The sequence below is a fragment of the Streptomyces sp. NPDC045022 genome, from assembly GCF_056432605.1.
The window spans coordinates 96,431-151,763 of sequence record NZ_JBWKIR010000016.1; the positions used below are offsets into that span (position 1 = coordinate 96,431).

Here is a 55,333-nt window from a genome sequence, read left to right on the forward strand (position 1 = left end):
GGTTGCGGTGGTGCGTGTGATCCCCGTTGCCGGTGTGTCCTCGTGAGGGTGTGTACCCGCCGGACGGCGCTCCATGGCCGGTGCCCGTATCCGTCCGGCTCAGAGACCCGTGGGCCGGCCTCCGGCGGACCGTCTGCGGCCGTGGACGCGGTAGGCGGCCGCGCCGCAGGCGGCGGCGATGAGTACACCGCCGGTGACGAGGGCGGGGACCGAGTCGTTGAAGGTGCCTCCCGCGCCGGCCTGCACACCGTGCTGCACGGATGCCTGGCCGCATCCGTCGCCCCCGTGGGGTTCACGGCAGGTCTGCCCGTCCGGGCACGGCGCGCCATGGGACTCCTCGCACCGGCCGCCGCCATCGACGCAGGGCGCGTCCTTGGACTCCTCGCACCGGCCGCCGCCATCACTGCACGGGGTGCCCTGCGACTCCCCGCACCAGCCGCCGTCGGCGGTGCAGGAGCCGGTGCCGGCGCACTCCCGCTCCGCGCCCTGGCATGGCTCGTCCTCCTGGCACGGCGACCGGTCCGGGCATGCCGCCCCCTTCTGGCAGTTCCCATCGTCCGGGCAGGACTCGGCTTCCCGGCACTGGCTGCCGTCGCCGCACGGCTTGGCGGCCTCGCAGTCCTGGGCCTCGCCGCACGGCTTGGCGGCCTCGCAATCCTGGGCCTCGCCGCAGGGCCCCGGTTCGGCGCACGGGGCTTCGCGGCCGCCGGCGACGGTGTAGGCCGCGCTCCACGGCTTGCCCGTTCCGCCGGTGTCGGCGGGGCAGGTGCCGTCGACGGTCCACGCGGTGTCCGGGCCGGTGCCGACGGGGTCGTCCGCGGCCTTGTCACCGGCGGCGACGCGGGCGGTGCCCCGGTAGGCGGGGCCGGTAGCGCCGGTCTCACGGTTCCGGTCACCGGTGACCCGGCTCAGGTGCGCGGTACCGCCCTCGAAGCCCGGTGAGGCGGCGTCGAGGGACTGCGGCACCGGGCCGGTGACGGCATCGCAGGCCACGGACACGGTGACGCTGCCGCCGGGCGGGACGGTGCCGGGACCGGTGTCGGCGGCGGGGTCCGCGAGGGCGGCGGGCCCCGCCAGGGCGAGCGCGGCACCGGCGACGAAGGCGACGGACAGGGCACGGGCGGTGCGGCGCATGGGACGGGCTCCTCGGCGGCTACGACGTGTCGGTCGGGTGGCGGGACGCCAGGGCACCGGTACGGCGGTGCGACAGTACGACCGGGCGGCGCCACGGGTCCGGGGCACGGGCCGTGCCCTCGCTGCCATCACAGCCCGCGCCGCCTCGTACCGCGCGCGGCCGGAGCCCATTCGCGGGACACGAACGGCCAGGCGGGTGACAGGCGGACGCTCCGGCAGGCGGGTGTTGTCCGGCCGTGCCGACCGGCAGAGGGAACGACGATCGGCCGCACCGGCAGAGGGAACGACGATCGGCCGCACCGGCAGACGGGTGACCGCCGAGGGCGAGCAGGCGCGAGCAGGCGCCAGCAGGCAGTCGGAGCGGCCGCCGGTCCCCTCCCGCTCCTCCCCCGGCGAGCACGGGTGTCCGGCACCCGTCCGGACCCCCGAAGGTTTTCCGTCTCCCGGGCAGGTGACTCGGTACCCGCTGACGCTGACCGGATCGTCCGCTTCGTACTGGACCGGGGAGGTCCCTCCATGAGCACCAAGGTCTCCGACCACATTCTCGAGCGCCTGCGCGCCTGGGGCGTGGAACAGGTCTTCGGCTATCCGGGCGACGGCATCAACGGGCTGCTCGCCGCCTGGGGCCGCGCCGACGACCAGCCGCGGTTCATCCAGTCCCGGCACGAGGAGATGTCCGCGTTCGAGGCCGTCGGGTATGCCAAATTCAGCGGCAGGCTCGGGGTGTGCGTGGCGACCTCGGGGCCGGGCGCGATCCATCTGCTCAACGGCCTGTACGACGCCAAGCTGGACCATGTGCCGGTACTGGCCATCGTCGGCCAGACGAACCGGACCGCGATGGGCGGCTCCTATCAGCAGGAAGTGGACCTGCACACGCTGTACAAGGACGTCGCCTCGGAGTTCGTGGAGACGGTGACCGTGCCCGAGCAGCTGCCGAACGTGCTGGACCGGGCGATCCGCACCGCCTACGCCCGGCGCTGCCCGACCGCGCTGATCATCCCCGGCGACGTGCAGGAACTGGACTACTCGCCGCCGTCGCACGAGTTCAAGATGGTGCCCTCCAGCCTGGGGATGAGCGACTACACGGCGACCCCGTCGGACGAGGCGCTGCGCCGCGCGGCGGATGCGCTGAACGAGGGCGACAAGGTCGCCGTCCTGATCGGGCAGGGCGCCGCGGGTGCGGTCGTGGAGGTGCAGGAGATCGCGGAACTGCTCGGCGCGGGTGTCGCGAAGGCGCTGCTCGGCAAGGACGTGCTGAGCGACGAACTGCCGTACGTCACCGGGCCGATCGGTCTGCTGGGCAGCAGGCCGTCGTACGAGCTGATGCGGGACTGCGACACGCTGCTGACGATCGGTTCGTCGTTCCCCTACACGCAGTTCATGCCGGACTTCGGCAAGGCGCGGGGCGTGCAGATCGACATCGATCCGCACATGATCGGTATGCGGTACCCGTACGAGGTGAATCTCGTCGGTGACGCCAAGGCGACGCTGCGGCGGCTGATCCCGCTGCTGAAGGCCGACCGGGGCGGGCGCGAGTGGTACGACACGGTGTGCGCGAACGTGCGCCGCTGGCACGAGACGATGGAGCGGCGGGCCGGTCTGTCGGCCGATCCGATCAACCCCGAGTACGTGGCCCGCGCCCTGGACCCGCTGCTGCCGGACAACGCGATCCTCACCTCCGACTCCGGTTCGGTCGCCAACTGGTACGCGCGGCACATCACCATGCGGCCGGGCATGCGCGGCTCCCTGTCCGGGACGCTGGCGACGATGGGCCCGGGCGTGCCGTACGCGATCGGCGCGAAGTTCGCCCACCCGGACCGGCCGGTGTTCGCCCTCGTCGGGGACGGGGCGATGCAGATGAACGGCCTGGCGGAGATGATCACGGCGGCGAAGTACCGGGACCGCTGGTCGGATCCGCGGCTGGTGGTGGCCGTGTGGAACAACCGTGATCTGAACCAGGTGACCTGGGAGATGCGGGCGATGGAGGGCGCCCCGTCGTTCCTGCCGTCACAGGAGCTCCCGGACGTGCAGTATGCGGCGTTCGCCCGTTCGCTGGGCCTGACCGGCATCCGGGTGGAGAAGCCCGAGGACGTGGAGGCGGGCTGGCGGGCGGCCCTGGAGGCCGACGGGCCGGCCGTGGTCGAGTTCCTCACCGACCCCGCCGTACCGCCGATCCCGCCGCACGCCACCTGGGAGCAGATGGAGGCGACGGCCGCGTCGATCCTCAAGGGCGACGCCGACCGGGGTTCAATGATGAAGCAGGGCCTGAAGGCAAAGGTGCAGGAGTTCCTGCCGGGCCGGAGCAAGGACTAGGGCCTCTCGTTTGGATCATGCCGGGCCCCGCGAGCCCGGCATGATCCAAACTAAAGGCGTTAGCTGTATGTTCGGCTGTCGCACGGCACCGGCCTACCGGTAGAAGACCGCTACGCCCCCATGGTGCGAGCACGCGCCCTGATGATGGGCGGCGTACGAGTAGGTGCCGTCATTGCACAGAGCGGTGGCGCCGGTCCCGGCACCGCTGGAACCACCCGAGGAGCTTGAACTCCCACTTCCGGACGACCCGCCGGACGAATCACCACTGCCTCCCGAACCCACGGCCGCCGCGTGCGCGGTGACGGTCACCCTCACCTTGACCTTGACCGTCTTCGTTGCCGTCACCGTCGGCCTGGGCGCGGGCGTCGCGGTCTCGGTGGCCGTGGCCGTGGCCGTGGCCGTCGCGGTGACAGTCGCGGTCGGCTGCACCTTTGCGGCCGCCGCCTTCACATCGTTCCCGTCGCCCTGACCTCCGGCGCCGGCGCCGATGCCGAGGAAGAAGGCGAGTCCGATCGCGGGCAGTACGTAACGCTTCCGTCCCCACCTCGGCCTCGTTGTGACAGGCGGCTGTGGCGGCATGGTGTACGGATTGCTCACGTGTCCCCCCAGGGCGCGTTGGAACGTCGACCGTAATGCCTCCTGTGAAGATCGTGTGTTGTTTCGGTGTGCTAGTCATCTATTCGTGACCTCGACTGCGGCAGGCATCCCGGTCACCGTGGCAGCATGCCGGCCCGGCGCCACTCCGCCCTGCTGTTACCCGAAGCGGAGAGCATCACCGCCGTGCGCCGACGCACACGCGGAGTTGACGGCCCACCAGAACCGGTAAAGAGCCTCACCGACGCCCGGCGGCCAGCCGGTCGCCTTCCCGAGGGAAGCGGGCACCACGGCGGTCCGGTGAACGGCTTCTCCCCCTACCGCCGAGGGGATCAGGCCGGAGTGGCTGAGCGAGCGCATGGGGCTCGACGTCCCGTCCACGGCCCGGTCCACCCAGGCCGCCTGCAAGGTCACGTCCACCGCTGCTGACGTCGCGTCTTTAAAGCGCGATGGCCGGCCGCCGTCGCGGGTGCGGATCGAGGCCGCCCGCGCCAGTCGACCATTTACATAAATTATGAATATAAAAATGCTATGCTTCCAGCATGAGTCGTCAAGACACCGCTCCTGGCGCGTCCGCCGCCATCGGCGCAGCCCTCTACGGCCTGGCCACCAGGGCCGCGAGACGCCTGCCCCGGGACATGAGCCTGACGTCCGCCGCCACCTTGGCCACCCTGGACCGGACCGGCCCGCGGCGCATCACCGATCTGGCCGCGGTCGAGGGCGTCACCCAGCCCGCGATGACCGCCCTGGTCCGGGTGATGGAGGAGTCCGGCCTGGTCGAGCGGCGGGGCGACGCGTCCGACAAGCGGGTCACGCTGGTGTGCCTGACCGAGGCCGGCGCCTCCTATGTCCGGACGCGGCGCCAGGCGGGCGTCCACGCGTTCGAGCGGTTGATCGGCGAGCTCACCGGCGACGAGGTCGAGGCGCTGGTGGCGGCCCTTCCGGCGCTGAAGCATCTGGCAGAGCTCGAAAGCCAGGACCGCGAAGGGCCGAAGCAGTGACCGGGCAGCCGGTCGGCGGGGTCGCGGTGAAGGCGTTCCCGGTGGCGCGTTCCGAGGCGCGGCTGCTGGTCCCCGCCCTGATGTTCATCGCTCTGGTCGTGGCGGCGGTCGCCAGCCTCGGGACGCCGCTCATCACCAGCGTGGCGACCTCGTTCCACGTCTCGCTCGGCAGCGCGCAGTGGACGCTGACCGTCGCGCTGCTCAGCGGCGCCGTCGCCACGCCGGTCCTGGGCCGGCTCGGAGCCGGCCCGCACCGGCGGGCCACGATCCTCGCCACGCTGGTGGTCGTCGTCGCCGGCAGCGCGCTCACCCTGCTCCCGCTGCCGTTCGCGTGGCTGCTGGCCGGCAGGGCGGCCCAGGGCGTCGGGCTCGGGCTGACGGCGCTGATGATGGGCGTGGCCCGGGACCACCTCCCCGAGGAGCGCAGCGCGGCCGTGATCGCCCTGATCTCGGTGGTCTCGATCATCGGGGCCGGCGTCGGCTACCCGCTGGCCGCACTGCTCGCCGAGCTCGGCGGGGTACGGGCCGCCTACGGCCTCGGCCTGGTCGTCACCGCCGCCGCCCTCCTGACCGCGTGGCGCTCCATGCCCGAAGCCCCCGAAGGCCGCTCCGCCCACGTGGACGTGGCAGGCGCGGTCGTCCTGGCCGCTGCGCTGCTCCTGGTGCTGTTCCTCGCCGGCGAACGGAATCTGTGGAGCCGGCACCTCGCCGTGGCGGCGGGCCTCGCCGTCGTCGCGGTGGTGCTGCTCTGCGTCTGGGCCGTCATCGAGCTGCGCAGCACGACGCCCCTGGTCGATGTGCGGGCGGTGCGGCACCCGGCGGTCGCCGGGGCGAACCTCGCCATGTTCGTCGGCGGGATCGGCATGTACCTCCTGCTCACGCTCATCACCCGGTACGCGCAGACGCCGCACGGCGCCGGCTACGGCTTCGGGCTGACGACCTTCGTCGCCGGGCTGGTCCTCATCCCGTTCTCGGTGCTGGGGTTCGTCGCCGGCAAGCTCACGCCGCGGGTCCGGACGCGGATCGCCGACCCTCTGCTCCTGGCCGGCAGCGCCGTCGTGGTCGGCGGCGGGTTCGCCCTGTTCGCGGCGGCCCGGTCGGACCTGGCCGAACTGTTCGCGGCGATGGGCGTGCTCGGCTTCGGCGTCGGCGGCTTCTCGGCCGCGATGCCCGGCGTCATCCTGGCCGTCACCCCCAAGAGCGAGACGTCGAGCGCCATGAGCTTCAACTACGTCGTCCGCAGCGTCGGGTACTCCCTGGGCAGCGCCATCGGCGGCCTGATCCTCGCCGCGGGCACCGGCCCCGGCCACCTCTTCCCCGACGACAGCGCCTACACCACCGCGGCGCTGGTCGGCATCGGCGCCATGGCGATCACGACGCTGACAAGCCTCGCTCTCGCCCGCCGACGCTCGTCCGAGACCAACCCGTAAGTCAGATGCACTCATCCCGACACTGGAGGTTCCATGCCCAAGGGCTACTGGGTCAGCGTCTACCGCACCATTTCAGACCCTGAGAAGCTGGCTGCCTACAACAAGCTGGCCGGTCCGGCCGTCCAGCTCGGGGGCGGGCGGCCCCTCGTCCGTGGCGGTCGGGTCGCCGCATACGACGCCGGAATCGCCGAGCGTACCGTCCTGATCGAGTTCGACAGCTTCGAGCAGGCCGTCGCGGCACGCGAGAGTGCGGCCTACCAGGAGGCGCTGGTCGCCCTCTCCGACGGCGTCGAGCGCGACTTCCGCATCGTCGAAGGCATCGACTGACCGAGGTCCAGTCGGATCTTCACTGAAGGACTCTGTCGGGAATCCTGAGGACGGGCGGTTAACGATCGTGACGTTGCGTCAGGCTCGTAGGAACATGATGCCCATGTTCCCGGGAGCCCGATATCTCGGCCGCGCTGTGGGCGGCGCTGGAGGAGGTCGCCCCGCGCGCCGCCGTGATGACCGCCGCGGCCACGGTGGTGGCGCTGGTGCCCGAGGACGAGGGCTCGGCTGAGGTCGCGATGCGGGCCGCGCTCGCGAACCGGTACGCGACGGTGCGTCCGTTCCTGTCGCTGCTGGGTGAGTCGAAGGCGCTGGACGCGGCGAGTGCGGGCAAGCGGGTCCGGGCTGGGGTCCGGGGCCTTCCGGCGCTGGCGCGGCGGAAGGTGGGCGTCAAGCCGCTGCTGCCGCGCGAGCTGGACGACAAACTCGTGCCGCCGGCGTGGCGCAAGGCGGTGTACGCCAACCCGGATCTGCCGCAGGGCGCGGTGGACCGGGACGCGCACGTGGCGTGCGTGCTGGAGCAGTTGCACCGGGCCCTGAACAACCGTGACGTGTTCGCCTCACCCTCGCACCGCTGGTCCAACCCCCGGGCCCGCCTGCTGGACGGGCCTGACTGGGATGCGGTCGAGGAGGACGTGCTGGCCGGGCTGTGCCCGGACATGCCCGTGGAGGAGCACCTGGCGGAGCTGGTGCGGGGTCTGGACGCCGGGTGAAAGCAGCTCGCCGAACGGCTGGAGGAGGCGGGGCCGGCGGCGAAGGTCTCCATCGAGGTGCAGGACGACGGGCGGGTGAAGCCGAACGTCGACAAGCTCGGCGCGCTCGGCGAGCCGAAGTCCCTGACCTGGCTGCGCCAGCGGGTCGAGCGGATGCTCCCGAAGATCGACCTGCCGGACCTTCTGTTCGAGGTGAACACCTGGACCGGCTTCCTCGACGCCTTCGTGCACTTGGGCGACGGCACCACCCGGATGAAGGACCTGTCCACCTCGGTGGTCGCCCTGCTCGTGTCGGACCGCCTCCACCCCGGCCGCCGGCGCCCTGCGCCCGCTGCGCGACCCGGATGCCCCAGAGCTGGACGAAGACGACGACGGCGGGCAGGAGTGAGTATCAGGAGCCGATCGGATCAATCCGTGACGGGCAGGCACTCGACGAGCAGGGCGACGATGTCACGCCAGGCTCGCTGTGCGTGCCGTGGGTGGTAGCCGACGCCGGGAGGCGCGGTGTGGTCGACCGGTGGGTGGTGGAAGGCGTGAAGGGCTCCTCCGTAGACCACGAGGCGCCAGTCGACGCCCGCGGCCTGCATCTCTGCGGTGAACGCCTCCCGTTGGGCGGGCGGCATGATCGGGTCTTCCGACCCGACCCCGGCCCATACCGGGCAGCGAATGCGTGCCGCCTCGCCCGGTCGGCCCGTGGTCAGTGCGTTGACTGTCCCAATCGCGCGCAGGTCGACGCCATCGCGACCGAGTTCCAGTGCGACTGCGCCCCCGGTGCCGTAGCCGACGGCGGCGGTCCGGTCAGGGTCGGCCCGTGGTTCGGCACGCAACACGTTGAGCGCGGCGTGACCGATTCCTCGCATGCGGTCGGGATCGGCGAGCAGCGGCATGCAACGGGCCAACATTTCCTCTGGGTCTTCCAAATAGCGTCCGCCGTGGAGGTCGAAGGCCAGCGCCACGTACCCCAGCTCGGCCAGAGCCTCGGCCCGTCGGCGCTCGACATCACTGAGCCCCATCCCCTCGGGTCCGAGCAGGACTGCGGGCCGACGCTCGGCACCGGCCGGGAGCGCTAGGTATCCGATCATCGTCAGGTTGTCGGCCGGGTATTCGACCGTACGGGTTGTGACCGTCGTCATGCGACTGGACGGTAATGACCGTTGCGCCCGCTCGGGGTGGTGTTCACCGATGGCAGACAGCAGTCTGTCCCGACTACATCACCCGGACGCGTCGGCTGCCTGTCGTCAAACGATCGAATGACGACAGGCGCGGTGGCCGTCCAATGAACCCGGACGGGGCACGACGGCGGCGCCGATCCAATCAGATCCGATGGCGGCTGATGACAGGGTTTGCTGACAGCTAGGGTCGAATGCGACCCCACAACGGGGAGCGACATGGCCAACCTGGTCTACAAGCGAGTGTCGACCGACCAGCAGTCGACCGACCGTCAGAACCTTGTCCTGGACGAGGCCGGGATCGAAGACCCGGTCGTCTTCGAGGAGCAGGCCGCACCTCCAGCCGCCTCCACCCTCTGGAACGAGCGAAGTTCGGCGAACTGCTGACCTACGCGCGGCCGGGCGGCACCACGACCAGGGGCTGCGCTCCCTCGGGCAGCCGGGACACCGGTTCCCCGGGGCTCGGGCCGCGTGCGTAGGTGACCCGCACGTCGATGCCCTCGTGGCCGTCCAGCCACCACGTCTCGCCGGCGTCTGCCGTCATCACCGTTCCTCTCGTCTCATGCTGCCTGCCGGGTGTCGTCGCCGGGGCCCGGGGGCGATGGTGCGGTCACGGGCGGTGCCGGATGAAGCAGAGGGTCGCCGTCGCCGTGGCCATGGATCCTTGGCCGGTCGACAGGGACGGCAGGCCGGCCGGGCGGTCCGGGGGTGGCGGCGGTGCGGCCTGGCCGCACAGCTCGCGCACCTCCTCGGCGGAGAGCCGGCTCGGGCTGGGACTCGGAGGCTGGTGGTGGGGCCGGGTGCCGGCATTGAGCGCCTCGGTCGCCACGGCGCCGCGCCCGCTCGGGGGTCTGCCGGCTGTTATGCGACGGCCCCTACGGGTACGCGTCCGCACACCGCGTAGCCCGACGGACGAGCAGAACCGGAACGGCCGGTTTCCGGCGGCCGGAGCGGGTGTCGGTGTCCGGTCGCCGGGTACGCGGTGCGGACCTTCGACCCTCTGGAGGGAGACATGCAGCGAGGCAGTGACCGGCTGAGCGTCCACCGGGACGACGAGATGAAGCATGAGCTGCAGGGCCTGCTGAGGTCCGGGCATCCGACGCGCGTCGAGGAGTGGCACGATCCGGAGCCGGCCGCGGACGACGACCCCGAGGTCTGGAGCGGACCGGTGGGTGGTCTGGGATCGCCGGCGTCGCTGGAGCGGCTGCGGCTGGAGCTGGCCCGGAAGCTGGGCCGGCACGCGTTTCCCGCCACGGCGGGTGAGCTGGCGCGGGTGCTGCGCCGGGGCAACGCGCCCGGCGGGCTGATCGACGCGGTGGCGGGTCTGCCGCACGGGGACCAGTACGCCAACGTGCAGCAGCTGGCCGTGGCGCTGGCGGGCGGCGAATGAGCCAGGATCAGGCGGCCGAGGTCGCGCGTGGCGCGACCGTCGACGTCGGGGACGCCACGACGCGGTTCCTGCTGTACGGGCTGCTGCCCGGCTGGTTCGTGCCGGGGCTCGCGGACTGGGTGATGCACCGGCGCACCCGGATCGAGGACACGACGGGGACGAAGGAGTCCCTGCTCCACTCTCTGATGATGGCCGAGGTCGGCCTGCCGATCGCGCTGACCCTGCGCTACGAGATCAATCCGCTGCTGCTGACGGTGCAGCTGGGCGCGGCGGCGGTGCACGAGGCGACGGCGCTGTGGGACGTGCGCACGGCCGTCGACAGTGACCGTGAGGTCAAGCCCGTCGAGCAGCACATCCACAGCTTTCTGGAGTCGCTGCCGTTCGGCGGGCTGGCCTCGCTGATGTGCCTGCACGCCGATCAGGTGCGGTCGCTGCTGCGGGGCGGGCGCGGGGACCCGGACGCGTGGCGTCTGGTGCCGCGCAGGCGCCCGCTGTCGCCGGGTTATCTCGCGGGCATCGGCGTCGCGATCGGCGCGTGTGTGCTCCTGCCGTACGGCGAGGAGCTGCTGCGCTGCCGGCGGGCGGCCCGGGACAGGAAGCGGCGCGCGCGGGCGGCGAAGGCCGCTGTGCGCGCCGGGAAAGGAAGCTGAGAATCATGCGTATCGCGTTTCTGGTGGCGCCCGAGGGCGTCGAGCAGGTCGAGCTGACGGAGCCGTGGAAGGCGGCCTCGGACGCCGGGCACGAGCCGGTGCTGGTATCGACGGAGTCCGGGAAGATCCAGGCGTTCAACCATCTCGACAAGGCGGACACGTTCCCCGTGGACGAGGTGGTGGGCGAGACGTCGGCCGGTTCGTTCGGTGCTCTGGTGCTGCCGGGCGGGGTGGCCAACCCGGATTTCCTGCGGATGGACGAGAAGGCCGTCGCGTTCGTGAAGGGGTTCTTCGAGCAGGGCCGTCCGGTCGCGGCGATCTGTCACGCGCCGTGGACCCTGGTGGAGGCGGACGTCGTGCGCGGCCGGGTGCTGACGTCCTGGCCGAGCCTGCGGACGGACATCCGCAACGCGGGCGGCACCTGGGTGGACGAGCAGGTGAAGATCTGCGACCACGGCTCCAACCAGCTGGTGACCAGTCGTAAGCCGGACGATCTGAAGGCGTTCTGCGACGCGTTCCTGCACGTGTTCGCCGGGGAGGCGGGCTGAAGGCCGGCTGACCTGACGCACCGCGTGAAGGGCCGGTCCGCACGGGCCGGCCCTTCACGCACGTGGTGGGTGCGGGGTGCTTGTGGGTTCGGGGTGCCGGTCAGGTGCCGGACGTGTCCGGGGTCGCGGCCTCGCCGCAGGCGCGCTCACGGGCGCCCTCGCGGGTGCGGCCCGCGCTCACCAGGCGGCGCGGGTTGCGGCGCAGGTATTCGCCCTCCAGCTGCGCCATGCGCTCGTTGTGGGCCCGCAGCGCGTCGTTCGAGCCGTACAGGAGGGTGTCGTGGCGCGTGCGGTGGATCGTCTCCAGCTCCTTCATGAGCTGCTGGTCGTCCAGCCGGCCTGGGTCGACTCCGGTCATGGTGGTTCCCCGCTCGTCGGTTCGTGTATGCGGTCCGGGTACCCGTCCGGCGTGCACTGCACCCGGGCGGTTCCGGGAGGAATCCATTGGAGCGCGCGTTTCTGCATCCACTCTACGAACATCCGGGGTCGTGGGCCTCCGCATACGCCGTGGAGGGTGCCCGGCCCGCGCTCGTCGCGGCTACCGGGCCCGTTCCACCCGGCGCTCGTCCCAGACGGGTTCCGGGGTCTCGCGGACGCGGCCGTCGCTGCCGAAGACGAGGAAGCGGTCGAAGGAGCGCGCGAACCAGCGGTCGTGAGTGACCGCGAGGACCGTGCCGTCGAAGGCCTCCAGGCCCTCCTGCAGGGCCTCTGCGGATTCCAGGTCGAGGTTGTCGGTCGGCTCGTCCAGGAGCAGCGCGGTGACGCCGGCGAGTTCCAGCAGCAGGATCTGGAAGCGGGCCTGCTGGCCTCCGGAGAGCCGGTCGAAGGACTGCTCGGCCTGCTGGGTCAGCTCGTAGCGGCGCAGCCGGGACATGGCCGCCCCCCGGTCCTGGGAGTGTTCCTTCCACAGGATGTCCAGCAGGGTGCGGCCCTGGAGTTCCGGGTGGGCGTGGGTCTGCGCGAAGTGGCCGGGCACGACCCGCGCGCCCAGCTTGAACGCGCCCGTGTGTGCCACGTCCTCGCTGGCGAGCAGCCGCAGGAAGTGCGACTTGCCCGATCCGTTGGAGCCGAGGACGGCGACCCGTTCGCCGTAGAAGACCTCCAGGTCGAAGGGGGTCATCAGGCCGGTCAGCTCGAGCTGCTCGCAGGTGACGGCCCTGATGCCGGTGCGGCCGCCCTTCAGGCGCATGGTGATGTCCTGCTCACGGGGCGGCTCCGGCGGCGGGCCCACCTCCTCGAACTTGCGCAGGCGGGTCTGCGCGGCCTGGTACCGGGAGGCCATTTCGTGGCTGACGGCGGCGGCCTGGCGGAGGTTCAGGACCAGCTTCTTCAGCTGGGCGTGCTTCTCGTCCCAGCGGCGACGCAGCTCCTCGAAGCGTGCGAAGCGTTCGCGGCGGGCGTCGTGGTAGGTGGCGAACCCGCCGCCGTGCACCCAGGCGTCGGCGCCGGCCGGTCCGGGCTCCACGGAGACGATCTTCTCGGCGGCGCGGGCGAGGAGTTCACGGTCGTGGGAGACGAAGAGCACCGTTTTCCGGGTCTCCCTGAGCTGTTCCTCCAGCCAGCGTTTGCCGGGCACGTCGAGGTAGTTGTCCGGCTCGTCCAGCAGCAGCACCTCGTCGGTGCCGCGCAGCAGCGCCTCCAGCACCAGGCGTTTCTGCTCGCCGCCGGAGAGAGTGCTCACCTGCCGCCATTGCGCGCGCTCGTAGGGCACGCCGAGGGCGGCGGTGGTGCACATGTCCCACAGGGTCTCGGCCTCGTAGCCGCGGACCTCGGCCCAGTCGGCGAGGGCCTGGGCGTACGCCAGCTGGGCCGCCTCGTCGTCGACGGTCATGAGGGCGTGCTCGGCGTCGTCGACCGCCTTGGCCGCCGCGCGGATGCGGGGCGGGGCGACGGACACGAGCAGGTCCCGTACGGTCGTCTCGTCGCGTACGGAGCCCACGAACTGGCGCATCACGCCGAGACCGCCACTGACGGTGACGGTGCCGCCGTGCGGTTTCAGCTCGCCGGAGATGAGCCGGAGCAGGGTGGTCTTGCCCGCGCCGTTGGGCCCGACCAGGGCGACGGCGGCGCCTTCGCCGACCCGGAAGGAGACATCGCCGAGCAACGTCCTCCCGTCGGGGAGGTGGTACTCGAGATGCGCGGCTTCCAGGTGTCCCATGGGGAGGCATTCTCCTCGGTGCCCCGGACCTGCGGCAAACGCATATCCGGCGGAGCCGTCCGGCGGTGTCGTCCGGCGGTGTCGTCCGGCGGTGTCGTCCGGCGGTGTCGTCCGGCGGTGTCGTCCGGCGGCCTCGCCACGGCTCGTCCGTCATCCGGCCGTGAACTCCGCCGCTACCCGGCCGTGAACTCCGCCGCCACCCGAGCGTGAACCCCGACCGCGGGCTCCGCCGCCATCCCGTCGCGCGGACCCGGTCCGCCGCCTCCCCCGCGACCCCGTCGTGCGGACCCCGGCTCGTGCGCTACCCGGCCGTGTCCAGCGGTTCTCCCGCCGGGCCGCCCTTGCCCGCCGGTTCCACCGTGGCGCCCTCCCAGGACACGGCCTTCCAGCCGTCGGACGGGGAGCCCTCCAGGACGACCACGCCGGTGTTCTCCAGGGGGCGGGCGGCGGCGAAGGCCACGTCGACGTTCTCGGCGCGGGCGGCGGCCCACACGCGGATCGCGGCGCCGTGGCTGACCATGGCGACGGTCCGGGCGCCGCTCGCGGTGGCCTCGGCGACCACGGCGTCGTACCGGGCGAGGGCCTCCTCGCCGCTCTCCCCGCCGGGGACGCGCAGGGCGGTGTCCCCGGCCGCCCACGCGAACACGGTGCGCAGGTACCGCTCACCCTCGGGCGAGCGGCCGGGCCGCATCTCCAGGTCGCCGGCGGACAGCTCGCGGATGCCGTCACGGACGATCACCTCGAGGCCGCGGGCGGCGGCCAGTGGGGCGGCGGTGAGCTGGGTGCGGGTCAGCGTGGAGGCGTACAGGGCCTGGATGTCCTCGTCGGTGAGCGCCTCGGGCAGGGCGGCGGCCTGTGCCTGGCCGAGCGGGGTGAGTCCCGGGCCCGGCACGGCCGTGTCCAGCAGGTGGTCCACGTTGGACGGGGTCTGGCCGTGGCGGACCAGGAGCAGACGCATCCGGGGGGATCTCCTCACCGCACCGGCCGGCGACCGGGCGTACGGGAACACACGAAACGGGCTCTTCAGGGTAACCGCACCCCATGAGCCCAGACCTGGACCTGACCGCCCTCCCGACCAGCCGCAACGCCCTGCGCAAGCTGCTCGGCCTAGACGCCCGGGTGTTCGAGGCGGCCGCCGCCTGGCACTGGCCCGGCGCCGAGCGCGTGCTGCCCCGCCTGAGCCGCAGCGCGAACCACGGTGTGCTGTGGTTCGCCACGGCCGCCGCGATGGCCGCGAGTCGCACCCCCCGGGCCCGCCGGGCCGCCGTGCGCGGGCTGGCCTCGCTCAGCCTGGCCTCACTGACGATCAACACCCTCGGCAAGCGCTCGGTGCGCCGGGCGCGGCCGGTGCTGGACCCGGTGCCGCTGGTCCGGCGGCTCAAGCGGCAGCCGATCACCACCTCGTTCCCGTCCGGGCATGCCGCGTCGGCGGCCGCGTTCGCGACCGGGGTCGCGCTGGAGTCGCCGGCGTGGGGGGCGGCGGTGGCGCCGGTGGCGTTCTCGGTGGCGGCCTCCCGCGTCTACACGGGGGTGCACTTCCCCAGCGATGTGCTGGCCGGCGCGGCGCTGGGGGCGGGCGCCGCCTTCCTGGTGCGGCGTCTGGTGCCGACCCGGGCGGGGGCCTGGCGGGACGCCCGGCCGCGTGCCCAGGCGCCGGCGCTGCCCGAGGGCGACGGGCTCGTGGTGGTCGCCAACCGGGCCTCGGGCACGGCCGACCGGGTGCGCGCACTGCGCGACGCGCTGCCACAGGCGGAGATCGTCGAGTGCGCGCCGGAGGACGTCCGGGACGCGCTGGCGAAGGGGGCGGCCCGGGCGCGGGTGCTCGGGGTGTGCGGCGGCGACGGCACCGTGAACGCGGCCGCGGAGGTCGCCCTGCAGCACGGTCTGCCGCTCGCGGTGCTGCCCGGCGGCACCCTCAACCACTTCGCCTACGACCTGGGCGTGGAGGACGAACGCGATCTGGCCCGTGCGCTCCGGCACGGGGAGGCGGTCCGGGTGGACGCGGGCCGGTTCGTCACCGCCGACGGCGCCGGGCTGTTCCTCAACACGCTGAGCCTGGGTGTCTATCCGGAGCTGGTGCGCGAGCGGGAGCGCTGGTCGCACCGGGTCGGCGGCTGGCCGGCCGGGGTGCTCGGCGCGCTGCGTGTACTGCGCGCGGACCGGCATCCGCTGGAGGTGGAGGTGGGCGGTGAACGGCGGCCGCTGTGGCTGCTGTTCGTCGGCAGCGGCGTCTACCACCGCATGGGTCTCGCGCCCGGCCGCCGTACCGATCTGGCGGACGGTCTGCTGGACGTGCGGGTGGTGCACGGCAGCCGCCGGCCCGCGCTCCGGCTCCTCGCCGCGGCCGTCGCGGGCCCGCTGACCCGGTCCCCCGCGCATGCCGCCGTGCAGGTCAACCGGCTGCGGCTGACCGGCATCGCTCCCGGTACCCCGCTCGCCTACGACGGCGAGGTCACGACGGTGTCGGGCGAGGTGACGCTGGAGAAGCTGCCCGAGGCACTGACCGTCTACCGCCCGCTGCGCACCACTCCCTGACGACCCGTCAGCCCACATTGCGAAACGTGGGTCTCACCATTCGGCACGTGCGCGTACCGTCATGCGTACCGCCGGGGGTGTCGCGGGACGCCGGGGCGGTACGACGCGAAGGGGTACAGCCATGCCGAAAGCGCGGGAGACCGCCGTCTACACGCACGGGCACCACGAGTCGGTGCTGCGTTCGCACACCTGGCGCACCGCCGCCAACTCCGCGGCCTACCTGCTCGCCTCGCTCAAGCCCCATATGAGGATCCTGGACATCGGCTGCGGTCCGGGGACCATCACCGCCGACCTGGCGGAACTGGTCCCGGACGGCCATGTCACCGGCGTCGACCAGGCGCCGGGCATCCTGGAGCAGGCCCGCGCCACCGCCGCCGCACGCGGTCTGGGCAACACCGACTTCGCGGTGGCGGACGTCCACGCCCTGGACTTCCCGGACGACAGCTTCTGCGTGGTCCACGCCCATCAGGTGCTCCAGCACGTCGGCGACCCGGTACGGGCGCTGCGGGAGATGCACCGGGTGACCAGGCCGGGTGGGTTCATCGCGGTACGCGACGCGGACTACGCGGCGATGACCTGGTATCCGGCGGCCCCCGGCCTGGACGACTGGCTGGAGCTGTACGAGCGGGTGGCCCGCGTCAACGGCGGCGAGCCCGACGCCGGGCGGCGGCTGAAGGCGTGGGCGCTGGCCGCCGGACTCAGGGACGTCACGGCCACCTCCAGCACCTGGACGTTCGCCACGCCCGAGGAGCGGGCCTGGTGGAGCGGGCTGTGGGCGGACCGCACCCTCGCCTCCGCCTACGCCGAGCGGGCCACCCAGGGCGGTCACGCGACCGCCGAAGAGCTGCGGGCGGTGTCGCGGGCCTGGCGGGAATGGGGCCGGCGGGAGGACGGCTGGTTCGCGGTCCTGCACGGGGAGATTCTCTGCCGTAAAGAGGTCTGAGCCCCAGGAGCCCGAAACCAGGAAGCCCGAGCCGGGAAGACTGAATCGCGCTTCGATCACTCGCGGGGAAGCAGCGGCCCGAGCGGCCCGAGGTCCAGGTTCAGGTCCTCGGGCCGCAGGCCGTACCGGTCCCGGAGTTCGGCCATCCGGTCCTCGAGCAGCATCAGGGTGAGCCCGATGCGCTCCTCCTGCTCCTCGCTCAGCTCCCCGGTGTCGAAGCGGCGTACCGCCTGCCGTTCCATCAGCTGACGCAGCAGCTCCACCACGGTCAGGACGAGTTTCACCAGGTCGCGCTCGACCGTGTCGGGTTCGAGGTCGAGCCGTTTGCGCGGGCTGCGCGCGGTCATGCCGGCTCCTCGAAGGGCGAGGGGACCTGCTCGTTGACCGAGCTGATCAGCGCGTTCAGATCGATGCGCACGAGGTCGACGTCCGCGATACGCAGCGTGATGTCGCCGGTGATGACGACCCCGCCCGCCAGCAGCCGGTCGAGCAGGTCGACGAGTGCGATCTCGCGTCGTTCCACGACGGTCACCGTTCCGCCCCCCTCATGATTCCTCCCCCGTGAAGGAGTAGGCGGCCCAGGGGCCGGTGAGTTCCACCCGGATTCCCGGGGCCTCGTCCTTCGTCCGGTCGACCAGTTCCACGAATTCCTCGGAATGGGCCCGGGGCACCAGATAAGCCCCGTTGAGTATGTTCTGGCCCGGCGTCGTGGAAAGCGCGGCATTCTGCGGGGCGTGCAGCCGGGAAGCCTCGGCGTGCCGGGAGAGCCGCTCGTGCAGGGACTGCGCGAACTGCTCGGCCCGCTGCCATTTCTCCTCGTGCGCGTGGCTGCTCTCGCGCCGCCGGCGCAGATAGTCCCGCCCGCTGGCCGGTTTCGCCGCGGCGGGGACGGGTTCGGCCGGCTCGGGCTCCAGGTATACCTTCACGCCCCACTCCACGCGGCCGTGCAGCCGGTCCAGGACGCGACGGAAGTCGTCCTCGCGGGCCTCGATCATCGTTCGGACGCCGCTGTCGTCGCGGAAGACCGTCGCGAGCCGGAGCGGCAGCGGGGTGGTGACGGTGGTGAGCGCGTCGATCACGCCCTGGTGGGCGCGGGCGGTCGCGGACAGCCAGTCCATGTCCTCCAGGTGGGCCTTGAGGGCGCCTTCGGAGAAGTCGGCCTCCGGGACGGTGCTGACGACCGCGACCAGGTCGTGGTGGTGCAGCAGCGCCGGCGGGGCGCCCCCGATGCCGGTGAGCTGGGACTGCAGGGGCGTCCCGAAGGGGCGGCAGACGGCGTAGACGTACCGCAGTCCGGTCATGGTGCCTCCTCCTTCCGTACGCGGCCCGTTTCCAGCTCCTCCAGCCGGGCCAGTCGTTCCCTCAGCTCGGCGTTCTCCCGCGTCAGCTCGTCCCGGCGGGCCCGGGAGGAGAGGGCCGGGTCGGTCTCCCACCAGTCGATCCCCATCTCCTTGGCCTTGTCTACCGAGGCGACGATGAGTCTCAGCTTGATGGTGAGCAGTTCGATGTCGAGCAGGTTGATCCGGATGTCACCGGCGATGACGACACCCTTGTCGAGCACGCGCTCCAGGATGTCGGCGAGGTTGGCCCCCGAGCCCTGACCATAGGGCTCGGGGAAGCGGCCGGGCGTCGTCATCGACGGCTCCCGCGCTCGGCGTACTCCGGCTCCTCTTCCTCCTCGTCGTACGCCTCCTCCTCGGACTGCTCGGACTGCTCGGGCTCCTCACCCTCCTCGGCCTCGTCCTCGTACGGGCCCTCTTCCTCGTCCTCGGGCTCGCCCTCTTCCTCTTCCTCTTCAGGCTCGTCCTCGTCCCGGTACTCCTCGGACTCGCCTTCTTCCTCCGGCTCCCCTTCCTCCTCGGGCTCGCCCTCTTCCTCGGGCTCGTCCTCGTCCCGGTACTCGTCGGGCTCGCCCTCTTCCTCCTCGCCCTCTTCCTCGTCCTCGGACGATTCCTCGCCCTCGTCGTCCGGGGCCGCACCCTCGGGCCCCTCGTCTTCCCGCTCCTCCTCGGCCACGGCGTCCTCGTGGCTGCGGACCACCTCGCCGTCGCGGATCTCGCCGCGCCAGCTGTCCTCCGCCTCTCCCTTCAGGGTGATGAAACGGGCGAAGTTCTTCAGGTCCAGCCTGGCCCGGCGGCCCTGGGCCCGCCAGATGTTGCCGGTCTTCTCGAACAGGCCGGTCGGGTAGTACTCAATGACCAGCAGGACGCGGGTGAGGTTGTCCTCCAGCCGGTGGAAGGAGACCACTCCCTTGGTGGTGCCCTTGGCGCCCTCCGACGTCCACTGGATGCGGTAGTCGGGTATCTGCTCGGTCGTTTGCGCCTTCCAGCTACGGCTGGACCAGAAGATCTTCGCCTGCCAGTCGGAATGGGTGTCGTCGGCGCGGTTCGCGCTCTTGACGCCCTTGGCGAAGGTGCTGAAGCTCTGGTACTGGGTCCACTGGTCGTAGGCGGTGCGCAGCGGCACCCCGACGTCGACGGACTCCATGATGACGGTGGGCTTCTTGCCCGCGCCGCCCTTCTTGCCCTTGCTCCCCCCGAGGCTCTTGACCGCGTCCATCACTTTCTCCTTGGCGCTGGAGGCGCCCAGTTCGAGCGCGGAGCGCAGCGGCCCCTTGTCCTCGGCGATCTTGCGACCGCCGTCGAGCGCGAGCTTGGCGAAGCCCGGGCTGTTTCCCTCGGCGATGTCGTTGAGCTTGTTGGTGGTCTCGCCGAGCTTGCGGCCGAGGCCGGTCAGCATTCGCTGGGCCTGCGCGGACAGGTACTCCTGGGCCTCCGCCTTCAGCCGGTCGGCGGCCTCGCTGTGGGCGAGGTCCGCCAGCGGGTTGTCCTTGGCCCCACCCGTGGCCTTGCCGGCCGCGGACGTGGCCGATCCAAGGGTCTCGGTCATCGGTCATCGCCGCCCTTCGACTGCCGTGGAGCGGCTCCGCGGGCGGAGCCGCCTGCCTCGGCGGTCTTCTTCGCGGCCGTCCTGCGGGCCGCGCCGGTCTTCTTGCTCGCAGCCTTCTTCGCGGGGGCCGTCTTCTTGGCCGACGCCTTCGCCGGTGCCTTGGTCTGGGCCTTCTTGGCGGGGGGCCTCTTGTCCGACTTCTCGCGGGGCTTTTCGTCCCGGTCGGAGCTCTCCTGGTCCTCCGGCTCCTCGCGGCCCTCGTCGTCCTCGGCCTCGTCCTGCGGCTCCTCCTCGTCGCCGGTCCCGCCGGCCAGCTGGTCGCGCATGTCGGAGGTGCGGCCGTGCAGCCGGTCGGCGAGCGCGTTCATCTGCCGCTCGACCATGGCCCCGGACGCGGCCTTGCCCACGCCGCGCAGGTCCTGGCGCAGCTGGTCCCCGATCTCCTTGAACTGCGGGTTGTTCTTCAGCTGCTGGCTCATGACGTCAGCGAGCATCTTCGGGCTGAGGTTCAGCTTCTTCCCGGCCACCAGGGACCCGACCGCGAGCGCCATTTTCAGCTTCTTCGTGCGTCCGAGGAAATATCCGGCCCCTACGGCGAGGCCCACTGCCGTTCGGTTCATCATCCCGTCCCGTTGCCTTTGGCGTCGCCGGAGCGCAGGGCGGCCTCCAGCCGGTCGAGCAGTTCGTCCTCGCGCTGGTCGAACTCCTCCTCAGTGATCTCGCCCGCCTCCAACTGCTCCTCGAGGCGGGCGAGTTCGGCCCGTACGGTGGCGGGGTCGTAGTAGATCCGTTCCGCCTCGCGGAGCACCTGTCTGACGGCCCAGGCGCTGCCGCGCACAGGCGCGAACGGCAGCATCAGTACTTCGCCGATCAGTCCCACGGTGTTCTCCTTCCGCTCGGGCCGGACGCGCTAGTGCGTGCCGGCGTCCGCGCTCGCCGTGGTACCCGCGGGCGCGGCGGGGCCGGGCTCCACGAAGCTGTACGGCGGCAGCGGCCCGTTGATCCGCAGATCCAGGTGGGCGTGGCTCTTCCGGACCTGCTCGACGGCGGCCAGGAAACTCTCGGCCGAATCCCGCGCGACCAGGAACGACACGTTCACCAGCCAGCCGGTGGACTCGGGGCCCACGCTGACCGCGGCGGCGGCCGGCGCCAGCAGGCCGTGGACCTCGGTCGCGTCCTCGGCCTCCTTGGCCTTGACGGCGGCCGCGACCATCTCACCGAGGCGGATCTTGTCGTCGTACCCACCACCGCCGGAACGGCGGTTGGCCTCGGCGAGGGTGCGCACCTCGGCGTTCTCGGCCATCACCAGATGCAGGACGGCCTCTTCGATGTGGCTGGCCTTGACGTTGTACTCGACCTTGCCGTCCAGCTCCCGCAGCCGCTCCTGGTAGTGCTCGGCCCGCTCGGTGAGCACCTGGGTGACGGCGTCGTCGTCGGGGGCGACGCTGCCGAAGCGCATGGGCAGGACGCAGCCGCCCGCGCCGGTCTCGGCGAGCACGTTCTGGTGCGCGAGCAGATCCCTGCGCTTGGGGCGCAGGCCCTCGGGGGCGTCACTGACCACGGCGACCAGTTCACCGGCCGTGAGCGTCCGCACGGGCAGGGGCGGCTCGCCCACGCCGGTCATGCCCTCGGGCAGTGCGGGGTGCGACCGCGCGGTGATGCCGTAGACGTACGTGCTCACTCCTGCTCCTCCTTCCGGCGCGCCGGAGCCTTGCGGGCGCGCGGCCGGGACTCGGTCTCGCCGTCCTCACGCGCCTGGTTGAAGGCGTCGGATATCGTCTGCGCGGCGCCGGACAGCGCTCCCTTGGACTTGCCGCGGGCGCCGGACTCGGTGACCTCGCCGACGATCTCGGGCAGACCAGGGCTCTTGTTCGGGCCGGACTCGAGGTCCAGGCGGTTGCACGCCTCGGCGAAGCGCAGATAGGTGTCGACGCTGGCCACGACGACCCGGACGTCGATCTTCAGGATCTCGATGCCGACCAGAGAGACGCGCACGAACGCGTCGATCACCAGGCCCCTGTCCAGGACCAGCTCAAGTACGTCGTAGAGGCCGCTGCTGCCGCCTCCTCCTCCGGTCTGCTGTGCCGGAACAACAGTCATGCCGGCGATTCCTCCTCGTGTGTAGTCGGTCTACGGTCTGCGCGGGTGGGGTCCCGGGCGGGTGGCTCAACGGCCACCGCCGCGAGGGTCGGCCCTTCCGCGTTCGTAACGGCGGACGCGGCGGTAGCCGGCCAGCTGTCCGTCCTGGTCGATCTCGACCTGGTAGCTCGCCATCAGGCTCATCGTGTCGGGCACCCTCGCCAGTTCGAGGACCTCGACCTCCAGCGACCACCCGTCCTCCGTCTGCTCGAACGAGGACACCGACTCCGGCGCGAGGCCGGTGAGTTCGGCGAGCTGGGCGCGAGCTTGGCGTAGAACCTCCATGGGGCTCGGACGATGATCGTCCGCCGCCTTCTTCCCTGTGTTGCTGTGTGTTTCCCGTGAGTGCTGTGAGTCCTCTGAGTCACGTGAATGTTGTGACTCACGTGAACCCTGTGTCTGGTGTGGGTTGTTTGTGTTCGACATGGCCACCTCTCCCTGCGTGTGGCCCTCACATGCCTGGCCAAACCTTCAGGAGCGAACCCATCCCCAAAACCCGCCATCACGCCTGGTCGGAGGGGGAACGTGCGTCAGCCATCCAACGCCGCCAGGCGGCGCCGGGCGGGCTGCAGGGAGCGGCCGCGGCTCGGCAGGCCGCCCCAGGGATCGGTGCCCGCCTGCTCGACGGCGTCGGCGATGGTCCAGCGGCGGGCGTCGAGCCCGGGGTCGTCCAGCTGATCCCAGGTGAGGGGCGCGGCGACGGGGGCGCCGGGGCGGGCGCGGACGCTGTAGGGGGCGACAGCGGTCTGCGCGTAGGCGTTGCGCTGCACGTCGAGGTAGAGGCGGTCGCCGCGCTCGTTCTTGCGGGCGGCGGTGGTGAGCCGGGCCGGGTGCCGGGACGCGGCGAACTCGGCGACCTCGTGGGCGAATCTGCGGACCTCGTCGAAGTCGTGGTGGCCGTCGAGAGGGACGACGAGGTGCAACCCGCGCGAGCCGGTGGTCATGGGCGCGGCGGGCAGACCCAGTTCGTCCAGCAGCTCGCGCAACCAGCCGGCGGCCTCGCGGACTTGGGCGAAGTCGTCGCCGGGCGGGTCGAGGTCGAAGACGAGCCGGTCCGGATGGTCGACACCGCCGGCCCGGTCGGTGCGGGAGAGCCAGCGGTGCACGGTGAGACAGGCCTGGTCGGCGAGATACAGGAGGGTGGCGGTGTCGTCGCACACGACGTGCGTGACCGTGCCGCCCTCCTTGGCGACCTCGGCGCGGGTGATCCAGTCCGGATAGTGCTCCGGGGTGTTCTTCTGCATGAAGCGCGGCCCGTCGAGGCCGTCCGGATACCTCTCCAGCATCAGCGGACGGCCCCGCAGGTGCGGCAGCAGATACGGCGCCACGGCCCGGTAGTAGTCGGCGAGATCGCCCTTGGTGTACTCCTTGGCGCCGGCGCCGCCCGGGAAGAGCACCTTGCCGGGCCGCCGGATCGGCACCGTGCGACGGCCCGCCCGTATGGTCCGGGCGTCGTCCCCGCTCATCGCACGACCGCCTCCTCCACCAGCAGCTTGGCGGCCGCGGCGATGCCGATGGCGTCGATGCCGGCCGCGTGCAGCTGCTCGTCGGGCGCCGCCGAGCCCGGCATCACGCCCACCGCGAGCCGGAACAGGCGGGGCACCGGCCGGCCGTCACCGAAGGCCTCCGCGACGGCGTCCCCGAGGCCACCCTCCGCGTGGTGGTCCTCGACGGTGAGCAGGCAGCCGGTCTCCTCGGCGGCCCGGCGCAGCGTCTCCGCGTCGACGGGCTTGACGGAGTACAGGTCGATGACCCGTACCCGGATGCCGTCCTCGGCGAGCCGGTCGGCGGCGGCCAGCGCCTCGTGCACGGTCACTCCGGCGGCCACGACGGTCAGCCGGTCGTCCTCGCTGGAGCGCAGCGTCTTGCTGCCGCCCACCGGGAACTCCTCGTCGGGGCCGTAGATCACCGGGGACTTGCCGCGGGAGGTGCGCAGATAGCGGATGCCGTCGAGGCCGGCCATGGCCGCGACCAGCTTCGCGGTCTGGTTGGCGTCGCAGGGGTAGAGCACGGTCGAGCCGTACACGGCACGGAACATCGCCAGGTCCTCCAGGCCCATCTGCGAAGGGCCGTCCTGCCCGATCGAGACTCCGGCGTGCGAGCCGACCAGGTTCAGTCCCGAGCCGCTGATGGACGCCATGCGCACGAAGTCGTAGGCGCGGCTGAAGAACGCGGCGAACGTGGAAGCGTACGGCACCCAGCCGCGCGCCGCCATGCCGACGGCCGAGGCGACGAGCTGCTGCTCGGCGATGTAGCACTCGAAGAACCGGTCGGGGTGGGCCTTGGCGAACTCCTCGGTCCGGGTGGAGTCGCCGACCTCGCCGTCCAGGGCGACGACATCGCCGCGGGCGCTGCCGAGCGCGGCGAGGGCCTTGCCGAAGGCGTCCCGGGTGGCGGCCTCCTCTCCCTGGTCGTAGCGCGGGAGCTGGAGGACCTCGGTGGTGACGGAGCGCAGCGTGGCGGCGGCCGGGGGCTCGCTGACGCGGACGTGCAGTTCGCGCGGTCCGCCGAGTTCGGCGATGGCCTCCTCGGCCTCGGGCAGCGGCTTGCCGTGGAGTCCCTCGCGGTCCTCGACGGCGGCGACACCCTTGCCCTTGAGGGTGCGGGCGAGGATCACGGTGGGCTGCCCGGTGGTGGACAGCGCCTCCCCGTACGCCCGGTCGATCTTGTCCACGTCGTGTCCGTCGATCTCGACGGTGTGCCAGCCGAAGGCCTGGAAGCGGCGGGCGTAGGCGTCCAGGTCATGGCCGTGCCGGGTGGGGCCGCGCTGCCCGAGCCGGTTGACGTCGACGATCGCGATGAGGTTGTCGAGGTTCTCGAACCCGGCGTGTTCGGCGGCCTCCCACACCGAGCCCTCCGCCAGCTCGCTGTCGCCGCACAGTACCCAGACCCGGTAGCCGGTGCGGTCCAGCCGCTTCCCGGCGAGGGCGATGCCGGCCCCGACCGGCAGGCCCTGGCCCAGGGATCCGGTGGCCGTCTCGACCCAGGGCAGGCGCCGGGGCGTCGGGTGTCCCTCGAGCCGGCTGCCGAGCTTGCGGAACGTGAGCAGCTCGCCGTCCTCGATGGCGCCGGCCGCCTTGTAGGCGGAGTACAGCAGCGGCGAGGCATGCCCCTTGGACAGCACGAAGCGGTCGTTGGCGGGGTGTTCGGGGCGCTCGAAGTCGTAGCGCAGGTGGTTCGCCAGCAGGACGGCCACCAGATCGGCCGCGGACATCGAGGACGTGGGATGCCCGGACCCCGCGGCGGCGGCCGCCCGTACGCTGTCCACGCGCAGCTGCTGTCCCAGTTCGGCGAGTTCGGCGGTGTTCATGAGTCTCCTCGGTCTCCTTGCTCGGAGTCGGATGAATGGGGGCGGTCCGCGGGGTCGGGGGCGTCGGTGCGCCTGACGGGGCCGGGTGCGGGATGCCCGGCTGCCGAGCCCTCGGGCCGACCCCGCGCGGGCTCTTCACCAGGCTGCCTCTTCGCGGCCTGCCGGCCCGGCTGGTTCTTGGCCGGTTCCCCGCCCGGCTGGTTCTTGGCCGGCTCCCGGCCCGGCTGGTTCCTCGCCGGCTCCCGGCCCGGCTGGTTCTTGGCGGGCTCCCGGCCCGGCTGGTTCTTGGCGGGCTCCCCGCCCGGCTGGTTCCTCGCCGGCTCCCCGCCCGGCTGGTTCCTCGCCGGCTCCCCGCCCGGCTGGTTCCTCGCCGGCTCCCCGCCCGGCTGGTTCCTCGCCGGCTCCCGGCCCGGCTGGTTCTCGGCGGCTTCCGTGCGCCGCCGGTTCGGCTGCTTCGTCATGGGCTGGCCTCCTTGCCTTCGGGACCGGCACCGGACGCCGGAGGCGTCCCGGGGCCCGGGTCCTTGCCTGCCTGCTTCCCCGCCCGGTCCGGGCCGCCCGGTACCCGCGCCAGTTCCGGGGAGGCCGTGTCCAGGGGCACCGACCACGACCGCACGAGGCCCAGCTGGACGCCCTGGCGCGGCAGGACGGCGTCCAGCAGCCAGTCGGCGGCCACCCGGACACGGTTGCCCGGCAGCGCGGCCAGGTGGTAGCCGCGGGTGACCGCACCGGCCGCCGGGCCGGACAACGGGACGCCGAACGGGTTGGCGGCGGCCCGGACCCCGCCCAGGTCGACGGCGAAGCCCAGGTCGCCGTGGCGGTACGGGCGCCGGCGCCGGCCGAGGCCGAGCGAGGAGGCCACGTTCTCCGCGGCCACCCGGCCCTGCCGCCAGGCGTGCTGGGCCGTCATCGACGTGAACTCGCCGGGACGCCGCAGATCAGGTACGGCGGCCGCGTCCCCGCAGGCGAACACCTCCGCGCGGCCCGGCAGCCGCAGGAACGGGTCGACGACGAGCCGACCGCGCTCCAGTGGCTGCCCGACGGCCTCCACCAGCGGATCGGGTCGTACGCCCACGCACCACACCAGGGTCCGGGACGCGACGAACTCCCCGTCGGTGAGCAGCACCCCGTCGTGCGTGGCCTCCTTCACCGACGTGCCCATCCGCACGTCCACGCCCCGTGCCCGCAGTACCCGGTCGGCCGTGCGGGACATCCGTTCGTCCATCTCCGGCAGCACCCGCGGCGCCACGTCCAGCAGGATCCAGCGGGGGAGCCGGCCGGAGGGCAGCGGGGTGCGGCGGGCCAGCCGGTCGGTGAGCATCTGCAGATGCGCGGTCACCTCGGTGCCGGTGTAGCCGGCGCCGACCACCACGAAGGTGCACCGGGCGGCGCTCGTCCGCGGATCCTCCGCCGCGGCCAGTTCCACCTGCCGGGTCACGTGGTCGCGCAGGTACAGCGCCTCGGGCAGCCCGCGGAACCCGTGCGCGTGCTCGGCGACGCCGGGAATGGGCAGCAGCTTGTTGACGCTGCCCACGGCCACCACCAGCCGGTCGTAGCCGAGGGCGCCCGTGCCGCCCTCGGGGCCGGTGTAGTGGACGGTGCGGCTGTCGAGGTCGACGCGATCCGCCTCACCGAGCACCAGCCGCACGCCGCGCAGGGTGCCGGGCAGCGACACGGTGACCCTGCGGGCCTCGAGGACGCCGGCGGCGACCTGGGGCAGCAGGGGCAGGTACAGGAAGTAGTCGGTCGGGTTCAGCAGCGTGATGTCGGCCTGGTTCCGGGTGAGACGGGCCAGGGTGCGAGCAGCCCGGTACCCGGCGAAACCGGCGCCGACGATCACGACGTGAGGTCGGCTCACGGTGCGCCTCCGGTGTGGCTCGTCCGAGGCCTTCCGCGTAACCGGGGCCGGGGCACCCAAACTCCGGGCGGGTCACCCGTACGCCGGTCGAGGCACCCCGGACGCCGCCCGCTCGGGGCACCCGGAGCGGCGTTTCGCCCGGTCGCCCTCGGTTACCCGGGCCCGGACCGGAGCCCACCGGACGCAGCAGCCCCGCGCGGAGGTGCCTTCATGCCCGAGTACGGCTATTTCCTGGCGAGCGAGGAGCACGACCCCGCCGGCCTCGTCGACCAGGCCCGGATGGCCGAGCAGGCCGGCTTCCAGGCGCTGTGGATCTCCGACCACTACCATCCGTGGAACGACGCGCAGGGAGAGAGCGCGTTCGTGTGGTCGGTGATCGGCGCGCTGTCGGAGGCGGTGTCGCTGCCCATCGAGACCGCGGTGACCTGCCCGACCGTCCGGATGCACCCGGCTGTGGTGGCACAGGCCGCGGCGACGAGCGCCGTGATGACGGGAGGCCGCTTCCGGCTCGGCGTCGGCACCGGCGAGGCGCTGAACGAGCACATCCTCGGCGACCGGTGGCCGCCGCTGCAGGTGCGCCTGGAGATGCTGGAGGAGGCGATCCAGGTGATGCGCCGGCTGTTCACCGGCGAGGAGGTCAGCCACCACGGGACGCACTACACCGTGGAGAACGCCCGCCTCTACACCGTCCCCGACGAGCCGGTGCCGATCGACATCTCCGGCTTCGGGCCGAAGGCCACCGCGCTCGCCGGCCGGGTGGGCGACGGTTACATCACGATGATGCCGGAGGAGGAGATGGTGACCCGGTTCCGCAAGGGCGGCGGCGGAACCAAGCCGGTCAGCGGTGGCACGAAGGTCTGTTACGGCACCGACCGTGAGGAGTGCGTCCGTACGGTGCACCGGCTCTGGTACAACGAGCTGCTGCCCGGCGAGATGGGCCAGGTGCTGCCCTCGCCGCGCCACTTCGAGCAGCTGCACGAGCTGGTCACCGAGGACATGGTGCGGGAGAAGTCGGTGTGCGGGGACGACGTGGACGAGCATGTCTCGGCGCTGACGGCGTTCGCCGACGCCGGGTTCGACCGGGTGTACGTGAACCAGATCGGGCCGGACCAGCGGGGGTTCTTCGACTTCTACCGCACGAAGGTGCTGCCGCAGCTCGTCGGGTGACGGGGGGCGGTTGGCGGTTGCGGTGCGTTGTCGGGTGCGGCCGGTACGTGGCTGGTCGCGCAGTTCCCCGCGCCCCTGGTCGACTGGTCGACTGCCCCGGCGTCGCGCGAAATGCCCCGGCCGCTTGGCCGGGGCACGTCCGTGGCTGACGCCTCCTGTTCGTCAGGCCCTGTGGTGCGGGGTGTCCGGGCCGATGTCCGGGCGGGGCGGGGCCCCGGAGGGCATCGGCGGGTACGGCAGGCCGAGGCCGCTGGGCGGCGCGGCCGGCGCGGTGCCGCCGACCACGTGCTGCGGGGCGCTCGGGGCGTGGTGCCCGTGGCCCGGGCGGGCGGCGCCGCGCAGCAGGTAGGCCGCCACGCCGAGGATGGCCGCGGTGATCAGTGCGGCCGCCCAGCCGGGCAGGCCGATGGCGAGGGCCAGGCCCACGGCGAGCGCCACCGCGCCGCCCGCGTAGAGGGCGGCGGCACCGGAGGCGGCGTAGAGCATGGCGGTGCGGCGCTGCTTGCGGCTCTGCTCCCGCAGTTCGTCGCGTACCGTCTCGCGTGCCACCTGTGCCAGTTCTTCGACGAGGTGCTTGTCCAGATGTTCCAGGTGATCCAAACGGTCCATACCGTGCGGGTACCCGCCGGACACAGCGGGTAACGCGCGCGGAGTCCGCGTGATCGCCGGTCAGGCGATCAGCCGGCGGGCCGCATCTCGGCGGTGAGTGCCCAGCGTTCGTGGTCCCGCCACGCCCCGTCGATGTGGATCATGTTCGGCGAGAAGCCCTCCCGCCGGAACCCGGCCCCCCGGGCCAGGGCGATGGAGGCGGTGTTCTCGGGCTGCGCGTTGATCTCCAGCCGGTGCAGCCCCAGCGGTCCGAACGCGTACCCGATCACCAGGTCCAGGCCCTCGCGCATCAGCCCGCGGCCGGCGGCGTGTGCGAAGGCGCCGTAGCCGAGGGCGCCGCACTGGAAACCGCCCCGGACGATGTTGTTGATGTTGATGAACCCGGCGATGTCCCCGCCGTCCTTCTCGCAGACCAGGAAGCCGGCCTTGGCCGGGTCCTCGATCAGCCGGCCGGCGTAGGCGGCGTAGGCCTCTTCGGTGTCCGGCGGGAACAGCCACGGCCGGTGCAGGTCCTTGCTCTCCCGGGTCCGCGCGGTGAACTCGGGGCCGTCCTCGGGGGTGAAGTGGCGGATGGCCACGCGGGGGCCCTCGGCGAGGTGAGGGGACGGGGTGTGCGGCATCCGGCCAGCCTACGACGTCACCGCAGCGCCGGCTGGTCGAGGGTCAGGGTGGCGGTGTCCGCGTCGAGTTCGGCCACGGCCCCGAAGGGGATCGTGAGCGCGCCCTCGCAGTGGCCGAATCCGAAGTCCTCCACCACCGGGACGCCGAGCGCGCCGAGCCGGTCGGCCAGCAGGGGGCGCACCTCGGCGTAGTCGGCGCAGCTCTCCCAGGAGCCGAGCAGCACACCGCGCACGCCGTCCAGCCAGCCCGCGCGCCGGAGCTGGGTGAGATACCGGTCCAGCCGGTAGGTCTCCTCGCCCACGTCCTCCAGGCACAGCAGTCCCCCGGCCGCCGAGGGACGGGCGTGCCGGGTGCCGAGTTCCGCGGCGAGCAGGCACAGACAGCCGCCGAGCGTGACTCCCCGGGCCCGGCCGGGCACCAGGGCCGTACCGCCGGAGCCGATGGTGCGGACCGTGTCGGGGGCGAACAGCGTGGCCCGCAGGTGCTCCTGCGCCCGCGCGTTCTTGATGAAGTCGATGCCGGCCGCCACCGGCCCGTACAGCGTGGCGAGCCCCAGGCGGGTGGCGAAGGCCTCGTGCAGGACGGTGATGTCGCTGAAGCCGACGAAGACCTTCGGCCCGGCCGCCCGCATCGCCTCCCAGTCGAGCAGGTCGATCATGCGCTGCGCCCCGTACCCGCCGCGGGCGCACAGCACCGCGTCCACGGACGGATCGCACCAGGCGTTCTGGAGGTCGGCGGCGCGGTCGGCATCCGTGCCGGCCAGGTACCCGAACTCGCTGTGCCGGTCCAGGGCATGGGGGCCGGCCACCGGTTCGAGGTCCCAGCCGCGCAGCACGTCGAGCCCCGCCTGCAACCGTTCCTCGGGCACCGGCCCGCTGGGGGCGACGACCGCCACCCGCGCCCCGGGGGCCAGCCGGGCCGGGCGCACCAGTTCCTTCACGTGATCAGCTCCACCTTCGGGATCCTTGGCGTCGGGGTCAGCCCGAGCACCTGGGCGTACAGGGAGAGTTCCGCCTCCAGGGCGCGGACCATCGTCTCGGCCCGCCGGAACCCGTGCCCCTCCCCCGCGAAGGCGAGGTAGGCGTGCGGCACGCCCCGGCCCTGGATCCGGGCGAGGAAGCGTTCGCACTGGGCGGGCGGGCAGATGACGTCGTCCAGCCCCTGGAGCAGCAGGAAGGGCACGGTGAGCCGGTCGGCGTGCGCGGTCGGCGACCGCTCGGCGTACCGGGCCGGCACCTCGGCGCGCGGCCCGATCAGCGACTCCAGGTAGCGGGACTCGAAGTCGTGGGTGTCCCCCGGGCCCCAGGTGGCCAGGTCCAGGACCGGGTAGCTGATGGTGCCGCAGGCGTAGAGGTCGGTCGTGGTCAGGGAGGCGGCGGTGGTCCAGCCGCCCGCGCTGCCGCCCCGGATGGCGAGCCGGGCGGGGTCCGCGGTGCCCTCGTCGGCGAGGGAACGGGCGACGGCCGCGCAGTCGTCGACGTCGACCACGCCCCACTGCTCGCGCAGCCGCTCCCGGTAGGCCCGCCCGTAGCCGGTGGAGCCGCCGTAGTTGACCTCGGCGACGCCGATGCCGCGGGAGGTGAAGTAGGCGATCTCCAGGTCCAGTACGAGCGGCACCCGGCTGGTGGGACCGCCGTGCGCCCAGATGACGTAGGGCGGCGACTCGCCGTCGGCCGCGGTCCGCCCGGGGTGGTGCGGAGGGTAGACGTGGGCGTGGACCTCGCGGCCCTCGGGGCCGGTGAAGACGCGGATCTGCGGCTCGGGGTAGTAGGCCGGGTCGACGGGGTCCTGGTGCCGGGCGCCGATCGCCCGGGCGTGTCCGCTCCGGGTGTTCAGCTCGACCACTTCGTAGGCGGTCCGCGGGCTGGCGCCGACCGCGACGACCCGTTCGCCGTGCACCGCGAGCGTGGACGCGAACTCGGTCCACGGACCGGCGGCGTCGACGACCTCGCCGGATTCCGGATCCAGTATGCCGAGTGCCGTCGACCCCCGGCCGTGGACGACCGCGATCAGCCCGTCGTCCAGCGGCGCGAACCAGCCGAGGCCCAGCTTCCACAGCGGGCCGGCGAACTCCTCCTCGCGCGGGCACAGCGGGATGCCGTCCCGGTACAGGTTCCACCAGCCGCTGCGGTCACCGGCATACAGAAGGCGGCCGTCCGCGGACCATTCGGCCTGCGCCACGGCCTCCTCCGGTCCGCCCGCCACCGTGTGGACCCCATGCAGTCCGCCGTCGGCACCGACCTCGGCGACGAGCAGCTCCGTACCGTCCCACGGCATCCGCGGATGGTCCCAGGCGAGCCAGGCGGCCCGGCGGCCGTCGGGCGAGAGACGGGGTCCGGTGACGAACCGGTGCCGGTCGTCGGTGAGTTCCCGTACGGCGGCCCGGTCCCCGGCCGCCGAGCCGTCCAGCGGTACGGCGGCCAGGAGGCGCCGCACGTCGCCCGGGCCGTCCCCGGTGAACTCCTCCAGCACGCACCACACTTCACCGCGGGCGAGGTCCACCTGCGGCTCCGCCCAGCGCAGTCCGCCGCCCACCGGCGAGAGCGGGGTCAGCGGGCGCGGTTCGCCGCCGGGCTCGTACCGGTACAGCCGCTGGTCGGCGAAGTGTGTGAACACGACCAGGGGCCGGCCGTCCCGCACCACCCCGGCCCAGGGCCGGCCGCCGTACTCGATGACCCGGCTGCGTACGTTCCACGGCGCCGGCAGCACCGGCTCCTCGGTGCCGTCGGCCGTCCGGCGTACCAGCGCCCGCCGCCCGTCCTCGGCCGGCCGTGGCTCGGTCCACCACACCTCGTCCCCGACGAATCCCACCCACTCCGGCCGCCCGTCGTGCGCGGCGGCCAGCGCCGCGTCGATGGGCGAGGGCCAGGAACCGTACGCCGACTTCAGCACCTCGTCCCCCATCGTTCAGGCTGTGCGCAGGAAGCGGTCGAGGACCCGCACGCCGAAGTGGAGCGCCTCCACGGGCACGCGTTCGTCCACGCCGTGGAACAGCGCCTGGTAGTCGAGTCCTTCGGGCAGCTTCAGCGGGGTGAAACCGTACCCGGTGATGCCGAGCCGGGAGAACTGCTTGGCGTCCGTGCCGCCCGACATGCAGTACGGCACCACGTGCCCGCCGGGCGCGAACTCCTGGACGGCGGCCCGCATCCTCGCGTACGTCGGCGAGTCGACCGGCGCCTGGAGCGCCACCTCGTGGTGCTCGAACTCCCAGGTCACGTCCGGGCCGGTCAGCTGGTCGAGGGTGGCGCGGAACTCATCCTCGGCGCCTGCCAGGTAGCGTCCGTCGACGAAGGCGACCGCCTCCCCCGGGATGACGTTCAACTTGTAACCGGCGTCCAGCATGGTCGGGTTGGCGCTGTTGCGGACGGTCGCCTCGACCAGCTTGGCGGCCGGGCCGAGCTTCTCCAGCAGCCGGTCCACGTCCCCGAAGTCGGCGTCGATGCCGTACAGGACGGCGAGTTCGGTGAGCGCGGCCCGCACGGTCGGGGTGAGTCTGAGCGGCCACTCGTGCTCGCCGATGCGGGTGACGGCGGCGGCGAGCCGGGTCACCGCGTTCTCCTTGTTCACCTTGGAGCCGTGCCCGGCCCGGCCGCGCGCGGTGAGCTTGAGCCAGCCGGTGCCCCGCTCCCCCGCGGCGATCGGGTAGATCTGCCGGCCGGCGCCGTCGTGGAAGGTGAAGGCGCCGGACTCGCTGATGCCCTCGGTGCAGCCCTCGAACAGTTCGGGGTGCCGGTCGGCGAGGAAACCGGAGCCGTCCTCGGCGCTGGCCTCCTCGTCCGCGGTGAACGCGATGACGAGGTCCCGGCGGGGCCGTACGCCCTGCCGGGCCCAGGACCGGACGACCGCCAGGATCATCGCGTCCATGTTCTTCATGTCGACGGCGCCCCGCCCCCACACGACGCCGTCGCGGATCTCGCCGGAGAACGGGTGCACGCTCCAGTCGGCGGCCTCGGCGGGCACCACGTCGAGATGGCCGTGCACCAGCAGCGCGTCGGCGGACGGGTCGGTGCCCTCGATCCGGGCGACGACGTTGGTCCGGCCCGGTGTCCGCTCCAGCAGCAGGGGGTCGAGGCCGGCCCCGGACAGCCGCTCGGCCGCGTACTCGGCGGCGGGCCGCTCCCGGCAGTCGCCGCCGCCCCGGTTGGTGGTGTCGATGCGGATCAGGCCGGAGGTGAACTCCACGACCTCGTCCAGGGCCTGCTGGTCAGCCATACTGCTCCTCCACGGCGGCAGAGACGATCGTGGCGACCGCCTTGAACGTCCTGATCCCCTCGTACATGCCGGCGCTGGTGTACGCCACCTTGCGCTCCCCGATCCGCGTGACCCCGGGGACGACGGTCGCGGCCATCGCCAGATGCTCGGCGTCGAACTCCACGGCCACCGTGAAGGGGCCCGCGTGCACCGCCTCGTGACGGACCGCCAGCTGCGCGGCCTCCTTGGCGGCGGCGCGGATGTCGGCCGCGGTGCGGGCCGGGGTGCGGCACACCGCCGCGTACCGTGACACATGGTCCTTGACGGCGACCTTCAGCGCCTCGGGCGCGTACCCGAGCGCGTCCTCGCAGGCCACGTCGTCGCCGGTGACGAGCACGACGGGGACGCCGTACTCGGCGACGACGTGGGCGTTGAGCAGACCCTCACTGGCGCGGACGTCGTTCAGCCAGACCCCGGTGATCTGGTTCGCGAGGTAGGTGTGGGCGAGGACGCCCTCCATGCCGGCGCCCGCGTGGTAGCCGACGAACGCGATGCCGTCGACGGCGCCGTGCTGCACGCCCTCCACCATGGACAGCGCCTTGTGCCGGCCGGTGAGCATCTCGGCCCGTTCGTCGAGCCGCTCCAGCAGCAGATTGCGCATGGTCCAGTGGGCCTCGTTGACGAGCACCTGGTCGGCGCCGCCGTCGAAGAAGCCCTCCACGGCGGCGTTCACATCGGAGGTGAACATCGACCGGCACCGCTCCCACTGCGGCGTCCCCGGCAGCACGTCGGCAGGCCAGGTGACGCCCGTGGCCCCCTCCATGTCGGCACTGATGAGGATCTTCATGCTGCGTCACGTTACGCGCCGGGGGGCGGACAGGCTACGACCCCGACCTCGCGAAACGGCCCGCCACCGGCCGCTCGGCCGCCTGTCCCGGATCCCGAAGTGCCCGCTGCCCGTGGACGTGCGGTACGGCGGGGAGCTGGTGAGGCGGTAGCGGCCGATGGTGCGCACCTCCTGGGGTACGGCCTCCTCGGCCGGGGCAGGCCCGGACAGCGGCGGCCGTCAGGCGACCACCCGGATCGACGCGCGACGGCGGCGGCCCCGGTCCGGCGGCGTCCTCACCGGTGGGAGTAGCAGTCGTAGAGGGTGAAGCTGCCGTCGGTGCGGCGGCCGTAGGCGGTGGGCCGGACGCGGTTGCAGTGCGACTTCACCCAGGTGGTGGCGGGAGTGGTGGGGCGCTCGGTGGTGAGCAGCGCATAGCGCAGCTCGTGGGCGGTGACGAGGCTGCCGAGCTGCTGGACGCTGGGGAAGGGGGTGCTGCCGGTGAAGCCGCCCATGACGAGGATCGGCTCGGACTTCGCGCGCAGCAGCGGCTCCGCACCGTAGGCGGCCTGGGTGGCGAGCAGGTACTTCTCACCGTGGCGGTGCGCGGTGAGGAAGCCGAGCAGGGCGGTGTCGCGGGCGCTGGGCCGGTCGAGCCCGATCCTCTTGAGGGAGCGGTGGTGACGGACGGCGTCGTGGTACGCGTTGCCGACCGGACCGGTCAGCGGCGAGGTGGCGGCGCCCGCGTAGCGCGGGTCGAGGCAGGCAACGGCCCAGCCGGCCGGTACGACCAGGGTGGCCGCGATCCCGGCGGCGAGGGCACCGTTGACCATCCGCGCGGGGGTGCGCGGTCCGCGGGTCCACAGACCCACCACGCCGCACAGCGCGAGCATCACGGCGACCGGCAGCAGCCAGGAGACGAATCGGGTGGGCCAGTCGAGCACGAGCGACCACGCCGCCGTCAGCACGATCGCCGCCGGCAGTGCCATCCGCCGCCGGCCGCCCGCCTCGTACTCCGCGTCGTACGCCGCCTCGTACTCCCACCGGAAGAGTGCGAGCCCGCCGCCGGCCAGCGCGGCGAGCGCCGGGGCGATGACGGCCGTGTAGTAGGCGTGGTTGCCGTTGGAGGCGCTGAACACCAGGGTGTGTATGGCCAGCCAGCCGCCCCAGAGCAGAAAACCCGCCCGCAGCGGGTCGGTGCGCGGCTGCCCGGAGCGCCAGACGACGCCCAGGACCGCGGCGAGCACGGCGAGCGGCAGGAACCAGGCGACCTGCGGGCCGACCGTGTGGTTGACCAGCATTCCCCAGCCGGTGTTGCCGGTGGTGCGGCTGGCGGCGGTGCCCGCGACGGCGCCGAACGCGGTGGGATCGCTGCTGAAGCGGCTCAGGCCGTTGTAGCCGAAGACCAGGGCGAACGGATTGTTGTCGGACGTTCCGTCGAGGTACGGGCGGTCGGCGGCCGGTGTCACCCAGGCGAGCAGCACCCAGAAGCAGGAGACCGCCAGCGCGATCGCGCCGCCCAGCAGGAAGCGCAGAGCCCGGTTCAACGGCCTGCCGGGCGCGACGAGTTGGTACACCACGGCGAAGACCGGCAGCACCAGCCACGCCTGCAGCATCTTCGCCTGGAAGGCCAGCCCGACCCAGACCCCGCAGGTGATCAACGGCAGCAGCCGCTCGGTGCGCACCGCCTTCTGCAGCGCTCCGGCGGCCGCCACCAGCAGCAGAGTGAGCGCGGTGTCCGGAATGGTGGCCCGGGTGAGGACCACGGTGACCGGGGTGAGGGTGAGCGTCAGCGCGGCGAACAGCGCGGCGAACACCCCGGCCCATTCCCGGACGATCCGGTACAGCAGCCATACGGTGAGCACGCCCTCGACGACCTGGGGAAGCGCGGCCGCCCAGGTGTGCGGGCCGAAGAGCCAGACGGAGACGGCGTCGGGCCAGAAGGCGCCGGGCAGCTTGTCGATGCTGATCGAACCGCTGGTGTCGAGCCCGCCGAAGAAGAAGGCGCGCCAGCCGCCGGCCATCGACCGTATCGCCGCGCCGTAGAAGGGGTGCATCGCGGCATGCCCGATGCCCCAGGAGTACAGCACCGTGGCGACGACCAGCACCGCGGCGAGCGCCGGGCGCTCCCAGCGCGGGACGGCTTCCGGCCGGCCGGGGCGGCGGTTCGCCGCCCGGCGGCCTCGATGCGCGCCGGTGGGCCGGGCGGCGGGGATGGCGGTCATGGCAGTGGTCCTCGGATCAGCAGGTCAGGTCAGGCGGTGGTGCACGGGCGGCGGGGTCACAGGCGGCGGGCCGCCCGGAAGCCCCGGGCGTAGAAGTCGGTGCCGTCCAGCAGCGAGCGGCCCGACAGGTCGCCCAGGGTGGGACCGTTGGCGGCGGAGCGGCTGGAGTAGAAGCGGTGCCGGCCCTGGTCGTCGAGGCCCATGTACATGCCGCAGTGGTCGATGAAGTCCGGCCGGTCCTTGATGATGGCGAAGAAGACCAGGTCGCCGGGTTGCAGGGCGCCCAGATCGGTGGCCTGCTGCTCGCCGGTGTCGGGGATCACCAGGCGGCCGGGACCGTAGGCGGCGATGGCGAAGGCACGGCGCGGCAGGCCGGCGCCCTTGGTGTTGGTGTTGTGCAGCGGGATGCCCATGCGGTAGCCCCACACCAGACGCTGGAAGCCGGAGCAGTCGACGTCGCCGTAGCGGTCCTTCTCCGGTTGCGCGCGCGTACCGTCCGGGAAGGTCCAGGGAATGCCCAGATAGTCGTAGAAGTCGGACTGTTCGTCATGGTAGGCGAAGTCCAGCGGGTTGCTGACCTTGGCATTGCGCGGGCCGAAGTGCGCGGTGCCCGCGTAGCGCACGCCGGCGGCGTTGTGCTTGTCGGGCGCGCCGGCGCTGCTGTACTGGAACGCCACCGCGAAGACGTCCGGGCTGGTGTCGCCGAGTGCCTTGGGGAACCAGCCCTTGAACCACGCGGACTTCTCCATGCCCCGCTGCCACTCGCGCGGCAGCACCCGCACCCAGGCTTCCGTGGTCACCGTGGCGGTGGTGGTCCGCGACTCGCTGAAGCTGCGGGTGGGCCCGGTGAGTACGGCGGTACGGGCGCCGTCGGTGAAGGTGGCGAGCGTGCCGCCGTCGGCGGCGCGGACCACGGTGCGGCCGGGCGAGGACAGCCGCTCGAAGGTGTGGCCCCCGGTGGACCGGGCGCTCGGGCCGGTGCCCGTCCCCCCGCGGTCGTCGCTGCCGTCCCCGTTGCCGTGCCCGAGGTGGTCCCAGGCGTATCCACCGGCCACCCCGGCGGCTGCCACGCCCGCGATCGTCCCGAGCAGCGCGCGGCGAGTCGGGCGGCTGCGCCTGACGACGGGTTCCGAGTGCATGGCCGGTCCTCCTGAAAGTGCGGGGTGAAACGTGGTGGGCAGGTCAGCCGGTGGGCAGGGCACCGATCAGCAGACCGGCGACCAGCACCACATACGTGGCCAGCGTCACCGCCGTGGTCGAGATGAGCGTGGCCGCCATGGGCTGACGGACCATCTGGTAGGAGACCAGGCCGGGGACGATGAAGCCAAGCGTCTGTGACGTGTACAGCAACGGAAACTCGTGGTTGAGGGCGATCATCACGGTGGTCTGCATCAACACCGCGCACAGCACCACGGCGGCGAACAGCCGCTTGCCGTAGAGAATCACATTGCGCTGCAGCAGCTTCGTCGCGAAGAACGAGAGCGCCGCGACACCGACCATCAGCCCGGCCATCCGCACGTCGGTGACGAGCGTGAGGGCGATCCAGCCGGGGGTGATCATTCCCCCGGGGGAGAGGTTGGTGGTCAGATAGCAGACGAGCGAGAAGACCAGCCCGAGGGCGATCCCGAGCGCGGCGGTCTGTGCGGTGAGGGTGGCGGGGATCACTTACAGGTCCTCATGACTGGTACGAATCGTAGGAGTTGTGCAGGCCGTCTTCGGCGCTCTCGCTCTCGGGCCGGCCGTGGCGGGTGGCGAACCGGCGGGCCAGCTCGCGCTGTCCCGGGACGTGGAAGCCGTGCGCCGGTGTCTCCAGCGCCGCCACCCAGCGATAGGGCTCCGGCTCGGGCGGCCGGGCCATCGCGATCCGCGGCCGGGGCACCGCGATCTGCATGGTCTCCTGGTCCAGGCCGTCACCGCCGGGAACGGCGTCGAGCGCGTCCTCGGACTCGTCGAGCGCCAGCTCGGCGAGGCACTCCAGGAACAGCTCGCCCCGGCCGTGGATGTTGCCGATCGCGACCAGCGAGGAGGCCGGGCCGAGTTCCGCGAGGATCGCCGCGGTCAGCTCCTCGGGGTCCCGGCGGTCGCCGCCGAGATCCACCACCCGCCCGGTGAAGCCGGCCGGAATGGCATCGCGGGCGCTCTTGGTCGGGTGGCCGATCAGGAAAACCACCTCGGCGCCCAGGTCGGGGATGATCGTGCCCATCTGGCCGTTGCGCTCCACCCGGTCCGGGCGGCAGTTGATGACCACGTTGAGCGGCCGCCGGATCGCGCCCAGGTCCTCCAGCTGCTTGACGTTCATCAGCGTCGACTCGGGATCGTTGGCCGCGAAGACGTTGGCGAACCGCAGCCGCTTGCCCTCGGGAGTGATGTAGCGCTCCACCGACAGCACGCCCGGGTCGGGCGGCGCGTCCCACATGCCCTGCAGCGCGGTCTGCCGCTCCACGCCGAGCAGTTCGGCGACGGCGAGCGCGATCGCCACGTTCTCCTTGAAGGTGAACCAGCTGAAGCCGCGCAGTTCGGCGTCGGTCACCGTCTCCGGATCGACCGAGACCAGACGGCAGTTCCGCTTGTCGGCCTCCTCCTGGAGGATGTGCAGCCGGTCCTTCTCCGCCGTCACACACACCCCGCCCACCGGCATCGAGCGGGAGAGCGAGCGGGCGACGTCGTCCAGCGTCGGCCCCATCTCCTCCAGATGGTCCTCGCGGACGTTGCACAGCACGCCGATGGTGGAGCGGATCAGCTTCTCCTGGTTGATCTCCTGCAGCGCGGGCATCACCGCCATGCACTCGATCACCAGCGCGTCCGGCCGGTAGGTCGCCGCCCGGCGCACGATGCCGATCTGCTCGACGATGTTGGACAGCCCGAACTTGCGGTACACCGGCTCCTCGGTGGCGTCCGGATGGATGAACCGGGCCGCGGTGCCGGTGGTCTTGGCCACCGTGACCAGACCGCCGCCGCGGAGCGCGCCCGCACACAGGCGGGTGATCGAACTCTTGCCGCGGATGCCGTTGACCAGCACCCGCGTGGGTATCTGGTCCAGCGAGGCGAAATGCCGCTTCTGTTCCAGGATCCCGGCGATCAGCAGCGCAGTGCAGCACAGCAGCAGTACGACATAGAGGAAGAGCACGCCGATTCCGTCCTTCTACCGCTCGGGTACGTTCTGGCGCCGGGACTGGGGGGGAACGACGGTGTGGCCGGGCCTGGCCGCCCGGCCGCGTTCCGCCAGGGCCTGGCGGATCAGCTCCAGGCTGCGGGTGACCGAGCCGATCTCGTCGTGGTTGACCGGGTACAGCACGGTACGGCGGTCCCCGCCGGCGAGCCGCTCGACGAGCTGGGCGACGGTGCGCAGCGGCCGGATCACCACGACGTGCAGCCAGCCCAGGCAGGCCACGCCCAGCGTGAGGCCCAGGATCCCGGCGAGCATGGTGCGCTGCTCGGCCTGCACCGCGGGGAGCCGCAGCGCTGCCGCGGGCTCCGTGGTCACCACACGCCAGCCGAGGCGGGCCGTCGGGCCGCTCTGCGCCAGCGGCGCGGCGGCGGCGACCGACAGGCCGGAGGACGAGGAGAGCACCGCCGAGGTCGCGGTGCCCACGGTACCCGGGGCGCCCTGGGCGGCGCGGGCGAGGCGGGTCAGGCCGGAGCCCGGCAGCGCCTGGAAGGCGCGGTAGCCCACGCTCGCCGCCAGCACCCTGTAGTCGCCGTCCGTCACCCAGACGCTGCCCAGATTCGGCCTGGCCAGACTGGAGTTGAGCACCTTCACGTCGATCTCACCGAACAGGACCACGCCGGCCGCCGCGGCCTTGCCCTTGTCGGCCCCGACCTGGGCGTAGGCGGCGATCGCCGGGATCCGGCCCGAGGTGTTGACGGTGGTGATCCCGCCGCCCTCGGGCACGTGGACGAGGGTGCGCAGCGGTGTGCCGCCCACCCGCAGCGTGATACCGCCGGAGCGGTCCAGGAGATACAGCGAGCGGTACTGCTTGTGGTCGTCGAGAGTGTGCTGCAGCACCTCGGTCTGGGCGGCCCGGCTCCTGCCCGGCAGGCTACGGGCCACGTCGCTCAGGTCGGTGTACGAGTGGTCGAGCGACTGCCGGATCCGGTTCGTCGCGATCTCGGTACGCGCCTGCTGGTCGGCGACGACCGGAGCCGGAACCGCGGTCGCGGTGTCCGCCCGGTTCAGCAGGAAGATCATCGGCACCGCCCAGCAGGCCACCAGCGCCACACCGAGCATGGCCAGTGCCCGGTAGCCCGGTCCGCGCCGTGCCGGCAGTTCCTCCGGGCCGCTCTGGCCGAGCAGTTGCCGGCGCAACGACTCCAGTGCCCGCCCGATCCGGGCCAGATCCCCGAAGCCATGCACCGGAACCGGCCAGGCAAGCTCCTCCAGAGCGGCCGGACCGCTCTCGGTCGCGCCTCGGGACAGCCGGCCGGCGGACAGATACACCCGCAGCAGCGGCCGCTGCACGGAGAAATGCAGTACCAGCCCGAGCAGCAGCGCGATCACGACCAGCGCCGCCGCGGCCTGGAGTGCGAAAGCCGAGTGGTCGGCGGCGGAGGTCATGGCGGGCACCGCGCGGTGGTTGAGCACCACCAGGCCGAGGTCGTCGGCGTCGCCCGAACCGGTTGCCGAGGCGACCCGGGCCCAGCCGGCCACCGTGCGCCGACCGCCCTTCTCGGCGCCCAGCAGGCTTCCCGAGGCGTCGGTGTCCCGCCTCGACCCGTTCGCCGCGCGGGCCGCCGCCGCGGGCAGGCCGCTGTCGGCCGTGGCCGGCGACGCCGTGCCGCGGGCCGTGGTGACGAGCGCTTTGCCGTCCGCGTCCAGCACCTGGGCGGTGCGCCCGTCGCCGTACGTCGTGAGAGCGGGGAGCGCCTCGGAGACCACCAGCAGCCACTGCCGGTCGGCCCGGCTCGGAGCCTGGAACTGGTCCTGGTTGGGGTCCACCTCCTGCGCGGGCAGCGTGACCTCGGCGAAGTACAGCAGGTGCCGCGTGCCGCCCGAGGTCGCCAGCCGGGGCGGGATCCCGCCGTGCCCGGACGTCAGCCTGGCGGCGTCCACCCCGGCCAGCGGAACCTGCTTGCCACGGGCCGCCAGCAGTCTGCCGGTGCGCGCGTCGAGCAGCGCACTGCCGAGGATCGTCTTCCTGGTGGGGGCCAGCGCCTTGAGCGTGGCCGCGGGGGTCGATGTGCTCGTCGCCGGATACGCGTCGGCCGTACGGCGTACCGCGCTCGCCTCGACGTCGATCGTGGTGCGCGTCGACAGCGCGGTGTCCGCGGCGATCTGCTGCTCGCCGTTCAGCACCGCCTGCGGTATTCGCTCGGCGTGGATGCCGTCGAGGCCGATCACGGTCAGGGCGGCGACCACTAGCAGGAGGACGACGAGCGCGGCGATCGGCGGGCGCACCCCGCCAAGCATCGGCATATCGGCGCGGCGACGAATGCGGTGTCGGCGCGGCGCCCGGGGTGCGGAGGGCAGGGCAGCGGATCCTTTCTCAACCGGCGCGAGCGCCCGAATGTGCGACAGAGCGAACACTCTATCCTCATGTGATCACATAACCATCACACTTTCGTCCCTGTGCCGTACGTGTGAACGAGGACACTCGGCGACGGCCGCATGCGGGGCCGCCATCCCCCCGGACACGCCGAAGGGCGGACTCGAACCGGGCCCGCCCTTCGAATCTCCGGTCAGCGAACGAAAGAGATCTCGGGGTAGTTCTTGTCGGGCCCGTCAAGCAGGGTGCGGTGCTTGTCGCGCAGTTCCTGGTCGAAGAAGGCGGCGAGGTAGACGCGCTGGATCTGGACCGCGCGGTTCGGGTCGATCGTGCCGTACTGCTGCTGGAGCTGAGCCCGGGAGAGCCCGAGCAGGCCCGCCTCCTGCGGCACCATCCACTCGTTGTCGCTGAACGACAGGTGTGCCGCGCCGTGGAGCTGGATGTCGACCCGATAACCCTTCAGATGCGACCACAGCGTCCGCCACGACCCGTCGTTGTTGCGGTTGTGGGTGCCGGAGCTGAAGAGCATGAAGGGGCGGTCCAGGTCCTTGCTCGGCGCCGTCCCGAAGAACTGGCCGTCCAGGTTGGCGCCGGCGGCGATACGGTGGTCGAGCTGCATGGCGGTGTCGACCGCTGCGCCGCCCAGCGACCAGCCGAACATCCCGATGCGGGACATGTCCACCGACTTCGTCAGCCCGGCGGGCAGTGTGGCGTGCCCGGCGTCCGGGTTGCCGCCCTTGCTGATCGTGCCGAGCTGGTTGATGACGAACCGCATGTCGGCCGCCCGCACCTTCAGCGTGTCGGAGGAATGGGTGCCCGCCGGCATCCTGTTGGTCTCGAGCCGGTTGCCGGGGAACTGAACCTCGTTGGCGTCGTGGGTGTGGTCGACGGTGACGACGAGGTAGCCGCGGCTGGCGAGATCCTGGGCGAGCGCGGTGCCCATCGCGCGGTCCGAGTGCAGCCCGGTCGAGTACAGCAGGACGGGCAGCTTGCCGAGCTTGGTGTTCACCGGGGCGAGGACATGGCCCGCGGTCTTCGGCAGGGTCACCTGCTGCGGAGACAGCCCGCGGGTGGCGAGGAAGTGGGAGCCGGAGATCGACGGCATCCACGGCGCCTGGTAGTGCCCGGACGTGGCGGTGGCCGGATACCAGAGCGACACCATCAACTCGCGGGACGTGCTGCCGGGCACGTACGGATCCGGACGGGACTTGTCGACGAGGTGCAGGCCGACCATGCCCACGCTGTACTGCCCGGTCGGCGCGGGCATGTTGAGCTGGACACCCGACGTGCCCGTGCGGCCGGACGCGAAGGCCTCGGGGTGTACGGGCTTGTGGTGCAGCGGCGCATCGTCGTTCTCGGGCGCCCAGGGCGTGGCGGGGTCGGGCTGGTCGGGCTGGTCGGGCGAGAATCCGGTGGCCTCGGGCTTGTCGGACGTCTTACCGGCGGCTATCGCCGGCGTCATCCCCGCACCCAGGGCGAAGGCCAGCGCACCCGCCGTACCGACCGCTCTGGCAATCCCTCTGCGACGGTGGCGCGGGCGGCGGTGTTTCATGGAACCCCCTTGTGGGTCAGCGATCGCAGAACAGGCAATCGACTGCCGCACACCGTACCGCCGCGGCGGCCTACGGAACCAACGCCCCCGGGATCCTCGGCCGGCGTGCGCGGGACCGTCTTCCCGGAACCAGCCAACTCCCGGACACAGACGCGCCTTCCCTCTGTGCCGGCACGCCGCAGCAGCCGGGTTCCTACGCGGCCGACCCGCGTTACGTGGACAGCGCGGTCACCGAGCCGGCGAGGCACCTCGGCCGGCGTGCCCTCGTCGTCGGCAAGTCGACCGTTGCCGGTAGGAACGGCTGAACGCCATGGCCGGGAGCTGAGCGGCCACCGGCGATGATGTCACCCGGCTCGCCGAGGCGCTGTCCCGGCCAGGACGAACCAGTGCGCCGGGAGGTCGAGGCGGGTGCCGTCCGCCAGGTACTCGGTCTGCGGCAGGGTCGTCTCGCCGTCGGCGAGAATCGCGAGGCCCGCCTCGGTGAGCAGATGCGGGATCTCCTTGTCCTCGGCGTCGGCGGGCTTGAGCCCGTGGTGGAAGACACGCTGGAGCTTGGGCCCCGGACCGCCCGGCGCGGACGCGGCGAGCCTGAGCACGTCCCGGGAGCCGGAGGTGAGTTCGACGACGAACGCGCGCCCTTCGGCACCGAGTATCTCGGCGACGGCGGCGGCCACGGCGGGGCGCGCGGCCGGTTCGCTCTGGTGGATGACGGCCCGCATGTAGACGTTGCTGTCGCCGAGCCGGTCGTGCAGGGCGCGTACGGCCTCGGTGTCGGTGAGGTCGAGCTGCTGGAACTCGGCGGCGGTGCCGTCCTGGGCGCGGCGGGCGTGCTCGACGGCGGCGTGCGAGAGGTCCACGCCGACGGCGCGGGCGAACCGGGTGGCGAGGTAGCGGGTCTGGGTGCCGTTGCCGCAGCCGAGATCGACGATGGTGCGGGCCGGATCCGCGTACGGCAGGAGCAGTTCGCTGTGCGGTTCGGCGGTGAGGGAGGGATCGGCGTCCCAAATGGCCTCGCCGCGGGCGCCGGAGGTCCCGCTCCAGTAACTCTCCCAGGCGTTCCGGTAGTTGTCCGAGACGTTCATGCGATCTCCCCACGGTCGGTTCCCCTGATCGGGATATCGCGATCACCTGGTGTTGGGCAAGGGCTGGGCGGCCACCTTCACCGGATGTACGGGCACCGGGCATGCCGGGGGCGCGCGAGGGAAGTCGCACGCCCCCTGTTCGGCACTATCCGGTGGTGACGACTTGCTCGAACCACACGGTCTTGCGGTGCCCGGCGGCGCTGGCGCCCCACTCCCGGGCCAGGCGGCTCACCACGCGCAGTCCGCGGCCCGACTCGTCGTAGGGGCCGGCACTGAGCATGGCGGGCAGGGCGGGTTCGTCGTCGGTGACCTCGAACAGCAGCGCGTCGGTGCGGACCACGCGCAGTCCGATCCGGTCGCTCTCCGCATGCCGGACGGCGTTGGTGACGACCTCGCTGACCAGCAGCTCGGCCGTCTCCACCGCTTGCGGCAGACCCCATTCCAGCAGCCGTTCGCGGACCAGGCGGCGGGCTCGGGCCACCTCGCGCGGGTCGGCGTCGAGCCGCCACTCGGCGACGTGCTCGTCGGGGATGCCGTTGAGGCGGGCCATGAGCAGGGCGACGTCGTCCTTGCGGCCGCCGCGGGTGTTCAGGGCGCGGATGATGGTGTCGCACGCGTCGTCCATCGAGGCCGCGGGGTGGGCGGCGGACTCGCAGAGGGCGGCGAGGCCGTCGCCGATGTCGGAGCCGCGCACCTCGACCAGGCCGTCGGTGCACAGCACCAGCCGGTCCCCTGGCGCGACCTTGACGCGGCTGACCTCGAAGGGGACGCCACCGACGCCTATGGGGGCGCCGGTGGGCAGGTCGAGCAGTTCACTGCGGCCGTCCTCGGCACGGACCAGGACGGGCGGGATGTGTCCGGCGTTGGCGAGGGTCAGCTCGCCGCGGATGGGGTCGTAGACCGCGTACAGGCAGGTCGCGAGGTAGTTGTCGCCGAGCCGGCGGGAGGTCGTCGAGGTTGCGCAGCAGCTGGGCGGGCGGGGTCTCCATGGTGGCCATGGTCTGCACGGCGGTGCGCAACTGACCCATCATCGCGGCCGAGTTGAGCCCGTGGCCCATGACGTCGCCGACCACGAGGGCGGTGCGCGAGCCGGGCAGTTTGACGCTGTCGAACCAGTCGCCGCCGATCCGGCCGAGCCGGGTACCGGGCAGATAGCGGGTGGCGATGTCGCACCCGGCCATCCGCGGGTTCACCTGCGGCAGCATGCTGTCCTGGAGGGTGTCGGCGACGTTCTCCTGGTAGGTGTACATGCGGGCGTTGTCGAGCACGAGGCCCGCGCGGGCGGCGAGTTCGGCGCCGGTGGTGCGGTCCATGTCGTCGAACGCCGGGCGGTCGGGGCGGCGCATCAGCACCATGAAGCCGAGGACCACGTTGCGCGCCTTGAGCGGGACGATCAGCAGGGACCGCCCGGTGATCAGCGGCCTGAGGTCGCGCTTCTCGAACTCGCCGGAGATGCGGTCGCCCAGTTCCTCGGTGACCCTCGGGATGAGGACCGGTTCACCGGTCACCATGCACTTGTAGAACGGGGTGTGTTCGGGGAAGGCGAAGGCCTCGCCGACGGGCACGGTGTCGTCCCAGCGGCCCGGTTCGTCGTTGTGCTCGACCCATACGCGGAACATCACGGTGCTGGCGTCCGGCGGGCCGTCCGTGAAGCCCTCGCCGGCCAGCACCGCAGCGCGCAGGTGGGTGCCGGCGAAGTCCGCGAACCGGGGGACGGCGGCGCTGGTGACCTCGCGGATGGTCTCGCCGAGATCGAGGGAGGAGCCGATGCGGGAGCTGACCTCGTTGAGGAACTCGAGCCGTTCGCGCACGGCGGCGTACTCGAGGTCCTGTTCGGCGCCGGTCGGGACCAGGGCGGCCACCGCCTGCTCCCGCGGTACGACGGGCTCGGTGCGGGCGCGTCCCACGCGGCGCGGCACGCCCCAGTACGGCGTCACGGGCACCCGGTCGAACTGGCTGAACTCCAGCACGGGATAGCCCAGTTCGAGGACCTGAGCGGCGATGCGGCCGCTGAGCCCAGGGCCCATGTTGGGCAGGATCTCGGGCAGGCGCCGTTCGAGTTCCTCGTAGGCGGGCAGCTCGGTGTGGCGGGCGAAGCCGGGCGAGATGCGTTCGGCGGTCTCGTCGTCGTAGCCCCGCTCCTCACGCAGCCGGGTGGCGTCGGCGGCCAGCACGAGCAGCCGGGAGGGGCCGGGGCCGACGAGCGGGTAGGCCCACCACAGCACGTCGAGCCGCTCGCCGTCCGGTGTCCGCTGGTGCGGGTGGACGCGGGCCCGGCCGGCCGTGGGGTAGGCGGTGTGACCGCCGAGTGAGGACTCCAGGTCGGGGCCGAGGCCGTCGTACTCCTCGTAGGCGTCCGGCATCGGGTCGCCGTGCAGGTCCTCGGGGAGGGCGCCGGAGACCGGCAGCAGGTCCGCCGCGGGACGCCCGACGGCTTCGTCCCTGCCCACGCCGAACAGGCGCCGTGCGCCACTGCTCCAGTGGGACACCAGTCCGGCGCGGTCGACGACGACCACGGCCAGCGGAATCCGGCCCGCCGCAGTGTCGCCGGCGCCGCGCTCGGGAGTCGTGTCCCGCTTGCTGCCACGGTCCATGGCCCAGGCCCTCTCTCCCCATGGCTGTTCGCAAACGATCTGTGCCGCCGTCGCCAACGGTACGGCGGCGGCCGGTGGCGATGTGTGACAATCCTGGAATTGGTTTCACCTGATCGCCCCGGCGCGCAGCTCAGCGCCCGCGGGCCCCGCCCGTCGCACCCCTCAGTCCTCGTGCCCCAGTTGCAGATCCCGTTCGGTGCGGCCGCCGCCCGCCACCTGCAGCACGGTGGCGACCGGCGGGTAACCCGCGGCGATGACGGTGTACTCGCCGGAGGAGAGGTCCACGAACCGGAACGTTCCGTCGGGTCCGGTGGTGAGCGTGTCGACGACGTTGCCGGCGGCGTCGAGCAGCGTGACGCGCGCGTCCTCCACGGGGCGGCCGCCAGTCGCCCGGACGGTGCCCCTGAGTACGGCGCCGCCCGCGAGTTCGACGTCCTGCCGGGTCTCCCGGGAGGCCTGCACGGTGACGGGCAGCGCGGCGGGCCGGAAGGCGGGGGCACTGGCGGCGAGCGTGTACTCGCCGGCCACCAGCTCGGTGATGACATAGCCGCCCTCGCGGCCGCTGCGAGTGGCGGCGACGACCTCGCCGTGCACGTTGGTGAGGGTGACGGTGGCGTCCCGGACGGGGCTGCCGTCGGCGGTGAGGACGCTGCCCGCGAGACGCCCCGCGCCGCCGAGGACGACGTCGAGTTCGACGGGCCGTTCTCCGACGGTGACGGAGACGGCCTGCGGCTGGTGGCCGCCGGCGGCGGCGATGAGCACGTACGATCCGGAGCCGGGCGTGCTGAGCGCGTACCGCCCGTCCTCGCCGCTCGCGCCCCGGCCGATCTGCTGTCCGGCGACGTCGATGAGGGTGAGCGCCGCTCGGGGCACCACGGTGCCGTCCGGGTGCTGCACCGTTCCGCAGACGGGGATGCCGGCGGCGTAGGACGAACGGGCCTGCGGGATCGGGGCGTTCACGCTCCCGGGCGCGGTTTCGGCGGTGTGGTGGGACACCAGTGGTTTCTCCTTGAGGAAGAAGGCGATGAGCAGGCCGAGGACGAGCACCGGGACGAGGTAGAGGAAGATCCGGGGCATCGCGTCGGCGTAGGCGCGGATGTAGGCGTCGCGCAGGGCCGGGGGCAGCGCGTGGACGAGCGGCGGGGTGATCGAGTCGGCGTCGGGCAGCCCGGCGCCCGCACGCGGGGGCAGTTCCCTGCGCAGGGAGGTGGCGAGCCGGTCGGCGAAGAGGGTGCCGAAGATCGCGGCGCCGACGCTGCCGCCGATCTGCCGGAAGTAGTTGTTGGCGCTGGTGACGGTGCCGAGGTCGGCGGGGCGCGCGGAGTTCTGCACGGCGAGGACCAGCACGGGCATCACCAGGCCGATGCCGGCGCCGAGGACGGCCATCCAGATGCTGTAGTGCAGCCGGGGCGTGTCGGCCTCGAGCCGGGACAGCAGCCACATGCCGACGGCGGCGACGGCGCCGCCGAGCACGGGGAAGACCTTGTAGCGGCCGGTGCGGCTGATGAGCTGTCCGCCGATGATCGAGGCGCCGACGATCCCGGCCATCATGGGCAGCATCAGCAGCCCGGACTCGGTGGCGCTGGCCCCGTCGACCATCTGCAGGAAGGTCGGCAGATAGCTGGCGGCGCCGAACAGCGCGACGCCGATCACGAGGCCCACCAGGGCGCTGACGTTGAAGACGGAGTCGCGGAACAGGCGCAGCGGGATGAGGGGTTCGGCGGCGAAGCGCTCGGCGACGAGGAAGAGGACGGTGGCGGCGACCGCACCGGCACCGAGGCCGAGGATCTGCCGGGAGCCCCACGCGTACTCGGTGCCGCCCCAGCTGGTCAGCAGGACCAGGCAGGTGGAGGCGGTGGCGAGCAGCAGCGCGCCGGGCACGTCGAGACGCCCGCGGACCGTGGGCTTGGGGAGTTTCAGGACGGCGGCGACGACGGCGAGGGTGACCAGGCCGAAGGGGACGTTGATGTAGAAGCACCAGCGCCAGGAGAGATGGTCGGTGAAGTAGCCGCCGAGCAGCGGGCCCGCGACGGAGGCGAGGCCGAAGGCGGCGCCGATCAGGCCCATGTAGCGGCCGCGTTCGCGGGGCGGCACGATGTCGGCGATGATCGCCTGCACGCCGATCATGAGCCCGCCCGCGCCGACGCCCTGGACCGCGCGGAAGGCGATCAGCTGGTCCATGGTCTGTGCCCGGCCGGCGAGCGCGGAGCCGACGACGAAGACGGCGATGGCGAACTGGAAGACGCCCTTGCGGCCGACCAGGTCGCCGAGCTTGCCGTACAGGGGCAGGCCGATGGTGGAGGTGAGCAGGTAGGCGGTGATCGCCCAGGACATCCGGTCCAGGCCGTGCAGCTCGCCGACGATCTTCGGCAGCGCGGTGGCGACGATCATCTGGTCCAGCGCCGCGAGGAGCAGGGCGAGCATCAGCCCGAGGAACACCAGCCGCACGCGGCGCGGCCCGAGTCCGGCGGCGGGTGCGGGCGGCGGTGGCGCCGCGGTGGCGGTCCCCTCGGTCGCCTCCTGCACAGCCGGTGCAACGGCCGGCTCGTGCTTCACCAGAGTCGTCCCGCCCACGTAACGCTCCCCTCGTCGCACCTGTCACAATTCCCGCTTAAGGCGACAACTGCGAACAACTGCGACGAGTTACGGCACCGCCGGGGGCCGGGCCGGAGATCCACCCGAACCGGTGAAGGGGCACAACACCCCTTCACCAAGGGGAGCTTGACCCTACTTCTCGACCTCTGCGGCGAGGTTGGCGAGCACGGCGTCGTAGATCCGGCCGAGACCCTTGGGCGCGAAGGTCTTCTCGAAGAAGCCGCCGATGCCGCCGGCACCCTTCCAGGTGGTGGTCACGACGACCCGGGACCCGCCCTCGCCGGCCGGGGTGACGCGCCAGGTGGTGACCATGGAGGAGTTGCGGTCCTTCTCGACCAGCTCGCCGTCGGTGGGCTCGCTGACCTCCAGGAGGCAGTCGCGCACCCGCTTGCTGGTGGCCTGGAGCTTCCAGTGGACGAGGGTGCCCTCGCCGTCGCCGCCCTCGCGCACCTCGTACTCGCTGAAGTGCTCGGGCAGCAGCTTGCGCCGCGTGCCGCGGTAGTCGGCGAGAGCGTCGAACACCTTCTCCGCGTCCGCCGCGACGACCCGCTCCGTAGTGGCCTCGACCTGCGCCATTGCGTTCCTCCAGGACCTGGTTGCTCGGGGTTGGGGCAAGCCAACCACCCCGGCGCCCGGCCGCCCAAATCGAGGGCCGCACGATCATGGGAACACATGTTCTATTCTGTGCGCAGTGCTACCGAGGAGGCGTCATGCGCTGGGACAACCTCACCGTCGAGCCCGTGGAGTCCGGGGAGTCCGCCGAGCACGGCCGGGCCGCCGACGCCGCACTGTTCGGCGCGGACGCCGTGACCACGCGTACGTTCGACACGCCCGAGTTCCGCGGGATCACCTTCCACGAGATCCGGGCACGCTCGGTGCTGAACCGGGTGCCGGGCGCCTCGCGCATGCCGTTCGAGTGGACGGTCAACCCCTACCGGGGCTGCACGCACGCGTGCGTGTACTGCTTCGCCCGCAAGACACACAGCTACCTGGACCTCGACACCGGCATCGGCTTCGACACCCAGATCGTGGTCAAGGTAAACGCGCCCGAGGTGCTGCGCCGCCAGCTGGCCTCGCGGCGCTGGCAGGGCGACCACGTGGCGATGGGCACGAACGTCGACTGCTACCAGCGCGCCGAGGGCCGCTACCGGCTGATGCCGGGCATCATCTCCGCCCTCACCGATCACGCGAACCCCTTCTCGATCCTCACCAAGGGCATCCTGATCCTGCGTGACCTGGATCTGCTGGTCCGGGCGGCCGAGGTGACGGACATCGGCATCTCGGTCTCCGTCGGCTTCCTCGACACCGGGCTGTGGCGCACGGTGGAGCCGGGCACCCCCGCGCCCGAACGCCGGCTGGACGTCGTACGCACCCTCGGTGAGCACGGCATCGACTGCGGGGTGCTGATGGCGCCGGTGATCCCGTTCCTGAGCGACGAACCGGCCCAACTGCGGGAGACGGTCCGGGCCGTCGCGGCGGCCGGGGCCACCTCGGTCACACCACTGGTGCTGCATCTGCGGCCGGGTGCCCGGGAGTGGTTCATGGCCTGGCTCGGGCAGCACCACCCGCATCTGGTGCGCCGCTACGAGCGGCTGTACGCGGAGGGCGCCTACGCGCCCAAGTGGTACCAGCGCCGGATCACCCGTCAGGTGCACGAGCTGGCACAGGAGTACGGCATCGGGCCCACGCGCGCGGGCACGGCCCGCCGGATCCGCCCGGCGCGGCCGGAACCCCAGGCCGGATCCGAGCCCACCCAACTCACCCTCATCTGAGAGCGTTCGAGGGCATCCCGCGACCCAATCGGGTCAAGTATCGCCGGAACGCGTTCTGCGGGTCCCCGTTGCCGGGACGATGCGGCGAGAACCGTGATCCTCGCGGTTCGTCGCGACCTCCGTCCCGGGAGGACCCATGAGAACACGCGCAGCCGTGCTGTGCGCAGCCGCAGCCGTGCTGGCGGGTTCGGTCACGGCCGTCCCCGCGCGGGCGACCGCGCCGGCCTCGTCGGCGCCGTCCGCTCCGGCGGTGAAAGTCGCCTGGAAGAAGTGCGGCACGAGCGACTACCCGACGCTGCAGTGCGCGTCCCTGAAGGTGCCGCTGGACCACGCGAAACCGTCCGGCCGGCAGATCACGCTCGCCCTGTCCCGTGTCCCGCACACCGCGCGGACGTCCCAGGGCCCGCTGCTGGTCAACCCCGGCGGCCCCGGCGGCAGCGGGCTGACGCTCGCCGGCTTCGTCGCCTCGGCACTGCCCACGAGCGTGGCGGCCCGGTACGACGTCATCGGCTTCGACCCGCGGGGGGTCGGCAGGAGCACCCCCGCCCTGGACTGCGCGCCCGGCCACTTCCGGCCGGGACGCCCGGACACCGTGCCGGCCACGCCCTCGCTGGAGCGGGCGAACCTGGAGCGGGCCCGGTCGTTCGCCGCCGCCTGCGGCCGCAAGTACGCCGACGTGCTGCCCTACATCGACACCGTCAGCGCCGTCCGGGACATGGACTTCGTGCGGCGGGCCCTCGGCGCGCGGCAGATCAGTTACTTCGGCTACTCCTACGGCACCTACCTCGGCGCGGTCTACGCGAAGCTGTACCCCGAGCGGGTCCGCCGCCTGGTGCTGGACTCGATCGTCGACCCGACCGGTGTCTGGTACGAGGACAACCTGGGCCAGGACTACGCCTTCGACGACCGCCACCGCGCGCTGATGGCGTGGATCGCGAAGTACGACGCCACGTACAAGCTCGGCAAGGACCCCGCGAGGATCGAGGCCGAGTGGTACGCGATGCGGGCGGCCCTGGCGAAGAGACCGGCCGGGGGCAAGGTCGGCGCCCCCGAGCTGGAGGACACCTTCATCCCCGGCGGCTACTACGACGGCTACTGGCCCTACCTCGCCGAGGCGTTCGCGGCCTACGTCCACCACAAGGACACCGGGCCGCTCGTGAAGGCGTACGAGAACTTCGCCGCCGTGGACGCCTCGGGCGACAACGGCTACAGCGTCTACACGGCCGTGCAGTGCCGTGACACCTCCTGGCGGCGCACCTGGAACCGGTGGAGCTCGGACACCTGGGCGGTGTACGCCAAGGCGCCCTTCATGGCCTGGAACAACACCTGGTACAACGCGCCCTGCGCGTTCTGGCCGACCGGCAGGCTGGAGCCGGTGGACATCGCCAACGGCAAGCTGCCGCCGGCGCTGCTCTTCCAGGCGACCCACGACGCGGCCACCCCCTACCCGGGTGGCGTCACGGCCCACCGGCTGCTGGCCGGCTCCAGCCTGGTGGTCGAGGAGGGCGGCGGCAACCACGGCATCACGCTGAGCGGCAACGCCTGCCTGGACAAGTACCTCTCCGCCTATCTGGCCGACGGCACGGTGCCGCGCGGCGGCGGGGCGGCCGACGCGGTCTGCGGCAAGTCGCCCGACCCGAAGCCGCCCACAGCTGCGAAGGCGGCCTCTGCGTCGTCGCGCGGCTCCACCCTGCACGGGCTGCTGGGCTTCCGCCGGTAGCCGGCTCGGCCGGCCCGTCGGGGGCGTTGTCAGTGGGGTGGTCCACTATGGAGCCATGGACCGACCGATTCGGATCTCCGCCCCCGACGGGGTCGCCCCCTCGACCCAGTACAGCCATGTGGTCTCGGCGACCGGCCGCTTCGTCGCCGTCTCGGGCCAACTCGCCCTGGACGAGGACGGCGCGCTGGTCGGGGAGGGTGATCCGGCGGCCCAGGCACAGCAGGTGTTCGAGAACCTGAGGCGCTGTCTGGCCGCTGCCGGGGCCGGCTTCGACAACGTCGTGAAGCTGACGTACTTCGTCACGGACATGGCCCACATGCCCGCCGTCCGCGCGGCCCGCGCCGCGCACATACCCGACGACCGCCTTCCGGCGTCCTCCGCCGTGCAGGTGGCCGGGCTGGTGGCGCCGGAGTTCCTGTTGGAGGTCGAGGCGATCGCGGTGGTGGGCGGATAATCACGGGCGCGTGCCGGAAGGACTCCCTAGGGTGCCGTCATGGACGACCGGCTCCCCCGCATCCGCCCGATGGACCTCGCCGACTGCGGCCGTGTCTCGGAGATCCGCGTACGCGGCTGGCGCCACGCCTACCAGGGGCTCATGCCGCAGCCGTACCTGGACGGGCTCAGCGCCACGGCGGACGCCGAGCGACGGCGGGCCCGGTTCGCGCAGGCGGACGGCCGCGTGGTGAACCTGGTCGCCGAGCGGGGCGGCGAGGTCCTCGGCTGGGCGGCGCACGGGCCGTACCGGGACGGTGAGGCGCGCACCGGGGACGCCGAATTGTACGCGATCTACGTCGATCCGGCCCATCTCGGCAGCGGCATCGGCCGGGCCCTGCTGACCGAGGCGCTCGGGCAGTGCTCGCCGTATCCGCGCCTGTTCCTGTGGGTCCTGAAGGACAACACCCCCGCCCGCCGCTTCTACGAGCGCGCCGGATTCCGGCCGGACGGCGCCGAGGAGCCCTTCGAGGCGGACGGCGTGTTCCTGCCCGAGGTGCGGTACGTCAAGGACCTGCGGGGCTGACCGGGCGTCACCTCGCCTCCCGCTGCCGCGGAATCCGTGCCAGCGCGTGCACCGCCGCCTCCGCGAGCGCCGGGTGTGCCAGGGCCTCGTTCAGGACCTGCCGGGCGCGGGCGTCGCCGAGCGCGCCCAGGCCCTCCACGCAGGCGAGGGCGACCCGCCGGTAGGGGTCGTGCGGGCGCAGCCGCCGCTCCAGGGTGGTGATCAGCGCGGGCACGGACTCCGGGGCGCGCAGGGCGGCCAGCAGCCGTACCGGGTGCAGGGCGTAGGCGACGCGCAGTTCGTTGGTGGCGAGGGCGGCGGCCGCCCGGGCCGTGCGCGGGTCGCCGAGCCGGGCGAGGGCGTGGGCGGCGGAGGCGCAGCGCGGCGGGTCGCGGTGGTTGAGCAGCAGCACCAGGGACTCGAAGGCACGCCGGTCGCCGGCGAGGCCGAGGCGGAACGCGGCCAGTTCCCGGGCCCACAGGGGCTGGCCGGGAGCGGTGAGGACCTCCGCCAGTTCACCGTGGTCCCCGGTGCCCAGCAGGTGCTCGAAGCCCGCCGAGCCGCCCGACTCCCGCCGTAAGCGTTCCGTGAGCGATCGCAACTCTTCGTCCACGAGCACCAGCGTAGAGGGGTCGCGGCGACGGAGGGACCCAGATCACAAAGTCCGGGGACTAGCGCGCTCGTTACCCGCCGGTTAAGCTCATTCGAGCGAGTAACCCTCTCGCACTTTCCACCGGTGACGGTTTGGTGACGCAGCCGCCGCCGGAGGTACCTCCCACGCCCCCGCGGCAGTGGGGG

At 72.4% G+C, this 55,333-nt stretch carries 53 protein-coding genes and 2 pseudogenes; 17 read left to right on the forward strand and 38 right to left on the reverse strand.

Annotation, left to right across the window (positions count from 1 at the left end; translation table 11 throughout):
- Window positions 1-99 precede the first annotated feature (99 nt).
- On the reverse strand, window positions 100-1,134 hold the full coding sequence (locus tag AC07C1_RS26480; protein WP_478942844.1) for a hypothetical protein: 1,035 nt from the start codon (window positions 1,132-1,134) through the stop codon (window positions 100-102).
- Between the two features lie 516 nt (window positions 1,135-1,650).
- Here AC07C1_RS26480 and AC07C1_RS26485 point away from each other — a divergent pair.
- Entirely contained in the window at window positions 1,651-3,447 is a 1,797-nt protein-coding gene (locus AC07C1_RS26485; protein ID WP_478942846.1) for a thiamine pyrophosphate-requiring protein, read from the forward strand.
- A 93-nt stretch (window positions 3,448-3,540) separates the two neighbouring features.
- On the opposite strand, the gene AC07C1_RS26490 is transcribed toward AC07C1_RS26485, so the two are convergent.
- Complete coding sequence (locus AC07C1_RS26490) at window positions 3,541-3,627, reverse strand: DUF3761 domain-containing protein (protein ID WP_225075656.1); 87 nt, start codon at window positions 3,625-3,627, stop codon at window positions 3,541-3,543.
- Between AC07C1_RS26490 and AC07C1_RS26495 the strand changes: the two genes are divergently transcribed.
- The 5 genes and pseudogenes from AC07C1_RS26495 to AC07C1_RS26515 form a co-directional block, all read left to right on the forward strand.
- Complete coding sequence (locus tag AC07C1_RS26495) at window positions 3,620-3,916, forward strand: hypothetical protein (protein WP_478942988.1); 297 nt, start codon at window positions 3,620-3,622, stop codon at window positions 3,914-3,916. The two genes, AC07C1_RS26490 and AC07C1_RS26495, sit on opposite strands and share 8 nt — an antisense overlap.
- Before the next feature lie 763 nt (window positions 3,917-4,679).
- Window positions 4,680-5,042 carry a MarR family winged helix-turn-helix transcriptional regulator gene (locus AC07C1_RS26500; RefSeq protein WP_014173936.1) on the forward strand — a complete coding sequence of 121 codons (363 nt, stop codon included), beginning with the start codon at window positions 4,680-4,682 and terminating at the stop codon, window positions 5,040-5,042.
- Window positions 5,039-6,472: an MFS transporter gene (locus tag AC07C1_RS26505; protein ID WP_478942848.1), complete on the forward strand. Its 1,434-nt coding sequence runs from the start codon at window positions 5,039-5,041 to the stop codon at window positions 6,470-6,472. The genes AC07C1_RS26500 and AC07C1_RS26505 overlap by 4 nt, the downstream gene beginning before the upstream one ends.
- Before the next feature lie 33 nt (window positions 6,473-6,505).
- Window positions 6,506-6,799: a DUF1330 domain-containing protein gene (locus AC07C1_RS26510; RefSeq protein WP_478942850.1), complete on the forward strand. Its 294-nt coding sequence runs from the start codon at window positions 6,506-6,508 to the stop codon at window positions 6,797-6,799.
- 128 nt (window positions 6,800-6,927) lie between these two features.
- Window positions 6,928-7,810 (forward strand): annotated as a pseudogene (locus AC07C1_RS26515) (Tn3 family transposase); the annotation flags it as partial.
- A 109-nt stretch (window positions 7,811-7,919) separates the two neighbouring features.
- Here AC07C1_RS26515 and AC07C1_RS26520 read toward each other — a convergent pair.
- Window positions 7,920-8,645, reverse strand: coding sequence for a dienelactone hydrolase family protein (locus tag AC07C1_RS26520; RefSeq protein WP_478942852.1), 726 nt, complete (start codon window positions 8,643-8,645; stop codon window positions 7,920-7,922).
- 255 nt (window positions 8,646-8,900) lie between these two features.
- Between AC07C1_RS26520 and AC07C1_RS26525 the strand changes: the two genes are divergently transcribed.
- The gene (locus AC07C1_RS26525; RefSeq protein ID WP_453413979.1) at window positions 8,901-9,068 is read left to right on the forward strand and encodes a recombinase family protein; all 168 of its coding nucleotides are present in this window, start codon (window positions 8,901-8,903) and stop codon (window positions 9,066-9,068) included.
- 1 nt (window position 9,069) lies between these two features.
- Here AC07C1_RS26525 and AC07C1_RS26530 read toward each other — a convergent pair whose 3' ends face one another.
- Window positions 9,070-9,225 (reverse strand): hypothetical protein, encoded by a 156-nt coding sequence (locus AC07C1_RS26530; protein ID WP_478942854.1) that lies wholly within the window; start codon window positions 9,223-9,225, stop codon window positions 9,070-9,072.
- 468 nt (window positions 9,226-9,693) lie between these two features.
- Here AC07C1_RS26530 and AC07C1_RS26535 point away from each other — a divergent pair, with 468 nt between their 5' ends.
- From AC07C1_RS26535 to AC07C1_RS26545, 3 genes are read left to right on the forward strand one after another with little or no spacing between them, the layout of a single operon-like run.
- The gene (locus AC07C1_RS26535) at window positions 9,694-10,071 is read left to right on the forward strand and encodes a DUF2795 domain-containing protein (protein ID WP_478942856.1); all 378 of its coding nucleotides are present in this window, start codon (window positions 9,694-9,696) and stop codon (window positions 10,069-10,071) included.
- Window positions 10,068-10,721 (forward strand): diguanylate cyclase, encoded by a 654-nt coding sequence (locus AC07C1_RS26540; protein WP_478942858.1) that lies wholly within the window; start codon window positions 10,068-10,070, stop codon window positions 10,719-10,721. The genes AC07C1_RS26535 and AC07C1_RS26540 overlap by 4 nt, the downstream gene beginning before the upstream one ends.
- 5 nt (window positions 10,722-10,726) lie before the next feature.
- Window positions 10,727-11,269, forward strand: a complete 543-nt coding sequence (locus tag AC07C1_RS26545; RefSeq protein WP_478942860.1) for a type 1 glutamine amidotransferase domain-containing protein — start codon at window positions 10,727-10,729, stop codon at window positions 11,267-11,269.
- A gap of 100 nt (window positions 11,270-11,369) precedes the next feature.
- On the opposite strand, the gene AC07C1_RS26550 is transcribed toward AC07C1_RS26545, so the two are convergent.
- From AC07C1_RS26550 to AC07C1_RS26560, 3 genes are all read right to left on the reverse strand, one after another.
- The gene (locus AC07C1_RS26550) at window positions 11,370-11,627 is read right to left on the reverse strand and encodes a DUF6158 family protein (RefSeq protein WP_478942862.1); all 258 of its coding nucleotides are present in this window, start codon (window positions 11,625-11,627) and stop codon (window positions 11,370-11,372) included.
- Window positions 11,628-11,807: 180 nt separating this feature from the next.
- Window positions 11,808-13,427: an ABC-F family ATP-binding cassette domain-containing protein gene (locus AC07C1_RS26555; RefSeq protein WP_478942864.1), complete on the reverse strand. Its 1,620-nt coding sequence runs from the start codon at window positions 13,425-13,427 to the stop codon at window positions 11,808-11,810.
- 301 nt (window positions 13,428-13,728) lie between these two features.
- Window positions 13,729-14,385: a histidine phosphatase family protein gene (locus AC07C1_RS26560; protein ID WP_478942866.1), complete on the reverse strand. Its 657-nt coding sequence runs from the start codon at window positions 14,383-14,385 to the stop codon at window positions 13,729-13,731.
- 83 nt (window positions 14,386-14,468) lie between these two features.
- Between AC07C1_RS26560 and AC07C1_RS26565 the strand changes: the two genes are divergently transcribed.
- On the forward strand, window positions 14,469-15,962 hold the full coding sequence (locus tag AC07C1_RS26565; protein ID WP_478942868.1) for a phosphatase PAP2 family protein: 1,494 nt from the start codon (window positions 14,469-14,471) through the stop codon (window positions 15,960-15,962).
- A 121-nt stretch (window positions 15,963-16,083) separates the two neighbouring features.
- Window positions 16,084-16,905: a class I SAM-dependent methyltransferase gene (locus tag AC07C1_RS26570; protein ID WP_478942870.1), complete on the forward strand. Its 822-nt coding sequence runs from the start codon at window positions 16,084-16,086 to the stop codon at window positions 16,903-16,905.
- 56 nt (window positions 16,906-16,961) lie between these two features.
- Here the strand turns inward: AC07C1_RS26570 and AC07C1_RS26575 are convergent, their stop codons facing one another.
- From AC07C1_RS26575 to AC07C1_RS26640, 14 genes are all read right to left on the reverse strand, one after another.
- Window positions 16,962-17,252, reverse strand: coding sequence for a gas vesicle protein K (locus AC07C1_RS26575; protein WP_478942872.1), 291 nt, complete (start codon window positions 17,250-17,252; stop codon window positions 16,962-16,964).
- Window positions 17,249-17,437 (reverse strand): gas vesicle protein, encoded by a 189-nt coding sequence (locus AC07C1_RS26580; RefSeq protein ID WP_478942874.1) that lies wholly within the window; start codon window positions 17,435-17,437, stop codon window positions 17,249-17,251. The genes AC07C1_RS26575 and AC07C1_RS26580 overlap by 4 nt, the downstream gene beginning before the upstream one ends.
- Window positions 17,438-17,450: 13 nt before the next feature.
- Entirely contained in the window at window positions 17,451-18,206 is a 756-nt protein-coding gene (locus AC07C1_RS26585; protein WP_478942876.1) for a GvpL/GvpF family gas vesicle protein, read from the reverse strand.
- Window positions 18,203-18,541 (reverse strand): gas vesicle protein, encoded by a 339-nt coding sequence (locus AC07C1_RS26590; protein ID WP_478942878.1) that lies wholly within the window; start codon window positions 18,539-18,541, stop codon window positions 18,203-18,205. The genes AC07C1_RS26585 and AC07C1_RS26590 overlap by 4 nt, the downstream gene beginning before the upstream one ends.
- Window positions 18,538-19,794 (reverse strand): SRPBCC family protein, encoded by a 1,257-nt coding sequence (locus AC07C1_RS26595; protein WP_478942880.1) that lies wholly within the window; start codon window positions 19,792-19,794, stop codon window positions 18,538-18,540. The genes AC07C1_RS26590 and AC07C1_RS26595 overlap by 4 nt, the downstream gene beginning before the upstream one ends.
- Entirely contained in the window at window positions 19,791-20,414 is a 624-nt protein-coding gene (locus AC07C1_RS26600) for a DNA primase (protein WP_478942974.1), read from the reverse strand. Before AC07C1_RS26600 ends, AC07C1_RS26595 begins: the two co-directional genes overlap by 4 nt.
- Complete coding sequence (locus AC07C1_RS26605) at window positions 20,414-20,674, reverse strand: gas vesicle protein GvpG (RefSeq protein WP_478942882.1); 261 nt, start codon at window positions 20,672-20,674, stop codon at window positions 20,414-20,416. The genes AC07C1_RS26600 and AC07C1_RS26605 overlap by 1 nt, the downstream gene beginning before the upstream one ends.
- Window positions 20,675-20,704: 30 nt before the next feature.
- Window positions 20,705-21,475: a GvpL/GvpF family gas vesicle protein gene (locus tag AC07C1_RS26610; protein ID WP_478942884.1), complete on the reverse strand. Its 771-nt coding sequence runs from the start codon at window positions 21,473-21,475 to the stop codon at window positions 20,705-20,707.
- Window positions 21,472-21,894 carry a gas vesicle structural protein GvpA gene (locus tag AC07C1_RS26615; protein WP_478942886.1) on the reverse strand — a complete coding sequence of 141 codons (423 nt, stop codon included), beginning with the start codon at window positions 21,892-21,894 and terminating at the stop codon, window positions 21,472-21,474. Before AC07C1_RS26615 ends, AC07C1_RS26610 begins: the two co-directional genes overlap by 4 nt.
- 66 nt (window positions 21,895-21,960) lie before the next feature.
- Window positions 21,961-22,359 carry a gas vesicle protein GvpO gene (locus AC07C1_RS26620; RefSeq protein ID WP_478942976.1) on the reverse strand — a complete coding sequence of 133 codons (399 nt, stop codon included), beginning with the start codon at window positions 22,357-22,359 and terminating at the stop codon, window positions 21,961-21,963.
- Window positions 22,360-22,463: 104 nt separating this feature from the next.
- A complete protein-coding gene (gene ligD / locus AC07C1_RS26625; RefSeq protein WP_478942888.1) occupies window positions 22,464-23,399 on the reverse strand; it encodes a non-homologous end-joining DNA ligase in 936 nt (311 codons plus the stop codon).
- On the reverse strand, window positions 23,396-25,243 hold the full coding sequence (locus AC07C1_RS26630) for a transketolase (protein ID WP_478942890.1): 1,848 nt from the start codon (window positions 25,241-25,243) through the stop codon (window positions 23,396-23,398). The genes ligD and AC07C1_RS26630 overlap by 4 nt, the downstream gene beginning before the upstream one ends.
- The gene (locus tag AC07C1_RS26635) at window positions 25,240-25,704 is read right to left on the reverse strand and encodes a hypothetical protein (protein ID WP_478942891.1); all 465 of its coding nucleotides are present in this window, start codon (window positions 25,702-25,704) and stop codon (window positions 25,240-25,242) included. The genes AC07C1_RS26630 and AC07C1_RS26635 overlap by 4 nt, the downstream gene beginning before the upstream one ends.
- Entirely contained in the window at window positions 25,701-27,101 is a 1,401-nt protein-coding gene (locus tag AC07C1_RS26640) for an NAD(P)/FAD-dependent oxidoreductase (protein ID WP_478942893.1), read from the reverse strand. The genes AC07C1_RS26635 and AC07C1_RS26640 overlap by 4 nt, the downstream gene beginning before the upstream one ends.
- Window positions 27,102-27,311: 210 nt before the next feature.
- Here AC07C1_RS26640 and AC07C1_RS26645 point away from each other — a divergent pair, with 210 nt between their 5' ends.
- Window positions 27,312-28,268 (forward strand): LLM class F420-dependent oxidoreductase, encoded by a 957-nt coding sequence (locus AC07C1_RS26645; protein ID WP_478942895.1) that lies wholly within the window; start codon window positions 27,312-27,314, stop codon window positions 28,266-28,268.
- 162 nt (window positions 28,269-28,430) lie between these two features.
- On the opposite strand, the gene AC07C1_RS26650 is transcribed toward AC07C1_RS26645, so the two are convergent.
- The 16 genes and pseudogenes from AC07C1_RS26650 to AC07C1_RS26725 form a co-directional block, all read right to left on the reverse strand.
- Window positions 28,431-28,877: a phage holin family protein gene (locus tag AC07C1_RS26650; protein ID WP_478942897.1), complete on the reverse strand. Its 447-nt coding sequence runs from the start codon at window positions 28,875-28,877 to the stop codon at window positions 28,431-28,433.
- Window positions 28,878-28,945: 68 nt separating this feature from the next.
- Window positions 28,946-29,497: a GNAT family N-acetyltransferase gene (locus AC07C1_RS26655; RefSeq protein WP_478942898.1), complete on the reverse strand. Its 552-nt coding sequence runs from the start codon at window positions 29,495-29,497 to the stop codon at window positions 28,946-28,948.
- 17 nt (window positions 29,498-29,514) lie between these two features.
- Entirely contained in the window at window positions 29,515-30,438 is a 924-nt protein-coding gene (locus AC07C1_RS26660; protein WP_478942900.1) for a S66 peptidase family protein, read from the reverse strand.
- Entirely contained in the window at window positions 30,435-32,402 is a 1,968-nt protein-coding gene (locus tag AC07C1_RS26665) for a dipeptidyl-peptidase 5 (RefSeq protein ID WP_478942902.1), read from the reverse strand. The genes AC07C1_RS26660 and AC07C1_RS26665 overlap by 4 nt, the downstream gene beginning before the upstream one ends.
- A 3-nt stretch (window positions 32,403-32,405) precedes the next feature.
- The gene (locus AC07C1_RS26670; protein ID WP_478942903.1) at window positions 32,406-33,710 is read right to left on the reverse strand and encodes a M20/M25/M40 family metallo-hydrolase; all 1,305 of its coding nucleotides are present in this window, start codon (window positions 33,708-33,710) and stop codon (window positions 32,406-32,408) included.
- Window positions 33,703-34,536, reverse strand: coding sequence for a M55 family metallopeptidase (locus tag AC07C1_RS26675; RefSeq protein ID WP_478942905.1), 834 nt, complete (start codon window positions 34,534-34,536; stop codon window positions 33,703-33,705). Before AC07C1_RS26675 ends, AC07C1_RS26670 begins: the two co-directional genes overlap by 8 nt.
- A 275-nt stretch (window positions 34,537-34,811) precedes the next feature.
- Entirely contained in the window at window positions 34,812-36,740 is a 1,929-nt protein-coding gene (locus AC07C1_RS26680) for an ArnT family glycosyltransferase (protein WP_478942907.1), read from the reverse strand.
- Window positions 36,741-36,796: 56 nt separating this feature from the next.
- The gene (locus AC07C1_RS26685; protein ID WP_478942909.1) at window positions 36,797-37,879 is read right to left on the reverse strand and encodes an NlpC/P60 family protein; all 1,083 of its coding nucleotides are present in this window, start codon (window positions 37,877-37,879) and stop codon (window positions 36,797-36,799) included.
- A gap of 43 nt (window positions 37,880-37,922) precedes the next feature.
- Entirely contained in the window at window positions 37,923-38,405 is a 483-nt protein-coding gene (locus tag AC07C1_RS26690; protein ID WP_478942911.1) for a poly-gamma-glutamate biosynthesis protein PgsC/CapC, read from the reverse strand.
- 10 nt (window positions 38,406-38,415) lie between these two features.
- Entirely contained in the window at window positions 38,416-39,867 is a 1,452-nt protein-coding gene (gene pgsB, locus AC07C1_RS26695) for a poly-gamma-glutamate synthase PgsB (RefSeq protein ID WP_478942913.1), read from the reverse strand.
- A 15-nt stretch (window positions 39,868-39,882) separates the two neighbouring features.
- Window positions 39,883-42,135, reverse strand: coding sequence for a HAMP domain-containing protein (locus AC07C1_RS26700; RefSeq protein ID WP_478942914.1), 2,253 nt, complete (start codon window positions 42,133-42,135; stop codon window positions 39,883-39,885).
- A gap of 281 nt (window positions 42,136-42,416) precedes the next feature.
- Window positions 42,417-43,685, reverse strand: coding sequence for an alpha/beta hydrolase family protein (locus AC07C1_RS26705; RefSeq protein ID WP_478942916.1), 1,269 nt, complete (start codon window positions 43,683-43,685; stop codon window positions 42,417-42,419).
- A 434-nt stretch (window positions 43,686-44,119) separates the two neighbouring features.
- Window positions 44,120-44,857: a class I SAM-dependent methyltransferase gene (locus AC07C1_RS26710; protein ID WP_478942917.1), complete on the reverse strand. Its 738-nt coding sequence runs from the start codon at window positions 44,855-44,857 to the stop codon at window positions 44,120-44,122.
- Window positions 44,858-45,002: 145 nt separating this feature from the next.
- Window positions 45,003-47,451, reverse strand: a pseudogene (locus AC07C1_RS26715) (ATP-binding SpoIIE family protein phosphatase).
- A gap of 162 nt (window positions 47,452-47,613) precedes the next feature.
- Complete coding sequence (locus tag AC07C1_RS26720) at window positions 47,614-50,025, reverse strand: MFS transporter (protein WP_478942919.1); 2,412 nt, start codon at window positions 50,023-50,025, stop codon at window positions 47,614-47,616.
- A gap of 153 nt (window positions 50,026-50,178) precedes the next feature.
- Window positions 50,179-50,622 carry an SRPBCC family protein gene (locus tag AC07C1_RS26725; RefSeq protein WP_478942921.1) on the reverse strand — a complete coding sequence of 148 codons (444 nt, stop codon included), beginning with the start codon at window positions 50,620-50,622 and terminating at the stop codon, window positions 50,179-50,181.
- A 134-nt stretch (window positions 50,623-50,756) separates the two neighbouring features.
- Here AC07C1_RS26725 and AC07C1_RS26730 point away from each other — a divergent pair, with 134 nt between their 5' ends.
- The 4 genes from AC07C1_RS26730 to AC07C1_RS26745 all read left to right on the forward strand — a co-directional run bounded on the left by AC07C1_RS26730 (window position 50,757) and on the right by AC07C1_RS26745 (window position 54,556).
- Window positions 50,757-51,818, forward strand: a complete 1,062-nt coding sequence (locus tag AC07C1_RS26730) for an Rv2578c family radical SAM protein (protein ID WP_478942923.1) — start codon at window positions 50,757-50,759, stop codon at window positions 51,816-51,818.
- Window positions 51,819-51,954: 136 nt separating this feature from the next.
- Window positions 51,955-53,538 carry an alpha/beta hydrolase gene (locus tag AC07C1_RS26735; protein WP_478942925.1) on the forward strand — a complete coding sequence of 528 codons (1,584 nt, stop codon included), beginning with the start codon at window positions 51,955-51,957 and terminating at the stop codon, window positions 53,536-53,538.
- Window positions 53,539-53,593: 55 nt separating this feature from the next.
- Window positions 53,594-53,992, forward strand: a complete 399-nt coding sequence (locus AC07C1_RS26740) for a RidA family protein (RefSeq protein WP_478942926.1) — start codon at window positions 53,594-53,596, stop codon at window positions 53,990-53,992.
- A 39-nt stretch (window positions 53,993-54,031) separates the two neighbouring features.
- Complete coding sequence (locus tag AC07C1_RS26745; RefSeq protein WP_478942928.1) at window positions 54,032-54,556, forward strand: N-acetyltransferase family protein; 525 nt, start codon at window positions 54,032-54,034, stop codon at window positions 54,554-54,556.
- A gap of 7 nt (window positions 54,557-54,563) precedes the next feature.
- Here the strand turns inward: AC07C1_RS26745 and AC07C1_RS26750 are convergent, their stop codons facing one another.
- Window positions 54,564-55,148 (reverse strand): adenylosuccinate lyase, encoded by a 585-nt coding sequence (locus AC07C1_RS26750; protein WP_478942930.1) that lies wholly within the window; start codon window positions 55,146-55,148, stop codon window positions 54,564-54,566.
- Window positions 55,149-55,333 lie beyond the last annotated feature (185 nt).

Bases quoted from the DNA above. Each gene is read 5' to 3' on its own strand.
- AC07C1_RS26480 (WP_478942844.1), bottom strand. From the start codon at position 1,134: ATGCGCCGCACCGCCCGTGCCCTGTCCGTCGCCTTCGTCGCCGGTGCC.
- AC07C1_RS26485 (WP_478942846.1), top strand. From the start codon at position 1,651: ATGAGCACCAAGGTCTCCGACCACATTCTCGAGCGCCTGCGCGCCTGG.
- AC07C1_RS26500 (WP_014173936.1), top strand. From the start codon at position 4,680: ATGAGCCTGACGTCCGCCGCCACCTTGGCCACCCTGGACCGGACCGGC.
- AC07C1_RS26510 (WP_478942850.1), top strand. From the start codon at position 6,506: ATGCCCAAGGGCTACTGGGTCAGCGTCTACCGCACCATTTCAGACCCT.
- AC07C1_RS26520 (WP_478942852.1), bottom strand. From the start codon at position 8,645: ATGACGACGGTCACAACCCGTACGGTCGAATACCCGGCCGACAACCTG.
- AC07C1_RS26525 (WP_453413979.1), top strand. From the start codon at position 8,901: ATGGCCAACCTGGTCTACAAGCGAGTGTCGACCGACCAGCAGTCGACC.
- AC07C1_RS26530 (WP_478942854.1), bottom strand. From the start codon at position 9,225: ATGACGGCAGACGCCGGCGAGACGTGGTGGCTGGACGGCCACGAGGGC.
- AC07C1_RS26535 (WP_478942856.1), top strand. From the start codon at position 9,694: ATGCAGCGAGGCAGTGACCGGCTGAGCGTCCACCGGGACGACGAGATG.
- AC07C1_RS26540 (WP_478942858.1), top strand. From the start codon at position 10,068: ATGAGCCAGGATCAGGCGGCCGAGGTCGCGCGTGGCGCGACCGTCGAC.
- AC07C1_RS26545 (WP_478942860.1), top strand. From the start codon at position 10,727: ATGCGTATCGCGTTTCTGGTGGCGCCCGAGGGCGTCGAGCAGGTCGAG.
- AC07C1_RS26550 (WP_478942862.1), bottom strand. From the start codon at position 11,627: ATGACCGGAGTCGACCCAGGCCGGCTGGACGACCAGCAGCTCATGAAG.
- AC07C1_RS26555 (WP_478942864.1), bottom strand. From the start codon at position 13,427: ATGGGACACCTGGAAGCCGCGCATCTCGAGTACCACCTCCCCGACGGG.
- AC07C1_RS26560 (WP_478942866.1), bottom strand. From the start codon at position 14,385: ATGCGTCTGCTCCTGGTCCGCCACGGCCAGACCCCGTCCAACGTGGAC.
- AC07C1_RS26565 (WP_478942868.1), top strand. From the start codon at position 14,469: ATGAGCCCAGACCTGGACCTGACCGCCCTCCCGACCAGCCGCAACGCC.
- AC07C1_RS26570 (WP_478942870.1), top strand. From the start codon at position 16,084: ATGCCGAAAGCGCGGGAGACCGCCGTCTACACGCACGGGCACCACGAG.
- AC07C1_RS26575 (WP_478942872.1), bottom strand. From the start codon at position 17,252: ATGACCGCGCGCAGCCCGCGCAAACGGCTCGACCTCGAACCCGACACG.
- AC07C1_RS26585 (WP_478942876.1), bottom strand. From the start codon at position 18,206: ATGACCGGACTGCGGTACGTCTACGCCGTCTGCCGCCCCTTCGGGACG.
- AC07C1_RS26590 (WP_478942878.1), bottom strand. From the start codon at position 18,541: ATGACGACGCCCGGCCGCTTCCCCGAGCCCTATGGTCAGGGCTCGGGG.
- AC07C1_RS26595 (WP_478942880.1), bottom strand. From the start codon at position 19,794: ATGACCGAGACCCTTGGATCGGCCACGTCCGCGGCCGGCAAGGCCACG.
- AC07C1_RS26600 (WP_478942974.1), bottom strand. From the start codon at position 20,414: ATGAACCGAACGGCAGTGGGCCTCGCCGTAGGGGCCGGATATTTCCTC.
- AC07C1_RS26615 (WP_478942886.1), bottom strand. From the start codon at position 21,894: ATGACTGTTGTTCCGGCACAGCAGACCGGAGGAGGAGGCGGCAGCAGC.
- AC07C1_RS26620 (WP_478942976.1), bottom strand. From the start codon at position 22,359: ATGTCGAACACAAACAACCCACACCAGACACAGGGTTCACGTGAGTCA.
- ligD (WP_478942888.1), bottom strand. From the start codon at position 23,399: ATGAGCGGGGACGACGCCCGGACCATACGGGCGGGCCGTCGCACGGTG.
- AC07C1_RS26630 (WP_478942890.1), bottom strand. From the start codon at position 25,243: ATGAACACCGCCGAACTCGCCGAACTGGGACAGCAGCTGCGCGTGGAC.
- AC07C1_RS26635 (WP_478942891.1), bottom strand. From the start codon at position 25,704: ATGACGAAGCAGCCGAACCGGCGGCGCACGGAAGCCGCCGAGAACCAG.
- AC07C1_RS26645 (WP_478942895.1), top strand. From the start codon at position 27,312: ATGCCCGAGTACGGCTATTTCCTGGCGAGCGAGGAGCACGACCCCGCC.
- AC07C1_RS26650 (WP_478942897.1), bottom strand. From the start codon at position 28,877: ATGGACCGTTTGGATCACCTGGAACATCTGGACAAGCACCTCGTCGAA.
- AC07C1_RS26655 (WP_478942898.1), bottom strand. From the start codon at position 29,497: ATGCCGCACACCCCGTCCCCTCACCTCGCCGAGGGCCCCCGCGTGGCC.
- AC07C1_RS26665 (WP_478942902.1), bottom strand. From the start codon at position 32,402: ATGGGGGACGAGGTGCTGAAGTCGGCGTACGGTTCCTGGCCCTCGCCC.
- AC07C1_RS26670 (WP_478942903.1), bottom strand. From the start codon at position 33,710: ATGGCTGACCAGCAGGCCCTGGACGAGGTCGTGGAGTTCACCTCCGGC.
- AC07C1_RS26675 (WP_478942905.1), bottom strand. From the start codon at position 34,536: ATGAAGATCCTCATCAGTGCCGACATGGAGGGGGCCACGGGCGTCACC.
- AC07C1_RS26680 (WP_478942907.1), bottom strand. From the start codon at position 36,740: ATGACCGCCATCCCCGCCGCCCGGCCCACCGGCGCGCATCGAGGCCGC.
- AC07C1_RS26685 (WP_478942909.1), bottom strand. From the start codon at position 37,879: ATGCACTCGGAACCCGTCGTCAGGCGCAGCCGCCCGACTCGCCGCGCG.
- AC07C1_RS26705 (WP_478942916.1), bottom strand. From the start codon at position 43,685: ATGACGCCGGCGATAGCCGCCGGTAAGACGTCCGACAAGCCCGAGGCC.
- AC07C1_RS26710 (WP_478942917.1), bottom strand. From the start codon at position 44,857: ATGAACGTCTCGGACAACTACCGGAACGCCTGGGAGAGTTACTGGAGC.
- AC07C1_RS26725 (WP_478942921.1), bottom strand. From the start codon at position 50,622: ATGGCGCAGGTCGAGGCCACTACGGAGCGGGTCGTCGCGGCGGACGCG.
- AC07C1_RS26730 (WP_478942923.1), top strand. From the start codon at position 50,757: ATGCGCTGGGACAACCTCACCGTCGAGCCCGTGGAGTCCGGGGAGTCC.
- AC07C1_RS26735 (WP_478942925.1), top strand. From the start codon at position 51,955: ATGAGAACACGCGCAGCCGTGCTGTGCGCAGCCGCAGCCGTGCTGGCG.
- AC07C1_RS26740 (WP_478942926.1), top strand. From the start codon at position 53,594: ATGGACCGACCGATTCGGATCTCCGCCCCCGACGGGGTCGCCCCCTCG.
- AC07C1_RS26745 (WP_478942928.1), top strand. From the start codon at position 54,032: ATGGACGACCGGCTCCCCCGCATCCGCCCGATGGACCTCGCCGACTGC.